The following is a 57312-nucleotide window of genomic DNA, read 5'->3' as shown; positions in this document are numbered from 1 at the left end:
GAAGCGGCCCTTCGGCGTGTGGTTCACGAAAAAGCTGATGTTCGAGGACGTCGTCGTCAGGTCCGAGTCGATGACCTTCATCCGGTTGGCGTCGAAGAAGGCGTCGAAGTCGGTGTAACGGCCCAGTTTCATGTTGGCGCCAAGTCCGAAACCGATGGACTCCGTGTTCGAACTGACGCCACCTTCCGAACGGTAATAGTTGACGCTCGAAGAGAGTGTCATGGCGTCGGTCGGCGAGTAGGTCATCGAAAGGGCCGCTGTCCGGGCGTTCGAAGCGCCCGTCAAAAACGTCGAGTCGGCGCCCGAACTGAATCCGTTGCCCCCGTAGCCGAGGCCGTAGCCCGAATCGAAACCCAATGTGGCGATTCGGCCCGCGTCACTGTCTGCGAACTGTGCGGAGACGCTGAACTTGTCGCTCGGACGGAACGCGGCGCCCAGGACGATGTCCCGACCGATTCCTGTCTCGCCGCGCGCATGGATCCGGCTGAGACTGGAATTCATATTGAGCGTCCACGCCCTCGACGCCGTATAACCCAGGTTGTAAGAAAGGGACTGGATGTCGAAGTTCGACTTCTGACGGTCGTTGTCCACAGTGGTGAACCCGCTCGCGAACTGGTTGGACAGGTCGAAACGCCACTGGGCGCGGCCCGTCGCTCCGGACGTCCCAAAGGTCGTTTGGTCGATCTTGGAATCGCTGTCCAAGCTCTTTGCGGTCGTCCTCTGTTGCGACAACCGCCACGGCGAGCCTTTGCCGTTCGGGCTGAATTGGTAGAAGGCGTCCACGCTCGTGAAGCGCGTCGGACGGACCGTGCCCGTCCCGCTGTAGTTCGAGACCGCCGAGTTCCGCGCGCCGAACCCGTATTCGACCCGCTCGCTCGGATTGACCGCGATCCGGGCGTCGGTCGTCCGTTCGTTTCGTGCGAACCCCGCGGTCTCGATGCCCACGAAGGTCGTCGGAACGTCGACGAACGATCCGGTCAACCGGGCCTTACCGAAACGATAGTTGACGTTGACGCCGCGGGCGGTACCGCTCGACGGCGCACTCGTGTTCGTGAGCCTGCCGAGTGCCTGGCTGTAAAGCAGCGACCCGTTCTTTCCGAGCGGGAACGTATAGTCGAGCCCTACGACGCTACGGTCGCCCTGGACGGTGTCGACCGGTCTCGGCGTGTAGATCACCTGGACGAAGGTGTTCGGTGGGACGTCGACGAGGAAGCGGATCAGGCTTTTGTTCGCGGTCGGAAAGTCGTATCCGATCCCAAGCGTCTGCTTCTTCGACCCGATATAGACCTGCACCGTCAAGATGTCGAGCGGCTCGAACCGGAGCGGCCGGATTTCGTTCGCCGCGATCGGCGTGAGGATCTGCTCTTCGTACGTGGAGTTGCGGTTGGAGACCCCTTGGACCTGCCGCATCCCCGTCACGCCCAACCGCCCGGCTTTTCCAAGGTCGAGGCCGATCTCCGCACCTTCGAGACGTCCCTTCGTGCCGTTGAAGCCGAAGACTTCGTAGGTCGCGACGATCGTGCTCGTCGGCGGGATGATCCGTGCCTGATTGGTCATCCGGTTCACGAACGTCACCGACCCGAGGTCGTAGTCCATCGAGTAGTCCTCCCCGAAGTTCAGGAGGACGCCGTCGACCTTGATCTGCTCGGAGCCCCGGACGATCTGGCTGCTCTGCAAGTAGTACGGTCCGGGCGTGTTGTTGCCTTGGACGCTGACGGTGCGCGCCTCACCTCGGACTTCGCTGTACAGGCCCCTCATCTCGAGTCCTCTCGACTTGTAGGCGACCTGTCCGCCGGACAACGTCTTCTGGAACCGGGCGAACGCGTTGCGCTGGCCCAAGCTCCCGCGGATGTCCCCGAGATTGACCTTCCAGTTCCCTTTGTCGACGTCGAGGGACGCGCGGTTGGCCTGAGGGTCGGCAAAGCGGCTGTCTTGGATGTTGAGGTCGAAGTTGAAAACGTCCAAGACGTTGGTGCCCGTGATCCGGACCTGTCCGAAGTCGGTGAAGGAGCTCAGCCCGCGCCCGCCGTATTCCGCCGCGTCGTAAGATTCGCGGTCACCCGACACGGAGCGCGTATGGTAAGCCAACCGCCGCGAGCCGATGATCTCGATCCGTTTGATCACGGACTCTTCGAACCTCTTGCCGAACACCGTCCATTGCGCCGAGGCGCCGGGAACGGTCAAGAGGGCTAGGGCGCTAACGAGCGAGCGCAGCTTCCAATGCATCGATGTTCTGCACGGCTTCGGCGGCCAGTTCGTCCCGACGTTTCAACAAGGCTTGAGACGCGCGGTCGCGGTCCTTGATGAACGCCAGGAACCCGTCCATCAGGCGCTGTGCCGTGAGGCCTTGCATCGTAAGAGGGGTCGGGGAGCCGATTGCGTTCGCAAAGGCGCTGACTTTTGGGTCGTAAGCCACCATGTACGAGGGCACGCCCACGGTCGCCGCAAGGATTCCGGCATGGAGCCGCATCGCGATCACGCCCTCCATCCTCGACAATCTCTGCTGAACTTGCTTTGGCGACGTGAGCCCTCTCATATCAGGAACTTTGCCACCTTGAGACTTGGCGATTTCAAGGATTAACGGGCCGTCTTCGTTCGTATCCATCTCGATGAAGGTCGGGATGAACCCGCCCCGTGTCAACAGCTTGGCGAGCTCCCCGAAAACCTGGATGACGGTCTTGTTCCGGTCTTTGCCCCACGGCCGGACCGAAATACCGACGCTCTTCGTCCCTGCGACTCCGAACGCTTGCGCGTCCTCGCTCGATGCGGGCGGCGTCATGAGCCAGGCCATGTCTGCGGTCACGCGGGGCTGGCCCTTGTATCCGATGTCCCTCAACGTCGACACGGACGAAGGGTCTCGGACCGTGACCACGTCGGCCTGATGGAACGCGCCGGCAGCCAATCGCTTTCCGATGTAACTGTTCAACGGTCCGACTCCTTGGGCCAAGATCGCGACCTTCTTCCCGGCCTTCTTCGCGTCGCCGACAAGCTTGGCGTAATACGCCACGGAGCGCGTGCTGGTCACGTCCTGGAAGATGCTGCCCCCGGGGAACACGAGCGCGTCCGATTCGCCGATAGCCGCGGCGACGCTCTTACCGTCCCGGCGCTGGACGCCGATCAGTCCGTTGTTGCGCATGAGCGACTCGACGCTGTCGCACAGGACCTTGACCTCGTGACCCTTTCCTTCGATCCCCTTGAGAAACCCGAGCATGATGGCGTCGTCACCAAGGTTTCCACAGCCCATGTAGCCGGCCAGAAGCAACCTCATCCGTTCAAACGCCCACCTTGCGGATCCCCGTTCGTGCCCGGACCGCCCACCAGAGCACGAGCCCGATCATACCGCCGACCGCCATGCCGATCAGTACCCGGGCCACGCCGATGTCCAACGGCGTATGGATGTGGCACAACGTGTCCACGATGTCGGCGGAACCGATCGAACCGAGGACGAGGGCCAGGGACGCCCAGTCGTCACGACCTGCCCTTTGGAGGAGCAGCCCGAGCAACAGCGCCGGATGCCCGAGGAGGATTTCCTTCGTCCGTGGACGCGTGTACAGGAAGCGGTCGAGCAGGGCCCGGATCTTCAGTTCGGTCTCACTGACCGCGCCGGGTGCGTCGTTGCCGGACCGGACGAGAAGCACGGCGACCGCGGCCAGCAACGCGAGCCCAAGGAGGGCAGGCCCCCACCGGATCGTCTGCTTCGCCAAATCGGCGAACGTCGTCCGATCGCGGAGCATCATCCACGCGACGATGACGACCGGGCCCATCAGGATCGCCTTGATACCGAAGACTTGCTTGGCCCCGAGCATCGTCGGGAGGTTCGTCGCAAGGGCGGCCACGGCGAACCCGCCCACGAGGCTGATCGACGAAACGGCCAGGAACACGGACCAGGCCGGAGCTTTCCTAAGGTTCGAAAGGGCCGACGCATAAGCGAAGACCGGAGCCATGACGCCGACTTCCAAGGCGACGAACGGCCGGGCCTGTTCGAAAACGGCAGCCAGTGGCAGGGCTCCCAGGACGATGGAGGCGACGGCCGTCCGGGCGCCGCCGAGCAAAAAGGAAAAGGTCCAAACGAGCCAGGGGACACAGGAGACGGCCGCCGCCACGATCATCGCGGTCGAAGGCGCCGGGTCTGCGAAAGGCTTCGGCGGTTTGACCCCGCCACCTTCGGCGACGACGGCCCCGCGCAGGGCGCTTAGGAACCGTCCCGTTTGGGCGATCGGGTCTTCACCGGCGAACGACAACGGTCGGACCAACAACCATCGGACGTTCCGCTCTCGGAACGCCTTCCCGAAGCGCTCCAGCAGATCGGCAGGCATCAACTTGTCGACCTCCGCCTGCTGGACGGCGTGGATCCGAAGGGTCGAATCAGGCATCAGGGCGACGAGTTTCGCGTCGCCCGCGATCTTGGCGAACTCCGGAGAGAGATAGACGAGTCCGAGGTCTTTCAACGCGTACCGGGTGTCTTCGATGCAGTCGCGCTGTCCAAGGACCTGCTCACCCAGGGCGAGGAAGGCTTGGGCCCCGAGGGCCTTGGACTCTTCAAGGACGTCCCGGATGTACGAAGGCCCCGAGCCGATAGGATTGCCGTGGCGGGCGATGAGGACGAGACCTGCCGCCGTGACGTCCCTGGCGTCGTCGGGGTCGATCCCGACCGGTGTCGACCGAAGGGCCTTGACGTCGCCCGTGAAGGCCAACCCGCCTTCGGGCGCGGGCGCGGGCGGTCCGCCAAGACCGGACCTGCGGGCGATGCCTCTCGCCAATCGGGCCAAAGTCTCAGGAGTGCCTGCGTAAGAGGTGCCCCCTTGCGTGTTCGGAAGGCTTTCGACCTCGCGGCGGCCGAGGAGGTCGCCGACGGTCTCCTCGGAAAGGGCCACTCCCGTCAGTCCTTCCCGCTTCAGCAGGGTCAACGTCGTGCGGAAGTCGGAGCCGCCTGCGGCCGCGATGTCGTGGACGTTCTGCCCCTCCATCACGATTCCGGCGGCACGGTTCGAGCGTTCGACCTTGAACCTCGGAATCAAGGCGAGTCCGGACAGGACGGCCGTCAAGACGAGCGAGGCGGCCACCCACCACGGCGCCTTACCGCTCGTAAAAATCCGTGTCCTCCTCGAACTTCGCCCCCGCCAGCACCTTGTGGCGGCCCCCCAGGACGAGGACCGTTGCCATGCCTGCGACGAAGCCGCCCGCGTGCGCCCACGTCGCGACGCCGTCCTGAGGCAAGAGGATCTGCCAGAGGAACCAGGCGCCGAGCAACAGGAACGCCGAAACGTCGAACGTCCACCAGAAGAACGGCGGGACGATGATCCGGACCTTGTTGCCGGGGAACAACAGGAAGTAAGCGCCCAAAACGCCGCCGATCGCTCCGGAAGCCCCTAAGACGGACATCTCGGCCGAGGGGTCGACGAAAATTTGGGCGGCAAAAGCGCAGACGCCCCAGAACACGTAGTACAGCGCGTAACGGGCGCCGCCCAGCGCCGCCTCGACGTTCGGTCCGAACGCCAAGAGGAACAGGATGTTCCCGATCAAGTGGGCGAGGTTCCCGTGCAGGAACATCGCTGTGAAGATCTTTCCGAGTTCGGCCGGGTCGCCCCGTCCGAGGACGGCGAGCACGACTTCGCGAGGGTGCATCGCCAAGTCCGAGAACGCCTGGCTGGCCCCGAGCAACCTGCCGCCCCTGTCCCACAGGAAGATGAGGGCGTTCAGTCCCAAGACGGTCCATGTGACGATCGGGGCCTCCTTCGAGAAGGTGCTGTCACGGATCGGGATCATGGGCGCACGCAGTCTACCGGTCGAGGAACACGCCGACTTGGCTCTCGGACGGTTTGTCGTTCTTCTGGTTCCAGTTCACCGTCCGGTTTCCGTTCCTTGCCCAGGTCGAGCCCTCCGGGTACGTGTCCGTACCGCCAAGATCGAGGAACGCGCCGAGGGAAAGGGCCCGTTCCCGCATCGAGGACTTCTGGGCTTCTGCCGACGTCCCTAGAGTGATGCCGACACTGGCGTACGTGTCGCTACCGCCAAGGTCCAGGAACGCGCCGATGCCGTTCGCGTTGCCGGCACCGAGGCTGAGGTTCGGAGCTTGGTACCGGTCGTCTCCGGCCCTGTCGATCAACATCCCGAGACTGAAGTCGTGCCCCGCTCCTTGGGCCATGTTCATTCCCGCGGTATAGCTGTCCGTTCCGTCGGAATCTTCGAGGTAGCCGATTCCGAAATGGGCGGCGGCACCTTGCACGTACCATTGTCCGCCGTACGTATCGTTACCTGCGTCGTCCCAGAGGATGCCGGTGCCTTCCCAATATCCGCACGCCTGGCCGAAGACGCCGCAGGCGTAGCGGTCGTTCCCTGCCATGTCGTACAGCAAGCCGATGCCCCCGCTTTGACTTCGGCCCGTGAGGTAATCGGCCCTGAACCCGTATCCGGCCCCCTGGGCCATGCTGTTGTTGTGGTCGGACGTCTGGGCTGACGGGAAATCGAGGACCGTGTCGTTGGCGTCGTACGTGTCGTCGCCGTCCGCGTCGATGACCGCTCCGAACCCTCCGGGCAGTCCTGCACCTTGGACCTGCGTGAAACCGCGGTACGTGTCCTTGCCCTTCGAGTCGTCCAAGACCCCGATCCCTTGGAGACCGAAACCCTCGGAATCGGCATACGAATCGTACGTGTCGTCCCCCGCCCGGTCGCCGACGTAGGCCGCCCCGAACGTCCCGCTGCCGAAGGACGGCCTTGCCGAGCGGTACAAGTCGTCGCCTTCCAGGTCGACGAGGAACGTGAGCCCGAACAGAGCCGAGCCCGGACCGTTCTGCCGCCGGGACTTACCGCGCTGGGGCCAGTCGGCCACGGTGGACTTCGCCAAGGCCGGATCCGAAAGGTATTTGTCCTTACCCGTCGTGTCGACGACGACACTGAGCCAGTTCGCGGCGCTGGCATTGGCGGGGACGTTGACATACGTGTCGTCTCCGCCCGTGTCGATCAGGAGCAGGGTCGCTTCGCCGTCGTGGACGGACGCCGATCCACCGGTGAGGACGATCTTGCCCCAGTCCGTGTCGATCCGTACGTCGTAAGCCAACGTGGCCGGGACGAGCCGCAACTGCCCTTCGGCCCAGTTGACCGTCGCACCGAGGTCTTGCGCGGCCGCATAGAGGTAGCTCATCGCGCACTGGTCGCGCAACGTCAATTGACGCCGTTCTTCCAACGGCCCGCTCGGTTCAAGACCGTCCCCACGGACGGAAGCGTAGGCTGCGGGCAGGTCGGGCACTCCGGCAAACGCGGCACGCCGGTAAGCGACCATCGCCGTCCCGGCCTCCAGGAGGGCGGCCGCCGATTTCTTGACGGTGTCGGGCACTTTCGCCAACGAAGGGACGGCGCCCTTGATCAAGCCGGCTTCTTTCATGCGCCGGAGCACGTCGCCCAGCGAATCGGCAGCCTTCGATCTGTCGGCATAGACGCTTGCGGGGTCTCCGAGCAGCGAACGACGCGTCCCTTGGCCGATGCTGCGCGACGCGATCTCGAAAACCGAGGCGGGCCGCCCCGAAGACGTCATGGCCTGTTTGCGCAGCATTTCCAAGTAGAACGGTGTCCGCCACGGGTCTTGGTAGCACGGACCGTAGAGCGCGGTCGGCTTGTCGCTTTGACGATAGAATCCGAGGATGCCGTCGTCCCACCGAGCCGTCGCCGTGGAAAGGCCCGCCTGCCCGAGGGCGATGTCGAAGTCTCGTTCGAAGCCCGGTGAGGCGAGGGCGGTCAGGACGAGGGCGGCGGTCAAGGTCGTCATGTCGGTCGTGTGCGCTCTGGTCGCAGCACCGTCGATTCTGGCCCAAGCCGACGCCGATGCCCAGAGACGCGCGCTGCTGGTACGTCCTCCGGCCGTCCCGTTTCAAGCCTGGCGGGAAGTGGACAGGGACGACTTTTCCCGGACGTACGACACCTCCTTCCCGAGCCCCTATGCGACGGACCGGCCCGAGAACGCGACCGTCTACGTCCGTGCGTTCTTGCCTGCCGACGAGTCGAAACCGACGCCCGTCGTCCTGATCCTCCACTACTGGGGGGCGACCGACCTCTCTCTCGAATCCCGGATGGCCCGGGAACTCAACGCGACCGGCGTAGCGGCGGTGGTCATGACGCTGCCCTACCACTTGAAGCGGACCCCGAGGGGCTACCGCTCCGGTGAACTCATGCTCCAGGCCGATCCTGCGTCGCTTATCGCTTCGATGACGCAGAGCGTCCAAGACGTCCGCAGGACGATCGACTGGATCGAATCCCGTTCGGAGTTCGACAATGCGAAAGTCGCGATCTCAGGGACGAGCCTGGGGGGCATCGTCGCTTCGCTCGCGTTCGCGACCGAAGACCGGTTCCGATCCGGTGCGTTCGTTTTGGCGGGCGCCGATATCGCCGGCCTCCTTTGGACAAGTTCCAGGGTCGTCTCCCAACGCGAAGCCCTTCGTCGACAGGGCTATAACGAGAACCGACTGCGGGCCGAACTCGAAGTGATCGAGCCGACGACTTACCTCAGGAAGGCGGACCCGCGCGCTTCCCTTGTGATCGCGGCGAGTTTGGACACCGTGGTTCCGCCGAAGAACGCGCAGACGCTGATCGACTCCCTAGGGTCGCCGACGGTCCAGTGGCTCCAGACCGGTCACTTCGGGGGCGCGCTCGCAAGAGGAAGGATCGTCCGCAGCGTGGCACGCTTCTTGACGTCCAAGTTCAACGGGACGACTTACGTGCCTGCGACGATCAATCCGCCGACCTTGTACTTTGGCCTCTTGCTGTCGACCGACAAAGGCCTCCAGGTCGCGACTTCTCTCGATGTTTGGAGGTCGAACAGCCGAGGCGACTTGTTCGCGGCCGTCTCGCTGACGCCGCAGGGCCCCCAAGGGTTTTTCGGCACGAAGGTCTCCCAGGGCCTTGCCGCGGGTGCGGTCTTCACGCCTCGCCGGACGTCCGTCGGGTTGTCTTGGAGGATCGCGTTCTAACCTGGCGGGCACCCTTGACGGTTTTGAGGCGTCAAAACGTGCGGAGATCGTTGAAGTTGGGACCAAGGTCGGTGATATAATCGCAGACAAGAGGGTGACTGCCAGGTGAAAAGAGGCGGGTACACGCTGACGGAACTGCTAGTCGCAATGGCGATCGTCGTTGTGCTGTCCGCCCTTGTGCTTCCCGTGTTCGCCGCAGCGAAGGAAGAAGCCCGGGCGACGGTCTGCGTCAGCAACTTCAAGCAGACCAGCTTTGCTTCGAACCTGTACCAAGTCGATTACGAGGACAAGTACTTCGTTTCCAAGTACGCCGGGACCGAAGAGAACCCCGAAAAAGACCGGACTTGGGTGCAGCTCGTCTACCCGTACATGCGTGGGCTCGACGTCGTCCGATGCCCGTCCGACACCGGGATCCGGCCCGGCCTCGATCCCGTTTTCGACGGGGACATCATGGTCGGGAACAGCGTCGAGCGCTACTACACTGTCTCGACGCGCGCCAATACGGGCTTTAACAGCATCTATCTGTCTCCGATCGTCCGCGAACGCAACGGCACTTGGACCGCCCGGCCACGGTTGACGTCCGAAATCGGCGACCTGTCCCGGACTTTGGTTTTCGGGGACAGCGTGTGGCAGGTTTCCGCCGACGGTCGTCCGTCCGGTGGTGGAAGCTATCTTATCGTCCCACCCTGCCGCTACGTCGCCTTCGACCGGTCGGACAGCTTCAACCTATCGGGTTACGAGAACAACCGTGTCTATGCCGTGTCCCGAGGCTGGGGCGACCCGCAGCCGCCTCGCAGGTTGCAGCACGGCGGGCTCTTTCCCTGGCACGGTGGCCGCTTGACCACGATCATGGCCGACGGAAGCGCGAAGACTCGGACGCTGACGCAGATCGCCGAAGGCTGCGACGTGCGCCCGAACTGGGGCGGCCAGATCATGGAGACCGGAAAGTACCTTTGGGACCTGCGCTAGCAGGCCCAACTTGAAGCCGCCCGCGTCGGCATAATCGATCCCGTACACCATGAAAGTCAGCATTGTCGGCGGTGGCGGCAGGGTCGGTTCCGACGCCGCTTTCGCCCTTCAGATCACAGGAATCGTCCGGGAAATCGCACTCGTCGACGCGAACGCCGACATGGCGGCCGGCGAAGCCCTCGACCTGCGGCACGGCGCGTCGCTGGTCGGCGGTCAGACGTTCACGAGCGGGGACTACGGTGTCGTCGACGGCAGCGACTGCGTCGTCATCACGGCGGGCCTGAGGCGCAAACCGGACGAGAGCCGCTTGGACCTGATCAACCGCAACGTGGGACTCTTCAAGGGGATCGTCGAAGAGCTCAAGAAAGTCAAGTTGCCGGACTCGGCCACGGTCTTGGTCGTCAGCAACCCGGTCGACATCTTGACCTACCTCGCTATCCAGGCAGGGATCCTTCCGAAGCACCAAGTCATCGGTCTCGGCACGGTCCTCGACACCGCCCGCTTCCGGGCGTTGCTTGCCGACAGGATGAAAGTGAACGCGATGGACGTCAAGGCTTTGATCCTTGGCGAGCACGGCGACTCGATGGTCCCGATCTGGTCCTCCGCGACGGTCGGAGGGGCTGCCATCGCGACCGTCCCCGGTTACTCGCAGTCGTTCGGCGAAGAGGTTTTCGCCGCGACGAAGACCAGTGGTGCCGAAGTGATCCGCCAGAAGGGCGGCGCCGGTCGGGCCGTGGGGATGTCGATCGCTGAGGTCGTGAACGCGATGGCCTTGGACAACGGTCGCGTCCTGACCGTTTCCGCCTTGCAGACGGGCGCGCTCGGGGTCAACGACGTGTCCTACTCGATGCCGACGGTCGTCGGTCGCAAGGGCGCGGTCCAAATCTGGGAGCCGGCCGTCAGCGACGCAGAACGCGAAGGACTGGTCAAGAGCGCCCAGAGCCTGAAGGATACTTGGGCCCAGGTTCAAGCCTGATCGGCCCAGATTCGTCCCGGGCCCGTTGAGAGCGGGCCTGGGACGACCGACAATCCTTTGGGGCTGGTGTCCGAAAGGGTTCCAGGGAGAACGTCATGCGTATCTGGGACTATGAAGCGGGCCGGAACCTCGTCGACGTCGGTCTGGAACTGACGCGAGGGGAGGCGGAAGAACTGGCCGTCTACTTGAGAAGGATGTTGGAACGGGAGGACCTGGACAAGGTCCATGTGACCGATCTCTGCCGAGGCTTGCTGGCCCGGGAGTTGACGGTCAGCCTCGAAGAGCGTCCTGTCGTCGCCGCTTGAGCCGGCTCACCACTTGATCAGGTTGGCGCCCCAGACCAGACCGGCACCGAACCCGACCGTCATCACGACGTCTCCCCGCTTCAAACGCCCTTCCTGCTCGGCTTCATAGAGGCCCAGAGGGATCGAACCTCCGCTCGTGTTCCCGAACTTCTGGACGTTCACGAAGACTTTCTCGTCGGGAAGTCCGAGCCGCTTCTGTGCGGACTGGATGATCCGAAGGTTGGCCTGGTGCGGGACGAACAGGTCGATGTCCGACGTTTCCATTCCCGCAAGGTCGAGGGCCCGGCAACAGGCGTCGCCCATGGCGTTGACCGCGAACCGGTAGACCTCGGCTCCGTTCATGTCGATCTTGCACTGCTTGCCTTCTGACCACGGTGCGCCGACCGGGTAGCGGGAGCCGCCAAGTTCGCACACGATGTGTTTGGCTCCGGACCCGTCCGAAAGAAGGACGGTCTGCAGCAGCCCGCGGTCGGAGTCCTCGTGGGCCTTCATGACGACGGCGCCGGCTCCGTCGCCGAAGAGGACACAAGTCGAGCGGTCCGTCCAATCGACGTACTTCGTAAGGACGTCGACCCCGACGACGACCGCAGTCTTCAATCGGCCCGACTCGATCATCGACGCCGCGACGTCGAGCGCATAAATGAAGCCTGCGCACGCGGCGCCGACGTCCATAGCCCCTGCCCTCGAGGCGCCGATCGCGTCTTGAATCAGGCATGAGGTGGACGGAAAATGATAGTCGCCCGTGACCGTCCCGCAGACGACCAGATCGACCTCGTCGGGGCGCGTCCCGGCCCGTTCCAGAGCCTCGAGGGCTGCCGTCGTTCCCAGCGTGGCCGCGGTCTCGTCCGGCCCGCAGACCCGGCGTTCTTTGATGCCTGTCCGCTGGACGATCCACTCGTCCGACGTTTCGACCATCTTTTCAAGGTCGGCGTTGGTCAGAACCCTGTCCGGAACCGCGTGACCGATCGAGTCGACGACGGCGCGCGTCACGGGCAGGCCACCTTTTCCTCGGACATGTACCCTCGGATCGTCCCGACCAGGTCGTTCTCGGCCGCCTTCACCGCGATCAGGATCGCGTTCTTGATCGCTTTGGCGTTGCTCCGTCCGTGCCCGATGACACAGATCCCGTTCAATCCGAGCAAGGGGGAGCCGCCGTATTCGGCATAGTCCATCTTCTTTTTCAAAGGCGCCATGACGCGCTTCATGGGCAAGTACAGGAGCCGCGGCAGGCCCGTCGGGACCTGCGACCGGATTTCATCGACGATGAATTCTGCCACGCCTTCGGCCGTCTTGAGAACGATGTTACCGACGAAGGCGTCGCAGACCACCACGTCGCACCTTGAGTGGAACATGTCTTGACCTTCGATGTTGCCGACGAACCAGTCGTGCTTGGCCATCAGGTCATAGGCCTCCTTGGCGAACGCGTTGCCTTTGCCGGGCTCTTCGCCGATGTTGAGCAAGTGGACTTTGGGCGACGGTTTGCCCATGACCTTCTCGGCATAGGCGCGCCCCATTTGGCCGAACTCGAGCAAGTGGACGGGGTCGACGTCGGGGGACGCCCCGGCGTCGAGCAAGAGAAAGTGTCCGAACGCGTTCGGTAGGACGCTGGCGATGGCTGGACGGTGGACGCCTTCGATCTGTCGCCAAGCCAGAAGCGACGCGGCTGTCGCCGCACCTGTGTTGCCTGCCGAGACGAGCGCTTGGGCCTCGCCCGATTTGACGAGGTTCGCCGCCAAGACCAACGACGAATCCTTCTTCTTCCGGATCGCCTCGATCGGCTTCTCGTCCATCTCGATGACCTCCGAAGCCGAGACGATCGTCACGTTTTCGGGCAGGCCGTCCGGAGAAACGGCGCGCACCGCGTCCGGCCGACCGACGAGCAAGAGTTCGTGCCCGACGAGCGGCGAAGCTTCGATGACGCCTTGGACGATCTCCTTCGGGGCGTGGTCTCCCCCCATGGCGTCGACGGCGATCTTCATTCGTCGTCCTCGGTCTTCAGGGAGGCGAGTCCTTTGAGGGCAGGGTGGACTGTGGGTTCGGTCTGGACAGTGTCGGGACGACCCTCTGGGCAAGGGACGTCCCAACTCCCCGAACAGAGCGGTTGTGCCGGAAGGTTGATCAGGAGCCCTTGGCGGACATAGTTGTCCACGATCAGCGCGTTCTCGTTGAACATCGGTTCGGGCTCGTCCGTGACGACACGAGCGTACCCGTCCCTTGAATACGATGCGGGAACCCCTTCCACTTGGAACTGGTCCGACATGACGAACGAGACCTCGCAGTCGATCGGCGCGCCGCACCGGGCGCACTCCGACACCGCGCGGGTGGAGAACTTCGAGTCCAGCAACAACAGGTTTCCGGTGCTGACGGCCTGTAACTCGCCGCTCACCGGGTCGAGGAGGTCGATGTCCGCTTCCTGATCAAGGCGCGTCACGATCGCGAAGGTCAGCTTTTTGCCGGGATGCTGGACCGCCTCGTTCAGGTCGAGAAGGCCCTCGCGTTTCATGGCCGCCTGCAATTCTACCGCTGTTTCGGCCCCGGCCCTGGTGTCCGCCGCCCAGGGGCCGATGATGAGAAATGGAAGTTCATATGATCTCCTCGAGGCTTGGAAAAGGCGTCGAGGGCGTCTCGGTTCCGTCGGTGCTGGGGGGCATCGGCGAAGGAGCGCGGCAGTGCCTTCAGAACTTGAGCGCCTTGGCCCATCTTTACGGGAACCGGCCCATGGCCGAACGCGCCCTTTCGCAGGACGCGCGCCTCATCGGTCAGGTGTGCGGCGTCCTCTCCGGAGGCCTCGTCGGCGAACCGGGAGTCGTCTATCAGAACCTGACGCAGGCGTTCGACTGTCACGGGTGCGACGACGTCGTCTTCGCCGCCCAGTTCGTCAGAGCGTGCCAGTTGGCAGACCTGACGTCCGCAAAGGCGGGCCTGGATCCGGACGCGTTCGTCCGCCACGCCGTCGCGACTTCGGCGGGTACCGCCCATTTGGCGCAGCAGGAAGGGGCCGACCCGGCCGAAGCGAGAATGGCCGGACTTCTGCACAACGTGGGCGTCCTGTTGTTGGCGGGCTCGCTCCAAGGGCGTTACGGAGCGGTCTTGACCGGCCTGGCCGGGGCGGGGCTCGCGCTCCACGAAGCCGAAGTCCAGTCGCTCGGTTTCGACCATCAAGCCGTCGGCGGTGCGGCCCTCGCTCAATACGCCTTCCCGTCTACGGCCTCGAACGGAGCTTCGGCCCATCACGGAGACATATCGACGATGGCCGCGGACATCAAACGGGTGGCGGTCGCGGCGTCAGTAGCGCACCAACTCGGTAACACGATGGGGATCTGCGACGCCTGTCCACCGCTGCAACCGTCCGATATCGGAACGGACGAAACCGGAATGTGCGGGATCGCAGAAGCGGCCGTCCTCGCTGCAGGACGTGTGGACGTGGTCCTGGCAAAGGCCCGAACCAAGTGCGCCTGACAGTCCGTCTACCTCTGTGGAAGTGGCCCGGACGAGGCCGGCCAGCTTGATTTTCCCCCGCCCGGACTGCTATCCTGGTGGCGTTCGAGCTTGGCCGTTCACGGCCCGGCGACGAGGTAGCTACCTTGAAGAAGTGGTTGATCGCATTTACGGCTGGTGCCGTGGTCATCGGTTGTGGCGGCGGAAGCGGCCTGGACGGCATAAATAACGGCAACAACGGTGGTGGCGGCGGCGGTACCGATCGGACCATCCCGACCGTCAACTTGAAGCCGAACGCCCAAGTCCAGATCCTGTACCTGTCCGGACAGGGCCGGCGCGCTCCGGGTTCGCAGATCGCGGTCATGAACAACATCCGCATCTTCAACTCGCCGACGGACTACTGGCCCAAGGACCTGCAAGGATCGGGATCGGCGATCCGTGTCCAGTTGGACGGCTACACCCTGAACCACTTTGTCTTCGACGTTCCGATGTCGGTCGGTTCCGCGAGCAAGACCTACACGCAGTTCCCGCTCGAGATCGCCCAGATGGACGAAGAGCAGGGCGGTCAACCCGTGACGGTCTACTCCGGGCCCCCGTTCTTGGTCGCGGGCGATTCGGCGAACAACTTCTTCAAGCTCAATATGCAGCTCTTCCCGGGACGGCAGACGTCGGTGCAGGTGCTGTTGAACGACGCCATGCTCACGTGGGACGCGACCAACGGCATTGCTTTCGACGCCGCCCAGTTCAAAGCTGAGAACTACTCTCAGGTCACCGGGGCTTTGACCGGCTTCCTGAGCGACATGATCGCGTTCGACGTGTCCAGCCTGCCGGCGGCTCAGCGACCGTTGCTCCAGAACGGCGAGCGTGCCGAAATGGTCCACTTCTCAGGCGACCTCATCGGGATTTCGGGCCACTTCTTCACGGTCAGCGGCCGCGAGGAAGCCGCCTACGACAATCTCAGCCCGATCGTCATCGACTCGGGCATCATGACCAAGCCCGTGACGCTTGGCGCGAACAAGGCTCCGGGCATCTTCACCGTCATGGAGCCGGATCCCCGCGATCCGTTCGGTACGGAAAAGATCAACGCCATCCAGGGGTTCTACCGGGCCTACACCGAAGTGCTCTCCAACCTGAGTGAGTTCGGCGCCGTCGCGATCCCGTCGACCCGTTCGACGACCTCGCACCAGTTCGTAATGTTCAACCGCAACTCGAACGGGACGATCACCGCGTGCTGGCAGGGTGTGGCCGACTTTACGGGCGGGACGAAGGGCGTCCTGAGGCTCTACTCCCTTGAGCAGCTTCCGGACGCCGGTGCCCAGCCTCGGGCCACGGGCGAGGTCTTCTATACGAAGTCAAGCGGCGTCGTGCGGTCGGGCACCTTCTCGGTCTCGAACGTCGTCGGCAACGCGACGTTCCCGTTCCCGAGGACCGGCGGATTCGTCGTCTTCCGATAGGATGTGGCCGATCCTGGTCGGACTGGAGACCGAGTACGGTCTGGCGGTCGAGGGCCGGGGAGCGGGCGATCAGGTCGACGATGCGATGGCGCTCGTACGGAGTTCTCCGTACGGGCGTCGTTCCGTTTGGGACTACCGTTCCGAATCCCCAAGGGCCGACCTGAGAGGCTTCGTCCAGCAGGCTCTGGCCGTCGACCCTGAGGACGCGAAGTTCGACGTGGGCCGTCGCCCGACGATGGACGAAGACGTGCGGTCCGACGTGGTCCTTCCGAACGGTGCGCGGCTGTACAACGATCACGGCCACCCGGAGTACTCGACCCCCGAGTGCTGGAGCCTTCTGGAACTGGAACGTCAGGACGCGGCGGGTGAAAGCGCCGTCCTTGACGCAGCGGCCGGATTCTCCCGGGACCACGGTCTGGCCGTCACGTTGTACAAGAACAACACGGACGGGCACGGCGCGTCGTACGGCACCCACGAGAACTACTTGGTGCCGCGGTACCTCGGGTTCGCCCGAACGAGCAGCGCCGTCCTTCCCGTCCTCATCGCGAGGCAACTCTTGTGCGGAGCCGGGAAGGTCGGTTCCGAATCAGGGGTCCATTGCGATTATCAGATGTCGCAACGGGCCGATTTTTTCACCGAAGTCTGGAGCGTCGACACGCTGTACCGACGGCCCGTTTTCAACACCCGGGACGAACCTCACGCCGATCCGGAACGTTGGATGCGGCTTCACGTCATCTGCGGAGACGCCAACCGTATCGGCACGGCCGTCCGCCGAAAAGTCGGCCTGGTCAAGCTCGCTCTCTGGCTCGAGTCCGTGGAGCGGGCCCCGGTTTGGCGGCTGAGCGACCCGGTGGGATCGTTCCAGGCCGTGAGCCGCGATCTGACGGGAGAAGGACGGATCGCCCTCGAAGGAGGCAACTGGACGACGGCCGCATCCGTCATCGCATCGTACGTCGAGGCCGCCGAAAGGTTCTTGGACCCGTCGTTCCCGGGTGTCGAAGAGGCCCTCCAAGAAGGAAGAGAGTGCTGCGGAACGGCAGACCTGGTCCGTTCTGCACCAGAGGACTTCGCCCGTACGGTCGACTGGGCGGCGAAAGGTCGGGCTATCGGAGCCTATCTGGAGGAGTCGGATTCCGATTGGAGCGACCCCGTGGCACGGTCGACCGACCTAGCCTATCACGACGTCGACCCGGTGGACGGTCTGTACGCCGTCATGGCGGGACTGGGAATGGTGGAGCCGGCCGTGTCCCAAGAGATCAAGGCGTCCCGGCTCGAAAGGTGCCATGAGAGCACCCGGGCCCGGGCAAGAGGCAAGGCCGTGCGGTCCTTTTCTTCATCGCTCAAGGGAGCGTCCTGGGGGCGGTTGACGTTTGAAACAGAAGCGGGCGTCCGGACCGCCGCGTTGGCACCGGACGGGTGCTATCCTGAGTCGTTGGAGTCCGTAGACTCGCTCGACGAATTCTTGGACGCCCTCGAGGAACGACGATGACGGTCAATACTGAACGGATCCAACGGCGAGAACTCACGGAGCCCGAACGCAAATCGGTCGACGACGACGGGCCCTCGAAGCCCGGGATCGACCGGCCCAAAGTGCCGAGCGAACTGCTGAAAAGGATGAAGAACATCGATCCGAACCAAGCGAAGAAGTACAGGCAGAGATCCGGTCAATGACTCGAGGCGGCCAAGGGGGCTTCGCCGAACTCGTCGGATTCGAGGCGGCCCCTGTCCAGGATTTCCAGGTTCACGGGACGACCGTTCTCGCCCTCCGGTATGACGAGGGCATCCTCGTGCTGGCCGACAGGCGTGCGACGATGGGGAACCTCATCATGTACGAACATGCGGAGAAGATCCTCCCGCTCGACGATACGGTCGTCGTCGCCATCAGCGGCGCCTATGCCCGTTCGATCGAGATCGGGCGGTACCTCAGGCACTCGTTCAAGTATTACGAGAGGCTGAACCTGGTCGAGATCTCGTCCGAGGGCAAGCTGATGGAGATCAGCCGGGCCTTACGCGGAAACCTGCCTGCCGTCAATGAGGGGCTCGGCCTGTTCTTGCCGATCGCGGCCGCCTACGACAAGTCGACGGACTCGTTCGGCGTCTACTTCTTCGACGCGGCGGGCGCAAGGTTCCAGAGCTCGGACTATGCGTGTGCCGGATCAGGGTCGGAGAGGATCCGGGGTGTCTTCGAGTATCTGATCCGGACGAAAGGGCCATGGGCGAATCGGCCGTTCGGCGATGTTTTGAAGGAAGGCCTGACCATGTTGGACATAGCCGCCGACTTGGATTCGGCGACCGGAGGCTTTCGGAAAATCTTGCCGTCGGCGTTCGTGCTCGACCGTCAAGGCGTGCGTGAGATTTCCGGTTCGGAACTCGGAGCGGCCGCTGACGACGTCATCGAAGCTGTCAAACGAAAAGAGTAAGGCCCCTTCGCTCAGAGCGAAGAGGCCTCTTGATGTTCCGTGTGAGCCGGGCTTAGAAGCGGTAGCCGATATAGCCACCGATCGAGTTGGCGCGCGCACCGTGCGCGTCGTCACTGATCACGAAGGTGAGTTCGCCGAAAATGTGCTCGCCGAACTCCATGCCATAGCCTGCGCGGCCCGCGAGGACGGTCTTCGTCGACGTGACGTCGACGACGGCCAAGCCAGCGCCCAAGAAGAAGTACGACTTCCGACCATAGTCCAGCTCCGCACCCTTGTTGTACCAACGCTGGTTGATCATGAAGGGGAAAATGTTGCCCTTGTCGCCGCTGGACGTCTTGCCGAGCCAGTCGCCCGAAATGTACGTCTCACCGCCCGGCAACAGGCTGTTCTGGAAGAAATAGTCGAAGCCCACGCCGATAAAGCTGCGGATGTTGTCGCGCGTGGTGTTGTCAATCGGATACGCGGCGCCAAGGCGCAGCGCAAGGTTCGTCGGCGTCGAAATCGTCTGAGCCGATGCGAATGAAGCGGCGCTCAAAGCCGCCAGAGCGATCAGTGTCCTCATGTTTCTCCTCCGTGAGGGGCTCACGGGCCCAATCCGATCGGGCACGGCTATTCTACTTAGAATCAAGCCCTGGGCGAAACGCTTGAGCCTCAGGGCCGACGGTAAACTCGAACGATATGCCCGAGCTGCTTTTCGAACTTGGCTGCGAGGAGCTTCCCGCAGGCTCGGTGGCGAAGGCGGCACAAGAGCTTTCCGAGGCGGTCATCAAGCGTCTGTCCGAAGCCGGCGTGCCTATGGGAAGCGTCACGACGAAGTACACGCCCCGACGGCTGGTCACGTCCGTCGCCGACGTCGCCGACCGGCAGCCTGACCAGGAGGCGACGGTCCGGGGCCCGTCGCTCAAGGCGGCGTATGACTCCGAAGGCAAGGCCACGAAGGCCCTGGAGGGGTTCTGCCGGGGTCAAGGCGCCGACTTGGCCCAAGTGACGGACGACGCCGAGTACGTGTGGGTCACGAAGAGGACCGGAGGAAGGCCGACGGCCGAACTCTTGGCCGAGTACCTGCCCGCCGCTGTGCAGGACGTTTCCTGGCCCAAGACGATGCGATGGGCCGACGGGACGCTGCGCTTCGCCCGGCCGATCCGGTGGATCTTGGCCGTCTTCGACGGTCAGACCGTCCCTTTCGCGATCGAAGGGGTCGCGTCCGGCGCGACGAGCACGGGACACCGATTCTGGAGCACCGGAACGTTCGAGGCCAAGTGCCTGACCGAACTCGACGCAGGCCTGACCGCCCGGAACGTCCGGCTGGACCAAGACCAGCGCGCGGCCGCCGTTCGGAGCCGCGTCTTGGAGCTCGCCGGTGAGGCGCCCGAAGAGCTCGTGGTCGAGAACGCGAACCTGACGGAATGGCCGGAAGTCCATCTCGGTGAGTTCAAACCGGAGTTCTTAGAGTTGCCTGACCCGGTCTTGACGACGGTCATGGCCAAGCACGAACGGTTTTTCCCCGTCCGAGACGGTCAGGGCAGGCTGACCAACCGGTTCGTCGCGGTGCGGAACGGCGGCGTGGAGGACGTCGTCCGCGAAGGCAACGCTTGGGTCCTGAACGCGCGGTTCAACGACGCTCGGTTCTTCTATGAGGAAGACCGGAAGCACACGCTCGAGGACTTTCTGGAGCGGACGGCGCAAATGAGCTATCACGACGCCTTGGGCAACGTGCGACAAAGGGCGGAGCGGCTGTCGTCGCTGACCTCGAAAGTCGCCCTTTGGTCGGGTGCCGACGCGGAAGAAGCGGCGTGGGCGGCCGAGGCGGGACGCCTTGCAAAGGCGGATTTGACCACGGGACTCGTGTCGGAACTGGACGAACTTCAGGGCGTCGTCGGTGGCGAGTACGCGCGCAGCGAGGGTCGACCGGACGCCGTGTGCTGGGCCGTTTGGTCGCACTATGACCTGACCCGGAACGAGCAGGCAGACTGTGCCGGAGCGAGGACGGCCCTTCGGTTGACGGCGGCCGACCAGCTCGACAAGCTCGCAGGTTTCCTGGGCATCGGCAAAGTCCCTTCGGGCTCGAGCGACCCGTTCGGTCTGCGCCGCGCGGCGAACATGCTGATCCAGATCGCCCTCCGCGACTGGCCGTCGCGTCCAGGATCGTTCCTACCTGCCTTCGATGCGGCCCTTGAGGGGTACGCCCGTCAAGGCGTAGTGCTCGACACCGAAACCGCCCGCTCGTCTTTCCTCGACCTTCTCGACAACCGTTACGCGTCCTATGACTTCGATGGAGCGCCGTACCACGTCGTCGATGCCGCGAAGCTCGAGGGGGCCTCTTTGGCCGACCCGAGGGCGGTCCGGTTCCGCGTCTTGGTAATGTCCGCATTCGCTCAGGACGCAGACTTCGTCCGGACAGCGCTCAGGCCGACGAACATCGTCTCCGCCGCCGTGAAGAAGGGCGCGCTCGACTCTTCGAAGGCATGGGACGAGGACGGCCTTCAGTCCGACGAAGGTTCGGCGCTTTGGGCCGCCGTCGTCCGTCAACGACCCCTCGCGGAGCAGGCCTGTCAGGCTGAGGACAAAGAGGGTCTGATCGCGGCCGTCCGACCTTTGGCCGCGCCGATCGACGCGTTCTTCGATTCGACGATGGTCATGGTCGACGACCCCGCTGTGCGGAACGCGAGGCTTGGGATGCTGGCCGAGTGCGACGCGGTGTTCAAGTTGGCGGGCGACTTCACGAAGGTCGTCATTCCCGGCTAAGAAGCCGCTCGACGTACCGGGCGAGCATGTCGTATTCGACGTTGACCGGATCGCCCGGAGAGAGGTCGCCGAGCGTCGTGTGCCGCATCGTGTGGTGGATGACCCAGACGTCGAACTCGCCGCCCGTCGGTCCGACGACGGTGAGGCTGATCCCATCGAGCGTCACAGAACCTTTGTCGACGATGTAGCGGTCATCCGGTACGGAAAACCGGAAAACGAAGGCGTTCCCCTCCGGACGTCGGCCAAGGAACGTGCCGGTCGCATCGACGTGGCCCTGGACGAAGTGACCTCCTAGTCGGTCCTCCATCCGGAGCGCGCGCTCCAGATTGACCCGTCCCCCATGGCTCAACCGGCAGAGCGCCGTTCGGCGGAGCGTTTCATGGCTAAGGTCGAACGCCAAGCCCTCGGAATAGCAGGTCAGCGTCAGACAACACCCGTTCACCGCGATGGACTCGCCAAGTCGGAAAGGATCGCTGCGCCAGGTGCCGGGGTCGTTGACGACGAGCCTGCCGTCCTCGAAAGCGGAAACCTCGGACACGGCCTGGACGATGCCCGTGAACATACGGGAAGTGTACGTTGGAAACGGTCAAAGCCGGTCGTTCGAGACCTGGAGTCCCGTACTTTCGTGGGTCTGTCGGCGGTGTCAGAAGCCAATGATCAAGAGTGGCACCCAGGAGGGACGACATGGCACGACGGATCGACTTCGGACAAACGCTTCGGACAGGGACGACCCTGCGGATCGACCCCAAAGTCATCCTCTCGAGCCAAGTGCTCGAACTCAGCCAAGTCGAACTCGAGCAGTTCGTCGAATCGGAGATCAACGAGAATCCCGCCTTAGAGCGTATCGATGACGGGCCGTCGGCGCCTTCGCAGGACGAGATCCTGAAAATCGTGGCCCCGGGCGAACTGTCCCCCTCGGGCGAATGCCACGAACTCTGGAGGTCCTTGCCCAAAGACACGGCGTCGGAAGTCGACTGGGTGGAGCTGACGGCGATGACGGACTCGCTGGCCGACCACTTACGGGCCCAGCTGTCCGCGAAGCTTCCTTCTTCGCCCGCCCTGCTGGTCGAGTACCTCGTCGGTAGCGTCAACGAGCGCGGCTATGTGACGTCAGAGCCCGAGGAAGTGGCTCTGGCTTGCCATGTCAGCCTCGAAGAAGCCCAAGAGGCTTTCGAGGCCCTCAAGACGTGCGAGCCGCTCGGGGTCGGTGCGGCGGATCTCAAAGAGTGCCTCAACCTTCAGCTCCGGTTCGCCCAGAGCGACGCGGAGAAACTCGCGCGGCTCATCGTCCGGAACGACTGGGACGAACTGGTGGCCAAAGACTTACGATCGATCCGAAAGCGCTATCGCGTGCCGGCGGAGCTCGTCGAGTCTGCCATGGAAGTGATCATCGGCCTCAACCCGTTTCCGGGCGAAGGGTACGCCCCGGCGACCGTCCAGTCCCGTGAGCCTGTTTCCACGGCCTATCCGGACCTGGTCTTGCACCGAGACGAGAGCGGTTGGACGATCGACGTCACCGGCCCCGGACAGGGGTCGTTGAGGCTCGCTCGTGGCTACGAGCGGCGACGGCAAGAGCTTGAAGCGATGTCGCGACCACCGAAGGACGAGAAGAGGCACGTGGGCGAGTTCCTGGAAAGGGCGAACCGGTTCATCGAAGCCCTGTCGCAACGGGGGCTCCTGATGCGGCGGATCGGCCAGTATCTGATCGAGCGGCAGCACGGGTTCGTCTCGACAGGCGAGTACCGATTCCTGGTCCCCTTGACGCGTTGTCAGATGGCCCAAGACCTGGGGACGCACGAGAGCACCGTCAGCCGGGCGACGAACCGCAAGTTCGTCCAACTCGCGAACGGCGAAGTCGTACCTTTCGAGGTGTTCTTCAAGCCTGCCCTGAGGGTCCAGAAGCTGATCGAAGAGATCTTGGCCACGGAAAACCCGGACAGTCCCTTGAGCGACGAATCGATCGCTCGGATTTTGGACGCCCAGGGGATCAAGGTCGCTCGACGGACGGTCAACAAGTACCGCGACCGCAACCGGACGCTCTCGAGCCGCAGGAGAAAATCGGCGTAGCGGCTATCATGAAGGCGATGAAACGCCTTTGGCCGCTGGCGGCGCTCCTCCTCGTCGGTGCCGGATGTTCGTCGACGCCCACGGCAGACACGGACGCGTCAAAGCCCGCAGGACCGACGGCGCAGCAACCGGCATCCGGAGGAACGGGCGGGGACGTCCAAGTCTTGACCGGCGGAGCCGGGGCGGGCGGCGCGACCCCGGTCACCGGAGGCGAGAACCTCCAAGGATCGGGCAGCGGCGTGAACGACGCGGCCAAAGACGCCGCACGAAGGGCGGGCGCCAAGATGAGCGGCTCGACGGCCGGCTCGGCCCAGGCGCCCGAGTGAGCTACTCCTTCAGAAGCAGCAAGTAATCGAGGCCGAACATCCGCCGGGGCTCGGCCTTCGGATTGGACCCTGTGTTCTCGACCGTGAACCGGGCCTTGCCCTGCTTCAAGTCGACTTTGCCGAGCTCGACCGACTTCCAGCCGAGTTCGCCGAAGAAGTCCTGCTTGAACGACAGGTCTCCAAGAGTCATCTTGTGCACGCCGTAGTCGCGCGCGAAGCAGAATTTGCCGATGATCCTGTACCGGCCCGACGCGGCGACGGGGACGTCCAGGACGAGCCTGTCGCCTTGCTTGGCGTCGCGCCACCAGATCTGCTTGCCGCCCGAGAGGCCGTCGAACCCTTGGACTTCCGTCTCGCCGCCGGACTTTTCAAGGATCGTCGCTTCCTCGCCCTCGACCGCGCCTTTGACCTTGACCGGTCCATCGATGAACGGCGGCAAGAACTCGACGCCTTCATCGGACTGCGGTCCGGCTGAGCCGGGCATCGCGTACCAGTAGACGGTCCGGCCGTATTGGACCTGGCAGTCGGCCCAATGCCAGAGCTCGAGGTCGAAATGGAACTGGTTTGTGAACGGGAGCCGGTCGAGGTACTGGAACCGGCTCACACAGGTGTGGCCTTTGTTGCCTGGCCCGTCGCACCGGCCTTGAGACCGGAACGGGTGCATGAACAAATGCGGGTCGCACCAACCGTAGCCGAAGAAGTCCTCCGTCCCGGTGCCGAACGTGCTCGGGAACCCTTCACCGTCGATCGAGATCTTCTCGTCTCCCTCGCCCCACCACGCGGCGACGGGGTTGTCGACGGAAACGTTGCAGCCGACATAGACGCCTTTGCCCGTCGTCCGGAGGAACTCCAGGTCGGCCATGGGCCTCGTTCCGCCCTTATAGGCCTTCCATTGCGCGTAAAGGTGCATCGAGCGGTCGTCCCAACGATAAGGGGCCGTCTTGACCGCCATTTTGACCACGGTCCGGACTTTGGCCGAGCATTCGACTTCGATGTTGAACCCGTCCCGATAGGGCATCGGAAGCCTGAAGACCAGAAGCCCGTCCTTTGTCGCCGTTTGAGGCAGCGTCTTGAGCGGCCATACCCCGACGGGGACGCCCATGAAGTCACCGAGTGGCGCGTCGACGCACTTCTCCCCGTCGATCTTCACGATCATCTGTTGACTACGTAGGATGTTGTGCCATCTCCGAGGGTCGGTCCAGGCGGCGTCCTTCGGTTCGGGGGGAAGTTGGAACGCGATTTCCGTGATCACGCCCGGGCCCCGACCGTTGGCGAAACCGAAACTTCCCATGGCGAGGTCGTGCGTCGTCCAGTCTCGGTCTTGGGTCGACGGCGGCTTGTCGACGGCGGCCGTCAGTTTCTGTGCGGCGCCCGTGACCTGCGCACTGTTCACGGAGAACGGCTCGACCGACGTGCCTGCGGAGTACGTCCGGTATTGGACCTGGTAGTACATCTTCCCGCCTGCGTCCTTGTCCGAATCGTCCACGGTGACCTTCGCCGACTTCTGGTACGTGATCGGATAATGGAGCGTCCAACCGCTCGACGTCACTTCCGCTAGCGGGCTCGGGAACCCTCCTTGGCCGGACAAGAGGGCGGCCGTGTTGCCGATCAAGGCCGGCTTCGGGTCGCCGTCGAGGTAGACCCGAAGGACTCCTGCCGGGTTCGGCGACCAGATGCGGACGATACATCCGGGCCCGGAAGCGTCCATCAGCACGTGCTCCATCCGGCCGTCGACGGACTCGTGCCTGATGAACTGGCCCGCGTCGGCGTTGGCGAACCAGGTCGGGTCGCCCGGCTTGACAGAGGCACGGTCATAGCTGCTGGCCTGTCTCGTGATGTAGGCGGGATCCGGGTAACGGGTCAGCGTCCCAGGATCGGTCATGTCCTGGATCAATCCGGCCAACGTCACCTGCGGGGCCAACAGGACAAGCGACAGCATCGTCATACCTAGAGTCTACACAAGCTTTCGAGGCGAATGCGGTGGTACGCGAAAAGCAACCACGACCGTCATACTGGTGTAAGAAGCTGTCTGGAAGTGGTTAACCATGTCGATATCTACGATCGCCCTCCTTTTGGCCGCTAGGGGAACCGTCACCGTCGAACTCCCCGCGGCACCGATCGAAACGGTCGTAGCGCAGTTCGGCGAAGCCGCAAGGCTTAAGTTGGACGTCGAGCGCGAGCTTCGACCGAAGAACCTTTTGATCCGCTTGACGGACCGGTCGGTCGAGGAAGGATTGAAGCTGATCGCCGAGGTGTCGGGGGGTGTCTGGGACGACACCGGAGACGGAAAGGTCCTCCGGGTGGATCGGGCCGCCGCAAAGCGCGGCGACGGAATCCGACGGAAGGCGTTCGAGGCCGAAGTCGCGAAGCTCACGGACGAAGCGTCCGATTTCCATACGCTGACGTCGGGGGAAGCCGAAGCGGCCGTCAAAGAGGTCGTCGCCCGAGAGCAGGGTTCCAACGAACAAAGGTGGGACGCGTATGAGAAGGACGCGGACAAGACCCCGCAGCGAAGGTTCTTGAAGCGCGTTTTGGCATTGACCGGTGTCCGGGCTCTCGGTGACCTTTACCAAAGCCGGCGCGTGGTGTTCTCGACGAACCCGACACGGGTACAGAGAGCCCTGCCGACACAAGTTTGGGACGCGTATGCGACCTTCCTCAAAGAAGCCCAGGTTCAGAAAGACGCGATCGAGTCGGTCTCGGAGCGACGTCCGAACGAGGGTTATTACAGTCCGTTGCTCCAACAAGCGGCGGTGTCCGCCGAGCGTCCGGCAGCCATCCTGCTCGTCTACTCCCGGAGCGCGATGTCTCCCCAAGGTACGTTTTCGCTCTGCACCGTGCACCCTTCGGGTCTGAACGACCTGTCCCAATGCTCGATCGACCCGACGGGCCTTCAACGGTCGATCGAGACCCCGAGGTCGGTCGTCACGGGGCTGGAAGGCGACGTCGCCTTTTCTGAGCACTCGGAGTTGGCGATCGCGGCGGTCAGCCCGTTTCTCGGTGGAAAGACACCCGGGGCCGATAAGGCCCTGGCCTGGTTCCGGAACGAACTGGCCGACCTCCCGAAGAGCGACGTCATGACGTGCGTGGTCTCGGACATCCTGATCCAAGGCGCGCGGGCCAAGAAAATGGACGTGGTGGCTTCCGTGCCGGATTTTGCCTTCATGGTCGGCGCCCAAGCCCGGCGCAACGGCTCCGTTGTGAAGCTTCAGGCCGCTTGGGACTTGCTTCTCGGGACAGGGTTCTTGGACTCCGAAGTGAAAGACGGGGTCCTGACCGCGAAGACGGGCGATAAACTGCCTCTCTTCCGGACTTTGCCGAAAGAGGCCGTCGCACGACTGTGTCGGGAGATGTCCTCCAAGAAGTCCGCCCTCGACGCTCTCGCCGACTATTGCCTCGGGTGTCAGGACGAAGAGGAGGCCCTCTACGGCATGATGATGGCCCAGCTTGGTTACAAGCGACTTCGGAACCTGGCTTTCACCGCGAACCAGTCCTTCCGCCTCATGAGGATCTATGCCCGCTTAGACCCTTCGGCCCGTGCCGCCGCGAAGGCCGACGGTGCCAAGATCCAGGTGGGCACGCTCGGGCCGGCAGGTCGGGAAGACCTCCGTGTGCTGTTGTTCGAGGACCAGCCGACCGTGTCGTCCGTCCCGAACGTCGACGACACCGGGCGCCGACCCTCGCCCGAAGAGGTCCATGAACCGACGATCCGGTTGCCCGAGGGTCTTCCCGGCTTCGGAGAGCTCGTTCTGACGTTGAAGGACAAGTCGTCGTTGTTCCGGGCCCGGGTCTGGAACGGGGACATCGAGTCCGCGACGATCGATCCGGTCGAGCCGCAGAACCTGGCTTATGACATCGCCTATCAGGAGCGTGTCGGCTCGGAGGCCGGCGTGTCCAAGTTCGTCAACGGATCGATGCAGATCCTGACGTTGGTGTCCCGCTTCGGGCCCCAGACGTTCCATTCGGCCGTGCTCCGGCTGATGCCGGAGATCGAGTCGTCGAGCCTGGTCACGTGGGACAAGCTGCCTGCCGATCAGCGAAAGACGATCGAGGAGGCGCTTCCGAACGCGAGGAAGGCGTACGAAGGCCTCCAGCAAGGTGCTCCGGGTCGGATCAAGCCACTGCCTTAGGTACAATCCCTAGTTCCGGCCTCGTAGCTCAGTGGATAGAGCGCCTCCGTCCTAAGGAGGGCGTCGGGGGTTCGATTCCCTCCGAGGCCGCCAAGGTTAGTCTGTCCCTTGTCAGAAGCTCCGGGGCAAATCCGGCGCGCTCACACGACATTTCCCAGGGGAACGAACGTCAGACCGGAGACGCCGGAGCCCTCATAGCGCTGCTTAAAGGACAGATTTGAGTTGGCTTGATCATCATAGGTCAGGATTCTCGTGGAAGCTCCGGTCTTGTGATGAAACAGCCCTTCGTACGGAAGTCTCTCGCGGTGGAACCAGGTCTCATCCGGTGAGCCGCTCAACACCTCGTCGCCATAGGGCTTAAAGGTCGTTCGCGATCGATCGATTGCATCGACCAGTCTTGTGACGGCCCACAACGTGAATTCAATGGGTCCAAACGGCTTGAGCCGAAGGTCGAGCGCGTCCGCGGTCACACGGATCAGTCGGCACCAGTCCGCCTCATCCAAGGCCAACCTCTGAATGGCTTCAGAATCTGCCGTAAAGGCAGAGTCTTGATCGTAAGACATGATGTTAGGTCGGATCTTCTTCTTGCCCTTGGAATAAATCAGGGTTGGCGGAACCCAGTCCGAGTCGATCTCGGGGCCGACACAGAATCTCTCTTGTCCGGCACTCTTCGATTCCCGATGATCCGGCAGGACACTGTCAAAGTCGTTATGGGTTGCTCTGACTTCGTACACCATTCCCGCAGCTCATTGTGATGGACGGCATGCGGCCCAAGGACACGCGATACAATTTTGTCGGAATTATGGGAGTCTGACCAGCAGGGCCTAGTCTCTCCAAGGTCTCTCCGACGCGGTGAAAGGCGGTGGCCGATTTGGTTCAACGGTGGACGACCCCCCAGACTCGTTGAACGTAGGAAATGTCAGTCCTAAGGAGGGCGTCGGGGGTTCGATTCCCTCCGAGGCCGCCAAAGCCCGGACTCCTGGAAGCCGTTTGGAACCCATGTCTCTCGACGACCAGATCGAAGCGTATCTCGCGGGCCACCCCGAGCCGAAGCGCAGCGAACTGCGCGAGCTGGACGGCGCCTTTAGAGAGATCGTGCCGGGCGGGGCGACCAGGTTTTTCGACGGCAAGGACGACGACGGAAAGGTCGTTTCGAACCCGACGGTCGGCTATGGCACGTACACTCTCCGCTACGCCGACGGCTCGTCGAAAGAGAGCTTCCAGACCGGCCTCGCCGCGAACGCGACCGGCATCTCGGTCGATATCCTCGGTCTTAAGGACAAATCCGCGCTGTTCCAAAGGTTCGGTGCGACGATCGGCAAGGCGGACGTGACCGGCTACTGCATCCGGTTCCGATCGTTGAAGAACATCGACGTCGAAGTCCTTAAGGCGGCGGTGCGGTACGGTGCCGAAGCCGTCGCGAACGGTGAGTCGGCGGATCAGACGCCGGCCTTGCATCGATCGGGCGGCGATGTCAGGGGAACCCGCCTGTCCGGAAGGCTGACGTCGCCGCGAAGAACCTGACGGCGTACAGGGCACCGATGACCAGCGTTTGGAGGACGATCGCGACGATACCGACCGTAAGGGCGGTTTGCGCACCGGGTTCATCGGCCTTTTTCGCCCGGTTCGCATAGTAGATCCCGGCCCCTGTGAGCGCGAGAGGCAGCGGGAAGATGCAGCAGAACGCGCAGACCGACGAGACGAAACCACCGATGATCAGTCCCCACGCCGTGTTGACGTCCGACTTGGGCTTTCCTTGCGACGTGGCGATCGGATACGGACTGCCCGACGTCAAGGGGAACTCTTGAGGGACGCCGAACCCGGTGTGGGGGGAGTCGACCTGAGTCTGGACGGGCGTCGGTTCGGGCGGAGGCGGGAACTCAAGGCCCGTCAATAGGGCTGCAGAGAACCTGCGGCCCGTCGCCTCTTCCTCGAGCTCGGTCTCCGGGGTGATGCGGCCTTCCCATGCCCACTGGGTCAGGGTCTGGGCGTCCGCCGGCCCGAAGCGCTGTCCGTCCGGCCAAAGTACGAAGTAACGCATCGGTGCCGTTAAGGAGGCATGCTACCCGCCGACCAGGATCTGGCGGCCCAGCGCGAAAAGGAGCGTGACGCCCAGCGTCAGGATCGAAACGGCGATGGCGCAACCCGCCGTCCGATCGTTCCGCGACCGGGCTACGATCGCCAGGACGACGGCGACCACGGCCAAGACCATACCGACGGAGTTGAAGCACATCACTGCGGCGATCAGGCTGAGGACGAACGACACGGCCGAGAGTCCGGACGACGGTGGCTTTCCGTAGTCGGGATAAACAGGGGATTGAGGGCTTCCGTGGGGCAGGTACGGCTGTTGAGACGGAGCATAAGGGGCAGGCCCCGTTTGCGCGTACGGGTCATAGGGAAGGGCCGGCCCTCCGAACGTCGAGGGGTGTCCAGAGCCGGTCGGAGGATAGAGGTTCCCTCCTACCGCGCCGAACGGGAGACCGTGGACCTGGCTCGCGTACAGCCTCTGCCCGGTCTGAGCGTCCTCCAATACGGTGTCCGGGAGTACGCGGCCTTCCATCACCCAGTCGGCCAAGTGGGGCGGCGTGGCCGGCCCGTAGCGTTGTCCGTCCGGCAGGACCACGTAGTAGCGGTTCAATTCGTCGTCAAGCTTGGCACGCCAACGCCCATAATTTCGTACAGGAGTCGTCCCAGAAGTGTCCGTGCGCCCAAGGTTTCCCGTCCAGCCATCGGTCACGTTGGCGCTCGTCGTCGTCAATGCCGTCGCCTTCTTCGTCAATTGGGGCACCGGGCAGTCGCTCGTGCCGTGGTTGGACTGCGCCGGAGACTTCTCCCGTCCTTGGACGCTCCTGACGTACTCTGTCGTTCCCTTGGGGTCGCCGAGAGAGTTCCTCTGGATGTTCTTCGGCTTGTGGTTCCTTTACGGGGTGGGGACTTCTCTCGAGCGCACGTCGGGCGTCAAAGGCCTTCTCGGCGTCTACTTCGGATACTCCCTGGCGTCGGCCGTCTTGGGGAGCCTTGTCGCGAAGGGCGTCGGCCTGCCTCTGCTTCTGACGGGACCGTGGATCCCGATCGCCGCGCTCGTGTGCCTATGGGCGGGCCAGGGCCCGACGCAAGAGATCCGGCTAATGGGGATCGTTCCGCTGCAGGCACGGTGGTTCGCCCTCCTGACTGCGGTCGCGCTCGTCGTCTGTTACGGCGCGCAGTCCCCGCTGATCGGCGCCGCGGTCGCCGCCCCGTGTCTGGCAGCATGGTTCCAAGGAGCAGGGACCTTGTTCGCGCCCCGTCGAAGAGCGGTCGTTTCGGGCCGTGGGCAGCGCGCGCAAAGCGGCGAGGAGTTCGACGCGTTCATGACGAAAGTCAAAGAGAAGGAGCGCGAACGCGAAGAGCGGGAGCGTCTCCGGAAGTTGCTGGAAGGGAGCGTTTCAGACGGGACCTCCGACCCCGGAAACCGCACTGATAATTAACGGATTTTTTACAAAAGGGGCACGTTTTCAAGTTCAACGGCTCACCGTGACAGGCATTAATGCGGGTTTTGGGCGGGGTCCGTTGCCGTGGCCGGAATCTCGTAGTACAATTCCTCACGCACAGCAATGTGCGTTGCCCGGCACTAGCCTGGCAGCGTTTATTCGGATAGTGAGGACATCAACCAAAATGAAGATGAGAACCCTTTTGTGTCTGTCGTTCGTTGCCGCCGGCGTCGCTGCGAATGCTCAGTATAACGACCTGGACTGCGTGACGCAGACGGGTGCGGCCAACCTGACCACCCAGCAGAACTTCGGCGTCCACCAGATTTTCGGTGACGCGGGCCTCGAGAGCCTTTCGTCCTACGGTATCGAAGAGTTCAAGGCGAGCGGCAGCATCGTCAACGCCGTCGGCGTCGTCGTCGAGGTCAACAGCAGCTCGATCAACAAGGCTGTGCTGGAAGGCATCAGCTGGCAGCTCTCCGTTTGGAGCAGCTCGGCCGCCGCTGGCGCCAGCCAGTTCGGTGACGTCATCAGCAAGAAGGTCAACGTCGTGGCTACCTCGGTCGCCTCGGGTTCGACCGTCGGCGCGTTCTGGATCGACGCTCGCGACGCTGCCGGCTTCGGCAACGTTGCCGCTGGCACCAGCTACTACGCTTCGCTCACCCCCTACCTGGACTTCGGCTCGGGCAACCAGACGTTCTTCATGAACCAGGTTAACGCCGGCGCCAACTACGGCACCACCATGAACAATGGTATGGTCGCCAACCCGGGTCAGGGCTGGGGCAGCGGTTCGCTGATCAGCGTCGCCCCGGACAACGTGGCCCTCGGCGTCAACACCGTCGTGCCGGAGCCGACGACCATGATCGCCCTCGGCGCTGGTCTCGTCGCGCTGGCTCGCCGCCGCCGCAAGTAAGACCGGAAACGGTCACAGAGTCGGTCCACCGGGCTGACTCAATGGAACCCCGCTACGAAAGTCGCGGGGTTCCGCCTTTATAAGGGGATGGATTCTCTCTTGAACGCCCCTGGCCGACATGGACGCTGTGGACGATACTTGCCCGTTGTCTAGAGCGGACGTGACACCCGTTCCGGGCTAACCCCCGTCAGTTGCGGATTGTGGTAGCACCCATAGAACCTGGATTCGAGGTCAAACGACCTGGCTGCAGAGGGAGCGCACGAGAACCTACACGGGGCGATCGAGGTGGACGAGTGGCCGACCGATCGAACGGCCAAGAGCCCTTCCCGCTTCCCGACAGTGACCTCTCCCGCAATAGTGAGGGGTCGGAGGCAGGTGGCCCAGCATGGGTTCCGGCGTGCAGGGTTCTGGGAGCCCGTAAGGGTCAGGTGCCGCTTGGCCCTCGACGTGCCAGGCAAGAAGAGCCCTCTTCATATGGGGGCGGGGCTGCCCCACAGACCGGTTTACCGAGAGTCCAGGGTCGAGGCGTGTACACCGGCTCCGGTCAACGGGATTCGAGGATGGTCGGTCGCCAAGGCTTTGAGCCTTCTTAGCCCCATGAGCGGGTCTAACCTTGCCTTGACTTGGGCCCGTAGTGCGGGGCACCTTCGAGGTCGCCGACGTCCCGCCTGTTCGACGTCCCCCCGTCGTCACTCCTGTGACACGGGGACGAGCGCTCGATTCCACGGAGAATTGGATCCTGGCGACGAGGAAAAGGGGCCATGGAACCCGTCATCCATCGACTGCAAATCGACCGGCTTTGGGCCGAGCGGATTCGGCCCTGTTGCGGTGGATCGGACGGCTTCCAAGAGGCTCCTGTAGCGACGGGCGCCGGTACTGGCTCAAGGATCTCGTTCATTGGTCTGAGGAGGTGCTCAGCAGACTCGTACGTATCATCAGGTTCCTGCTGGTGTCTCAGAGGGCGTCCGATCTGACGTTCCGGAGCGTTTCGGTCCGTTCAATTCGGGCCGATGGAAGCCTGAACACTGGGCCGAGTCGCGCCAGTGTGCCGGTGTTTCGGACGGTCGAGCAAGACGGAGAGGGCAGGCGCCGCCCTAGGATCCTTGCCAGGGCATTGCCGAATGGCCCACCTTAAGAAACGCGCTGCTGGAAGACGGGGATCGGGTTCCCTTCGCCGGCAAAAGAAAGAGGCCAGCGCCCGAGGGCGCTGGCCTTGTCGTGACTCTAGTCGAGCTAGAGCTTACTTGCGGCGCTTGCGAGCGAGGGCCACGAGACCAGCGCCGAGAGCGATCATGCTGACCGGCTCCGGAACCGCGTTGATCTTCATGTTGACCTGGCCGTCGCCGAAGCCGAAGGCGCCCATCGACGTCCAGTTGGTCGTGCCGTAGCCGCCACCGTAGCCGAAGTGCGAGAAGTCGCGGCCGAAGGACTCGACGAGACCGTTGGCGTCGCGGGTGATGTAGTACCAGCTGGAACCGACGGACTGCATCGACATCATGTACGTCGTGCCGGCCGTCAGACCGCCGAGGCTCAGGCCGGTGGCCTTGACCGTGTGACCGACGAGGCCGAACACGCCGTCGCTGAAAGCGGTGTCGCTGACGCCGATCAGACCGGACGAAGCGATGAGCGTGTTGCCCGAAGCGTCATAGATTTCGACGAAGGCCTGGGTGTTCGTGCCACCGAAGCCGACATAGGTGGCTTCGACGTCCGTGACGACCGTGCCGCCGGCGACAGCCGTGAACAGCTGGCCGACCTGCAGACCGGAGTTCGCGCCGAGGTCGTTGATGCCGCCGTCGGTCGAACCGTTGCCGGCGTTGTAGCCAAAGCCCGAGCCGACCGAATGGTCGTACAGGGTCACAGCGTTGGCAGCCATCGGGACGGCGACCAGCGCCATGAGAATCAGAGTTTTCGTTTTCATGAATGTACTCTCCAACTCGCCAGATCCGACCGACAAGATTCGGTCATCATCTAGAGACGAATCATAATCTAGCACAAGACAGGCCACATACGAGGCTCACACTCCAAATCCCGCCCTAAAACCGGCAAAAACACGGTCCGCCAAGTGTCACGTTTCTAAGGTGCGTCCAGTCCGTTCCGGATCAACGCGGAAGAATCGACCGGTCGAGTCACCAAGAGGTAGCCGTATCGACGCTTTTCCGTAGGCCTGCATCCAGTTTGTCCCGGCTCGTGCTCGCGCGCGCCCGTACAATACTCGTCATGACGACGACAGGTGCACCCGCGACCGCACAGAAGACATGGCGCGAAAAGGTCGGTCTCGCCGAGATGCTCAAGGGCGGCGTGATCATGGACGTCACGAACGTCGAGCAGGCGCGGATCGCCGAAGACGCCGGTGCGGTCAGCGTGATGGCCCTGGAGCGCGTCCCCGCCGACATCCGCCGGGAGGGCGGCGTCAGCCGGATGAGCGACCCGGACATGATCCTCAAGATCAAGGAAGCGGTTTCGATCCCGGTCATGGCGAAGTGCCGGATCGGACACTTTGCCGAAGCCCAGATCTTGGAAGCGATCGAGGTGGACTTTATCGACGAAAGCGAGGTCTTGACCCCGGCCGACGAAGAGAACCACGTCGACAAGCACGGGTTCACCGTCCCCTTCGTCTGCGGGGCCCGGAACCTGGGGGAAGCCCTGCGGCGGTGCGGCGAAGGTGCCGCGATGATCCGGACGAAGGGTGAGGCCGGGACGGGAGACGTCGTGGAGGCCGTCCGCCACATGCGGACGATCATGTCTCAGATCCGTTCGGTGCAGAACGCCCGTCCGGACGAGCTCTACGTGATCGCCAAGGAGCTTCAGGCCCCGTTGGACATGGTGAACATCGTCCATGAGACCGGCAAACTTCCGGTCCCCAACTTTTCGGCCGGCGGCATCGCGACGCCCGCCGACGCCTCGTTGATGATGCAACTGGGTGCGGAAACTGTCTTCGTGGGCTCCGGGATCTTCAAGTCCGGCGATCCGGCTAGGCGCGCGAAAGCGATCGTCGAAAGCGTTCTGTTCTACAAGGACGCCAAGAGACTGGCCGAAATCAGTCGGAACCTCGGCGAACCGATGGTCGGTGTGAGCGTTTCGTCCCTGCCGGAGCACGAGCTCATGGCCGGCAGGGGCTGGTAAAGGAACGACCGAGCGATTTTGATCCGGAAAGCCCCGTCGCTATAATGGGACGCAGCGGGTCGGATCATGGTTCTTCAGTGGCACGTCCGAATCCTGGCGGCCTCAAGCACATTGGTCTTCTGTGCCAGTGCGGTCGCGCAGCCCAGTGAGAGGTGGTCGACGTTCGTCGACTCCGGAACTCGGACCGACGACATCCCCTATTCCGTTATCGAAACCGCCGATCGTGGATTTCTCGGGGTCGTAGGGGTCGACTCGCGGGGCCGCATCGTCCGCTGGAACGGTGAAGGAGCCGTTCTCACGAGCCGGGCCGTCAAAGCGTCATCCGGTTCCACCCTTTATCGGCATTCGGACGACACCGTCTATCTGTGCCGGGACAACGTCATCGAGAGGGTCGACTCCTGGGGCAAGCCCTTGTGGACTCGGTACGTCGGCTTCTTAGAGAAGGACGGCTCGGCCAACTCGATCCTCCTGGGTAGCGGGAGCATCTTGGCGGGCGGCTCCAAGCCCGTAAAACGGACCCGGAGTACGGGCACGACCCGGCCGGATTCGGCGCTGTCTTTGGTCCGTTCGGACGGGACCATCGCCTGGGAGTGGTCCGCGGCTGTGGCTGGGCTGAAGGGGTCGAGCGTCTCGAACCTCGTCGAGGACGAAGGAGGCGGCATTTACGTCTTGCGGGGCGCCGGCACGGGACTGAGCGCATTGCTCGATCTTGTCCGTCTCGATGCGGACGGGCACGTGAGTTGGGTGAAGCCGCTCGATGAAAGCAAGCGTGTCAACTTGGCACCACATCCTGGCGGCGGCGTCTACGTGGTCGAGCGGTCCACTACCGCCGTACCTGCTCCTGTCCTGATCCGTTATGTGGACTCAATGGGGGGCCTCGCCGGAACCATGGTCCTGGGCGACTCGCTGGCGGCTACCGACACTTTCGGGAGTACCGCCGGACCAGACGGAGCCTTGTACTGCACCCGACAGCCTCCCTTTTCGAGTCGATTGAGTCTAAGCAAGGTTTCCCCCGACCTGAGATCGGCCTGGACCCGGGAAGTTCCGGGTTATCACTACAACTTTGGCCCTCCTCTCATGACCCGGACTTCGGACGGTCGCCTGGCGATCGGCTCGAACGCCGTGTTGGACGCCCAGCGAGTTTGTTCATGCATCGTCTTTGACCTTGACGGAGGTCTCGATTGGACGTCCGTGCTCTCGGCGCCGATCCGTGACTATCGGGACATCAGGTTGAGAGCGGACCGAGACGGATCACTCCTCCAATCGTTCGGAGCCAAAGGCCTCCTCGCCGACACGGACGTCTTCGTAACCAAATTAGGACCGAACGGCGAGCGCCTTGCCGGCTTCGTGTCCAACGTCATGTTGGGGGGAACGGAGAAGTCCATGCAGGCTCATCGGTTGCTGGACGGATCGTTCCTCTTGGTCAATGACGCAGGCCGTACCGACCTCATGGTCCGGGGAGGGATTGCGCTCGTCGACTCCGTTGGTCGTACGACTTGGAGTCGACCGCTATTGGGGACCGTCCCGGGCCAAGTTCGAAGCACGACCGTGCGGACGGAGCCGGAGGGCGGAATCGTCGTGGCCGGTGAGGTCTTCGGCCGTCGGTTCGACGGTACGGGCGTCGCAGGGCCGTACATGGTCAGATATGGGCCGGACGCAGGTCAAGAGTGGGTTTGGCTTGCAGGTGGCACGTCACAGGGCTCGGTGAAGGATTTCGTCGTCCTTCCGGACGGAGCAGTGGCAGGTACGGCCCAGTATGCGTACGGAAACGGCCGGTACGACAGGTTCAGATTCACGCTGGATCCTATGGGACGCGAAACGTCGCGAATCCTCTACGGGCCAGACCAATATGCGCTCGGCCCTCTGCTTTTGGCGTCGGACAGGATCTATTGGATCGAGTACGACCGTGTCCTTCAGAAGCATCTCGTAGTCTGTCGGGGGCTCGATGGCCAAAGTCTGTGGTCTGCGCTGATCGGTTTCAAGCTGGGCAACGACCCGGACTTCAAAGTCGGCCCGAACGGTGAGCTTGCGGTCTGCTCGGGCAAAGATTTCGCGATCCTTGAGCCGACTGGGGATTGGAGATGGTCGAAGAGGGTGTTTTCGGTCGCTTCAGACCACACGCTGATGTCGTTTGACCCTGGCGGCAACATTGTGGCGACCTCCACCGAGCCGACTCAGTCCAAGACTGCGGCCTTTGCGGCCAAGCTCGACCGCAATGGAAGCCTGCTCTGGCAGACGTATTGGACGCATAGCTCGTTCGATCAGACCTTTGGGGACGCTGTAGCGGTGTCTTCCGACGGATACGTGGCAATGGCGGGCAGGTATGCGCCGAAGGGGACGAAGAACAAGCTTGACCACCCGGTCTTCACGGTTCTGCTTGATCCAGAGGGCCGCTTCATTTGGCCGGATTCCGGCGGCGTGTACCTGAGCGGCGGAGCCCTCTTCGACCGGGGCGACAGCGGATCGCAGACCGGCGTCAGCGTCTTCTTGGGCCCCGGCTTGACGGTCACGACCACGTGCCTTGGCAAAACTGCCGAGAACGGTCGGGACATGGCTGTCGTCCAGTACGGCCCGTGAGCCGTCGTACCCCCTCTCAGGGGACGAACGTGACCTTGGCAGTGATATCGTCACCTGGTCTCTGTTTCGTCGGGGTCGGCTGAGAGGTTGCCTTTCAGCAAGTCTTGCTACGCGCACTGCCCAATGGCCCGGTTTCGGCCATCTTCTGCCCTGCCCTGTCGTCGACCGGGTCGTGACAAGGTTCAGACCAGGAGAGTCAGCTTGTCGTAGACCGATATTGCTCCAGTTCCGCCTTCGCTTTTTTGCCGACCTCGTCCAACGACCGGAGCCAGCCGTCCTTCAAGGGCCGCAACGCCTCGACGACCGCTTCCGTGACGGCGAGGTTCCGGTACCACTTTTGGTTCGCCGGGACGATGAACCAGGGAGCCTCTGGCGCCGCACACTTGCCGATCGCGTCTTCGTAGGCTTCTTGATAGTCTTTCCAGAGCTCTCTCTCTTTCCAATCGCCGACAGAGAGTTTCCAGGCTTTCTCGACGTCCTGCTCGCGCTCGAGGAGCCGCTCCTCCTGCTCCTCTTTACTGATGTGCAGGAAGAACTTGAGGATGAGCGTGCCCGAGTCCGAGACCAGTCGCTCGAACGCGTTGATGTGGTCGTAACGCCGTTTCCAGACGTCTTTCGGCACCAAGTCGTGAACCCGGACGACCAAGACGTCCTCATAGTGCGACCGGTTGAAGACGGTGATGCACCCTTTACCGGGCGTGTGGTCGTGGACCCGCCACAGAAAGTCGTGCGCGAGTTCGTTCGGCGTCGGGACTTTGAAGGCCGCGACACGGGTCGACTGGACGTTCGAGAAATTCAGAAGATGCCGGATCGTCCCGTCCTTCCCGCTCGTGTCCATGCCTTGCAGAACGATAAGAAGGGCGTGCTTGCCTGCGTAGAAGAGGGTCTCCTGAAGCTCGGACAGTTCTTTTCCGAGTTCGGCCGTCCGTTCCAGGGCTTCGTCTTTGTCCGTCCCGTCCGGAGCACCTTGTGGGATTTCCGAGAGGTCGACGCTTCGGGGCCGGTCGATCTTGACCGCGTGCGGCATAGGGCATTTTGCACCGGACCGTGGGCTTCCCTCCCGGGGGGAGGGACCAGGGTGTATCATGGTCGGAACTCGGCCCCCGGTTTCCTGCGGGGCTAGAGGTGGAAACACGACATGTCCGCAACCGTCCTGGAAAGAGTCAAGAAGGTCACGTGCGAAGAACTCGGCGTCAGTGAGAACGAAGTCATCGAAACCGCGTCGTTCACCGACGACCTCGGAGCGGACTCTCTCGACGTCGTCGAACTCGTCATGGCGCTCGAAGAGGAGTTCGGTATCGACATCCCCGACGATGACGTCACGAACCTGAAGACCGTGGGCGACGCGGTCAATTACATTCAGGACAAGAAGACCGACTGACCCATGCCAATCCCCCAGCCCAGCGGCAGGGTCGTGGTCACGGGAGCCGGGGCCGTCACGCCCCTCGGCGTCGGTGTCGACCGGACCTGGCAACGGATCGTGACCGGCGAGAACGGGATCGGGCCGATCACGATCTTCGACGTCAGTGACTATCCGACCCGGATCGGTGGTCAGGTCAACGATTTCAACCCTGAGGACTGGCTGGAGAAGAAAGAAGCCCGCCGGGTCGACCGGTTCATCGCGTTCGCGGCGGCCGCAAGCCAAATGGCGATGGACGATGCCTGTTTCCCTCAGGACGAAGAGCTGAAGCTCGATACGGGCGTCCTGATCGGATCCGGGATCGGCGGCCTGACGATGATGGGGGAGCAGACCCGTAAGCTCTACGAAGGCGGGCCGAGCCGCGTGTCTCCGTTCCTCGTGCCCTACATGATCCCGGACATGGCCAGCGGCTACGTCTCGATCTTGCAGGGCCTGAAGGGGCCCAACACGTGCGTGGTCTCCGCCTGTTCGACCGGTGCTGACGCGATCGGTACGGCCTATCACATCATCAAGCGCGGCGATGCGACGGCGATGTTGTGCGGGGGCACCGAGGCCCCGATCAACGAGATCGGTCTGGCCGGGTTCTGCGCGGCGCGGGCGATGACCACGAACAACGACGACCCCGTCCACGCCAGCCGGCCCTTCGACGCCCGCCGCGACGGCTTCGTCATTGCGGAAGGGGCGGCCGTCCTGATGTTAGAGGATTACGAGCATGCGGTCTCTCGCGGAGCCAAGATCCTGGGCGAGATCGCAGGCTATGGCATGAGCGGCGACGCCTACCACATCACCGCGCCAGACCCTGACGGCGACGGGGCGGTCCGGTCGATGCGTATGGCGATGATGCGGGCCGGGATCACGCCGGAAGAGGTCGGATACATCAACGCCCACGGCACGTCGACCCCGCTGAACGACCGGACCGAAACCGGAGCGATCAAGCGCGTGTTCGGTGAGACCGCGTACAAGGTGCCCGTCAGCAGTACGAAGTCGATGATCGGCCATACGCTCGGTGCGGCAGGGGCGATCGAAGCGCTCTTCTGCCTCTTGTCGATGCGGGATTCGGTCCTTCCTCCGACGATCAACTATGAGGAGGCGGACGAGGCCTGCGACCTTGACTACGTCCCGAACACGGCCCGGAAAGCAGAGTACGACTACGCGATGTCGAACAGTTTCGGGTTCGGAGGCCACAACGTGACACTGATCCTCAAGCGGAACACCGCTTAAAGGGCAGGTCGTGGATCCGGCCGCACGGAACGACGGACTGGACCCTTGGATCCAAGGGTTTCTCGACCTCCTGGCTGCGACGCGCTCTCCCCATACGGTCCGGAGTTACGGCGCGGATCTGGCCCAGTTGTCATCGTTGACGAACGGGCGGGCGGACCTCTCCGAAGCGACACTGCTCCGGTACCTCCGGACATACGGGGCCACGCCCGTAACAAGGGCCAGAAAGCTGAGCACGCTCCGCTCGTTCGTGCGTCACCTGAAGACGGTAGGACTTCTAGAGAACGATCCGACGGAGGGCATCGAGGCCCCGATCCGGAGGCGTCCCCTTCCCAAGACGCTGACGCAGCACCAAGCGGTCGGGCTTCTAGACCAGGCCCCACCGGGCCGGACGCCTCTGCGGGACCAGGCCATGCTCGAACTGGCCTATGCGGCAGGGCTAAGGGCCAGCGAGGTCGTCCGAGTGGACGTGGACGACCTGGACTGGGAGTCCGGCACCGTCAAGGTCTTAGGAAAGGGGAACAAGGAACGGGTCGCCTTTTTCGGCGAGTCGTGCCGCAGGGCCATACGGGAGTACACGGATTCGGAGCGCGTGGCGCCGACCTCCGGCCGGCCCCTCTTTACGAACGACAAAGGCGGAAGGCTGACGACTAGGACGCTTCAGAACGTCATCAAGCGTTGGGCGCTTCAGGCCGGTCTTCCGCCCGACGTATCGCCCCACACCCTCCGCCACAGCTTTGCCACGCACCTGCTCGACGGCGGAGCAGACCTGAAGACGGTCCAACAGCTCCTCGGACACGAAAATCTGGCGACGACGCAGATCTACACGCACGTCAGCATCGAGAGACTTCGCGAAGCTGTGGGCAAAGCCCACCCTAAGGGACGGCACCGGGACGACTGATCAGATCCAGGTCGTCGCCCTTCGGAAGAGTTTGTAGGTCACGGGCCGTGACAGGTGCGCGAAGACGAAGTTCGGCCACCCTACGAAGAAATCCATCTCGTAGTTGGCGGGCGGCGAAATGATGACGAGCGGCACTGTGGACGCGTGCTCATGCGCCATTTTGGCGTGGGCGAACTTCTCGTAGCCTGCGATCCTGTGCGGTTGCTCCAAGGTCGCGACAAGGTCGACGAACAGCATGTCCGCCGACTCGCAAGCGTCCAACGCACGCCCCCACTCTTCGAACACTTGCAGGGTGTCTTCTTGTTGGAAAGCCCCGTTCGTCGCCTCAACCACCGCCGGATCACGCGTGACCAGGATGAAGTTCATTCGTTTCTGAGCTTAAAGCTTTCGGGCAAGAGAATGCAAGCAAGCGTTTTTACCGGTCGCCCACTGACCGTCCGCGAAAGGCAGGATCCGGCGTTCGCAGGGTAAAACCGCGTCGCTTTGGACGCACCGTTCCTTCAGTTCGAGCACGTGACGAAGTCGTTTCCAGGCGTCATGGCGCTCTACGACGTCACGTTCGGGGTGCGCGAGGGATCGGTCCACGCCTTGTGCGGCGAAAACGGCGCAGGCAAGAGCACGCTCCTAAAGGTCCTATCCGGCGTCCATCGTCCAGATTCCGGATCCCTGAAACTGGGGGACAAGGACGCCGTATTCGAGGACGCGGCCCATGCGATCCGCTCTGGAGTCGCCGTCATCTACCAAGAACTCCACCTTGTCCCCGACCTTACGGTGGCGGAAAACCTTTACCTCGGCCATTTCCCAGCGCACGGCGGTTGGGTCGATCGGAGCCGGCTGCGAAAGGACTGCCTGGCCATGCTCGAGGAGCTGTCACTGGAGGTCCGGCCGGAAGACCGGGTCGGCGACCTTCCGATCGCCCAACGTCAAATGGTCGAGATCGCAAAGGCCTTGACCCGGGACGCGAAGGTCATCGCGTTCGACGAACCGACGAGCAGCTTGAGCTCGCGGGAGGTCGAGAGCCTTTTCGCGACGATCTCGCGGCTCAAGGACCAAGGGCGGGTCATCCTTTACGTGTCCCACCGTATGGACGAAGTCGCAAGGATGTGCGACGCAGCGACCGTCTTGCGGGACGGCAAGCACGTCGAGACGTTCGATTCCCTGACGGACGTCACGACCGACAAGATCGTCGAGCGGATGGTCGGTCGGAAGATCGAAGACATCTTCCATTACCGGTCGCGGACGGTCGGCGGACCGGTCCTCGAAGTCGAGGACTTGACCGCACCCGGCCTCGAGGAGGCCGCTTCCATTACGGTCAAGAAGGGTGAGATCGTCGGCGTTTTCGGGCTCGTCGGAGCCGGACGCACCGAACTGCTGAAAGGTGTCTTCGGCGGAGGAAAGGGCCGTTTCAAGGTCGACGGCGACGTCGTCACCCTTAAGACGCCACGAGGCTCGATCCGGTGCGGCGTCGTCTTGTGCCCGGAGGACCGGAAGAAGGAGGGCATCATCGCCCTGCGGTCGGTCAAGGAGAACATCAACCTCGCCGGAAGAAGGGGGATATGGATCGACGAGCGCGCCGAATCGAGGTTGGCCGACCAAATGGTGAAATCATTAGGCATCAAGACTCCGAGTACCGACCAGTTGGTGAAAAATCTCTCGGGAGGAAACCAGCAGAAGACGATCCTGGCCCGTTGGCTCGGCGGGGACGTGAAGGTGATCCTTCTGGACGAGCCGACCCGGGGCATCGACGTCGGTGCCAAGAGCGAGATCTACGAGATCATCTATGGACTGGCCGAAAAGGGACTTGGCGTGTTGCTCGTGTCCAGCGAACTTCCCGAGGTCATGGGAGTCTGCGACCGGATCCTCGTGATGAACTCGGGCAGGATCGTGGCCTCCGTCCCGAGAGAGGAAGCGACCGAAGAAGGGCTGCTGAAGCTCGCCCTTCCCGGAGCAGCTTAAGCCAAGCGGCCCGACTTCGCAGCGACGAGTCCGGCCGCGACCCGGGCGATGTTGTCCGGAGACAGTCCGACTTCGGCCCGAATGATGGGCTGGGCACCGTGTTCGACAAAGGCATCGGGAAGCGACAGGATCCGCAACGGGACGTTGCCCAGTCCCAGTTCGGCCAGGGCGTCCCGGACCTGTTGGCCGAAACCGCCCGTCCTGACGCTTTCCTCGACCGTGACCACTCCACGGACCCCGCGGACCGATTCGGCGAGACACTCCTTGTCGATCGGGCGGATGAACCTGGCGTTCACGACCAGGGCCTTGACACCTTGGGACTGGAGGCTTTGGGCCGCCTTCCAGGATTCCTGGACCATGAACCCGGTCGCTAGGATCGCGACATCGTAGGGGCCTTCACCGGGCGCCCCTCCAGGGGTGCCGAGCGGTTCCCAACGGCCGAATTGGACCGGCGTCCGGGCTTCCGGCAAGATGTCTTCGGCCGTTCCGCGCGGGTATCTCACGGCGATCGGGCCGTCCGAATATCCGGCCATGAATTTCAGCATTTCGCGCAGTTCGGTCGCGTCCCGCGGCGCCACGAGGGTCATGTTCGGAATGCAGGAGAGGTAAGAGACGTCGAAGGCGCCGTGGTGGGTCGGTCCATCGTCGCCGACCAGGCCGGACCGGTCCATGACGAACCGCACGGGCAAGTTCTGAAGGGCGACGTCGTGCAGCACTTGGTCGAACCCTCTCTGGAGGAAGGTCGAGTAGACCGTACAGAACGGTTTGAGCCCGCCGGCGGCCAGGCCCGCAGCGAACGTGACGGCGTGTTGCTCTGCGATACCGACGTCGTAATAGCGCTCGGGATGCTCTTTCGAGAACGCGGTCAAGCCCGTGCCGTCCGGCATCGCCGCGGTGATCGCGACGACCTTCTCATCTTCGTTGGCGAGTTCCACCATGGCCTCGCCGAACACCTGGGTGTAGGCGGGCGCCCCGCCCTTTTTCGGCATTTCGCACGAGAGGACGTCGAACGGGACGACCCCGTGCCACTTGCGGCTGTCGCCCTCGGCGACTTCGTACCCTTTGCCCTTGACGGTCAGCGCATGGACGAAGACCGGATAGTCGAGCTCGCGGACTTTACGGAAGACGTCGAGCAGCGTCGGGAGGTCGTGTCCGTCGACCGGGCCGATGTACTCGAAGCCCATTTCCTCGAAGATCGTTCCCGTGTCCTCAGGCGCCAGATAGTGGGTGATCCCGTGCCGAAGACCGGCGGCGATCCTAGGAGCGGGCCCTGGGATCTTCTCGATGACGTTCTTGGCGGCCCGGGCCAGGCCCTGGAAGTCGGGCCGCGACCGGAGCCGGGCCAGGTAATTGTGCAGGGCGCCGACGTTGGGAGCGATCGACATGCGGTTGTCGTTCAGGACGACGCAGATGTCCGTCCGTAGTTCTCCCGCATGGTTCAAGGCCTCCCAGCTCATTCCGCTGGCTATGGCCGCGTCTCCTGCGACCGCGACGACCTTTTCGGCCGTTCCGAGCCTGTCGCGGGCAGCAGCGAACCCGAGTGCGGCCGAGATCGCCGTCCCGGCGTGCCCCGCTCCGAAGACGTCGCATTCGTGCTCCTCTCGGCGCAGGAATCCGCTCAAGCCTTGGTGTTTGCGGAGCGTGTCGAACCTGTCGAGGCGGCCCGTCAGCAGCTTGTGGGGATAGGCCTGGTGCCCGGTGTCCCACACGACTTTGTCGGGCGGGATGTTGTAGGCCGCGTACATCGCGACCGTGAGCTCGACGGTGCCGAGGTTGGAGCTGAGGTGCCCTCCCGTCTGGCTGACTTTGTCCAGGATGGCCTGGCGCACTTCTTCAGCGACCTGTACGAGTTCCTTGTCGGAGAACTTGTGAAGGTCGGTCGGTCGGGTGACCGTGCTGAGCAGCTCGTAGTTCGAGGCCATCGGGTATCTCAACTCTCAGTGTGGGCCGATCCGTTACCGGAAAGGGCCCTATGTCCTGATAGGACGGTTCCCCCCATTGTGAACGATGGGCCTGGGCGAACTCAACGTTCCTCCCGATTGTAGAATAGTCCGAAAGCGGCGACAACATCCCCGGGCCATGGCCCTGTCGCCGTCCGGAACGCGCCGAGGCACCGACTTCCTGGCCGAAGCGTCCGGAACGAAAGACGAGGACGAAGACATGGTTCAAACTCCGCTTCCTCAGGAGTTCATGCTCCTGACCGAGGACGAGACGCGGCACAGGATCCGCGCCGCCAAGGCCTCGCTCGGCTCCCGCGCCGTCGTCCTCGGCCACCATTACCAGCGCGACGAGATCATCGAGCACGCCGACTTCCGGGGCGACAGCTATAAGCTCGCGCAACACGCCCGGCAGACTCCCGATGCCGATTTCATCGTCTTCTGCGGCGTGCACTTCATGGCGGAGAGCGCAGACGTCCTGACGCCGGACACGCAGAAGGTCATCCTGCCGAACCTCGCAGCAGGGTGTTCGATGGCGGACATGGCCAACATCTTTCAGGTCAAGCGATGCTGGGCCGAACTTCAGGGTGCCTTAGGGGGGTCTCCCGCGGCTCCGACCATCGTTCCGGTGACCTACATCAATTCGGCCGCCAACTTGAAGTCTTTCGTGGGCGAGCACGGAGGCGTCGTGTGCACGAGCACGAACGCGCCGGGCGCGCTCGAATGGGCCCTCGACCGTGGCCAAAAGGTCTTGTTCTTTCCGGACCAGCATTTGGGCCGGAACACGGCCGCCGCGATGGGCTACGACGTCGAGCGGGACATGATCGTCTGGGACCCCTTCAAACCTCTTGGAGGGAACACGCCCGAGCGGATCCGGGAAGCGAAGTTCTACTTGTGGAAGGGGCACTGTTCGGTCCACAAGAGGTTCACCGTGGACCAGATCGAACAAGCCCGGGCCGCCTACCCGGGGCTGAAGGTCATCGTCCATCCGGAATGCGAGCGCGAAGTCGTTCAGGCCGCAGACTTTTACGGTTCGACCGAGTACATCCTGCACCAGATCGAAGGGGCCGGACCGGGTTCGGCGTGGGCCGTCGGGACCGAGATCAACCTTGTCAACCGGATCGCCAAGGAAAACCCCGACCGTACGGTCTTCTGCCTCGACCCTCAGATCTGTCCCTGTTCGACGATGTACCGGATTCATCCGTCGTTCCTTTGCTGGGCGCTCGAAAACTTGGTGGACGGCAACGTCGTCAACCAAGTCACGGTCCCGGCGGACGTCAAGCGATGGGCCCTCGTCGCCCTCGAACGGATGCTCGAGATCGGCAAAGTCCCGGTCGCCCACGTCGACTAGGGGCTCGAGACCAGAGCGAGACGAAGCGCTTCCGCAGCTTCTGCGACCGGATGGAACGCCACGTCCTTTTTGACGGTCTCCGGGAGGTCGTCAAGGTCTCGAAGGTTCTCATCGGGCAAAACGACGTGCTTGATACCGGCCCGATGGGCGGCCAAGACCTTTTCCCTCACGCCTCCGACCGGGAGGACCTTGCCGCGCAACGTGACTTCGCCCGTCATCGCCACGTCCCGTCGGACAGGACGGCCGGAAAACGCCGAGACGAGGGCCGTGAGGATCGTGACGCCCGCGCTCGGGCCGTCCTTCGGGACTGCCCCTTCCGGGACGTGGACATGGAGGTCGTAGCGGAATTCGCCCGTCCCGTACTTGCCCTGGTTCGCGCGGAGATAGGTCATGGCGGCCAGTGCAGACTCTTTCATGACGTCGCCGAGCGAGCCGGTCAGGCGCACTTGTGGCTGTTCGCCGAACGGCGGCGAGAGCGAGACTTCGATGGTGACGATGTCGCCGCCGTACTCGCTGTAAACAAGGCCCGTCGCTGCACCGACCTCGTCTTTACGCCCTTTGACGCCGTACCGGAACTTGGGTTTACCGAGCATCGCGCTTAAGACGTCCTTGTCGACGTCCACCGAGCGGTCTGTCCCGTCGGCGATCCGTCGGGCGGCTTTCCGGCACACCGTGGCGATTTCGCGTTCGAGGGAGCGGACGCCCGCTTCCCTCGTGTATTCGCGCACAAGGGCCTCTACGGTCGTGCGGGGGACCTTAAGGCGGCCTTTGTCCAGACCGTGCTCGTGCATTTTCTTGGGCAGCAGGTACTTCTGCGCGATGTGCAGTTTCTCCTGTTCGGTGTAGCTCGGAAACCGGATCACTTCCATCCTGTCCCTCAGCGCCGCCGGAACGTTTTCGATCAGGTTCGCGGTCGCGATGAACATGACGCCCGAAAGGTCGAACGGGACTTCGATGTAGTGGTCGCTGAAGTTGGCGTTCTGCTCGGGGTCGAGGGCTTCCAAGAGGGCCGACGTGGGGTCGCCACGGAAGTCGTAGCCCATCTTGTCGATTTCGTCCAGCATGAAGACCGGGTTCTTCGTGCCGCAGGCCTTGACCCCCTGGATCAGGCGACCAGGCATCGAGCCGATGTAGGTCCGTCGGTGGCCCCGGATTTCGGCTTCGTCCCGGACCCCACCGAGCGAGATCCTGTGGAACTGGCGACCAAGGGCTTCGGCGATCGACCGTCCGATCGACGTCTTGCCGACTCCCGGAGGGCCGACGAAGCACAGGATCGGCCCGCGCAGCGAATTGGAAAGTTGCCGTACGGCGAGGAAATCCAGGATCCGGTCTTTGACCTGTGCCAGGCCGTAATGGTCGCGTTCCAGGATCTGGGCCGCCTTCTTGACGTCGATCTGGTCTTCGCTCGACGTGTCCCAGGGCAAAGACGCGAGCCAGTCAAGGTAGTTCCGGATGACCATGCCCTCGGGAGAACTGGAAGGGGCCCGTTCGAGCCGTTTGAGCTCGGCCATGGCCTTGCCCATTGTTTCTTCGGGCATCCCGCTGGCCGCGAGACGGGCCCGGTACTCCTCCCCCTCTTCGCTGAGGACTTCTTCTCCGCCGAGTTCGTTCTGAATGGCGCGTAGCTGCTCCCGGAGATAGAACTCGCGCTGCGTCTGGCCCAACTCCCGTTCCACCTTCGTCCGAAGGTTGGCTTGGAGCTCCAAGACCTCGCGTTCGCGGGCCAAGATCTGGACGAGGGTTTCGAGCCTGGTGGCGACTACCGGATCCTCCAAGAGCGACTGCTTGACCGCGGAAGGACTGGGCAGGTGATGGGCGAGCAGGTCCGAGAGATACCGGGCATCGTCGACGACCGCTACGGTCTCGACGACTTCGGGCGGGGCGTTCAGTCCGAGCGACGCGGCCTGCTGGAACTGGGAGACGGCCTCCCGACCGAGGGCTTCGACGTTGGGGCCGCCTTCGTCGATCTCTTCGACGACGTCGTACTCGGCCGAGAAAGACCCGTTCCGGAACTGGAGCTTTTTGACCCTGGCTCGAACAAGGCCGCGAAGGACCACCCGGAGCGTCCCGTCCGGCAAAGGCAGGACGTGGAGGATTTCGCTCAGCGTACCGACCCGGTACAGCTCGTCGGCTTTCGGTTCGTCGATGGTCTGGTCGCGCTGGCCCAGGATCAGAGACTCGCGGTCCCTCCTGAGAGCCTGATGGAGGGCCTTGACCGACATCTCGCGGCCGATCAAGATCGTTTGGATCACGCCGGGAAAGTGGACCGTGTCCCTTGTCGGCATGACCGGGACTTTGCGGTAGTCGCCCTTCGTCTCCGCCATCGCTGACGTCACCTTACCCGTCGGTGGGAAAGGTTGCCCGTCGGCCCGCTTCCCGGAAGAACTGGAGCGTGGCTTCGAGGCTCTCCTCCGACTCGAACACCTGCTCGTAGACCTGATCGATGACGCCGAAAAGCTCCACGAGGGCGGAAAGGCGGTCGCGCAGGACGACGGCGTCCTCAGAGCGGTCGTCGGCAGGGACCATGGACAGGCACTCTCGGATCGCCGCGACGGTCGGGTCGAGTTCGCGCCGCTTCCGCTCCCGGACGACGCGGGCGAACATGTGGAGCACGTCCCCCTCGCACTGGTAGACGTCCTTCCGGTCGCCCGGCATCCGGGACCGTCGGACGATCCCCCAGTCCATCAGGTCCCGCAGGTTCATGCTGGCGTTGCCACGGCTGATATGGAGGCTTTCGATCAGGGTCTCCACCGTCGTCGGGCGTCCTGAACTCAGCAGGTAAGCGTGGATCTGCGCCATCGTCCGGTTGATCCCCCAACTCGAACTCATGCGGCCCCACTGGAGCACGAACATCTCCTGGGCCAGGGCGGTCTGAGCGGATCGGTTCGGCCCGTTCGGATCCATGGAACGGATTCTACGCCCGCCAGACTCTTGGAAACCGTAAAGATTTGTGGGGCAGGGCAGACTCAAGCGAGCCCGTCGAAGGGCCGACAATTCCTAGTGGGATGGCCAAGCTGACGCCAAAGGACTTTGCGGGCACGCGCGCTCGGCTGTTCCGACTTCACGACTCAAAGATCTTCCACGGATGGGTCAGGAACGTCTTCGGGTCGAGGGTAGAGATCGTTTCACCGACCGATCAGCCCGTCCAGATCGGAGAGAAATACCGGTTCGAACTTCACGGAAGACGGACGTCGGCCGTGTTCGACGCCAGCTTAGAGTCGGTCGAGCCCTTCGACATGTCCGGTAAAGGCGATTCCTATGCCGTCGAAGGGTCGAACGTCAAGATCATCGAAGCCAGTTGGGTGGTCCTTCAGTTCTACGTCGACGGCCAGTTCCGATATTCCAACGCCATCAAGCCGTTCCGAGCGCGGGCCGAGGGCGTTAAGGCCCAACTGGTCATGGACGGCGAGACGGTCTACACGGAAGTGATCGACGTCTCTCAGCACGGTTTGGCCGTCAAGGCGTTCGTGCCGCTTGCGTCGGGCCTCAAGGTCGGCCTCATCGTCGAGACTCCGATCGGAAGCGTCCGAGGGTCGGGAACGATCCGGAACAGCCGCTCTGAAGACGGTCTCGAATACCGGATCGGCGTCGAACTGGACCGGATGGGCCGGATCGACCAGCCGCGGTGGGACCGCTTCGTGAGCGGCGACTGATGGTGCACCAAAAGGCCGGCTCCTTCAAAGGGACGCGCGTCCGCGTCCAACGCGTCCGCGACGCCCGGTTCTTTACGGGTTGGACGTTGAACCTGGACCGGCGGGCCGTGGTCGTCCGCATCCCGTCGACCGACGACCTCCGCGACGGAGACGACGTGTTCGTCCAGGTCTTCGGGGCGGGCCAAGACCTCAGTGCTCCGGCCGTTTGTAGGAACGTGGGTGACGATTGGGCCCGGTTCGATTTCGCGTGCGACCCTCGAAAGACGGAGTCTACGGAGGAAGTCCGGTTGTCCGGCGCCGGTGTCGTCGGGACACTGCGGAACTGCTGGGGCACCGTGGATTTCGAAGTCCTCGACGTCAGCCCGGGCGGTGTCGGCGGTGTCGTTCCGTACGAACTGATGAAGGGGGACGAACTGGAGATCGCGCTGCTCACCCCGACCGGTCCGGTCGAGGCCCAAGGCACTGTACGATATTGCCGGCCCGAACCTTGCCAGGGAGGGTTCCGGATCGGATTCTCGATCCGGATCGACGACCGGACCATGCTGGGGCGCTGGCGCCGGGTCTTCCTTCACGCGGCTTAGCCGCCGGAGAGCTTCTCGGACATCGTCCGGTTCTCTTCGATGTAGCTTTTCCAGTCCGCAGGAACGTCCGTGTCCACAAAGATCGCCGAGACCGGGCATTCCGGCTCGCAGAGGCCGCAATCGATGCACTGGTCCGGGTGGATATAGACCATGTCGTCGCCTTCGTAAATGCAGTCCACGGGGCAGACCGTCATGCAGGACTTGTCCTTGACCCCGATGCAAGGCGATGTCACGACGTACGGCATCCGAAAATTCTACTCAGACGCCGGGCGCCCCCTCGGACGGACCGGTCCAATGGGCCGAACGGACCTTCCGGGAGCAGAATCTGACCCATGACGTCCAGATACCTGTGGCACAATGGATTCTGGGATCCCGGTCAGAGGGTCAAAGGGACAACATGGCGATTTCATTGACCGAACGTGCAGTCTGCGAGCTTCGCGACCTCATGGTAAGCCAACAGAAGGCGAGCGCGGCCCTCCGGATCTGGGTCGCGGGCGGCGGATGTTCTGGCCTGTCGTACGGGATGGCCTTGGACGACGGTCAGCCCGAAGAGGGCGACAACGTCTTCGACCACGACGGCATCAAGGTGTTCATCGATCCCCTTAGCCTCCAGTACATGGACGGCAGCTCCGTCGACTACGTCGACGACCTGATGGGCGGCGGTTTCAAGATAGAAAACCCGAACGCCGTCAGCTCCTGCGGTTGCGGTTCCTCGTTCAAGACCGAGGGGTCTGAAGGCGAGGGCGGCGGCTGCGGCGGTGGCTGCGGCTGCGGTTAAGCCCCTTCCTGGACGAGGGACTCGCCCTTCGTCTGGAAGATCCCGTGCACGTACTCGACCCAGTCGATCCTTTCAGCTGTCGATGACAGTTGACAGCGGAAGCCCGTGGCATAGAGGTCGGTGTCCTCGATGTGGATGCAATAGCGCGCCTCGGCCGTCACCACGAGCGGTTCTGAGCTGATCCTGCCAATGTTCAGCGTGTACTGCTGACCAGGGTCGAACTGGTGTCGCGACCGGATCTGGAGTCCGCCTAGGCTCACGTCGGTGACCACCGATCGGACGCTTTGGCCTGTCGCCCCGTCCTGGATCACGGCGTATTCGAGAAGCTCGAAACGTGCGTGCTTTCTCGAATCCTGGTAGTCGTTGGTCTCGCCCATGTTCTTGTGACCCGGTGTGGGATCCTCTCTAAGGATTTTTGGTCGTAATCTTGTGGTCTTTAGTGTCAAGCGGCCTGTTCCTCGCTTCTTTCGCGCATGAGAGGGGACCTTTTGCGCAACGCAGACTCTAAAGCCTGGAGCGCGGCCCCGTCGAGTTTGCCGGCTTCGACCTCGCCCCACATCATTTGCACGACCTCTGCGATCGGGATGCTGGACCTGTACGACCGGGTCGTCGTCATCGCGTCGAAGACGTCTGCGACGGCTGCGATACGGACTAACAACGGGATTTCGTCCCCGACGAGGCCATCGGGGTAGCCCGTGCCGTTCAACCGTTCGTGGTGCCATTTCACGATCGGAAGACAATCCTTGAAGGATGGGATCCCGCCCATGATGTTGGCTCCGTAGACGGGGTGCTTCTGAACAAGCCTGAACTCGCTTTCCGTCAACTTTCCAGGCTTCGTCAGGACATCGTCGGGGACACCGATCTTGCCGATGTCGTGGACGAGGGCCCCCATTTCAAGCACGCGCAGCTCATAAGGGCCGAGCCCCATTTCTTGACCGATCCAAAGCGAATACTGCATGACCCGCTCTGAGTGTCCCGCCGTATAGATGTCCTTGGCCTCAATGGCCCGCACCATGGCCCGCACGATGGACTCCAGGTTGTCTTCTAGTTCGGTCAACGTCCGCGACAAGAGGGCGTTCTTACGCACGATCTCGTCGTTTTTCTCGCTCATCGCCCGCTCGGCGGCCCGAGTCGCAGTCGTGTCCAGACTAAAGGCCAACGTGTAGCGGTAGGTCCCGTCGTTGGCTTTGACCGTCGAGAGACGGGTTTCGACCCACAGGACTTGACCCGTCGGCTTCACGATGCGGTGCTCGACGACGACCGCCTGGTGGAGGGTCCGGGCGTTCTCAAGAGCGGCTTTGACGGAGGCGGTGTCTTCAGAGTGCACAGCCTCGAGGAAGCACGTCATCGGCTCTCGCCCCTCGTGCCACCCTGTCATTTCCTCCCAACTCGGGTTCCGGAACACGCACTCTTGGGCGGTGAACGCAAAGACGCTGATCGGCAGGCTGTGAAGGAACGACCGTTGGTCTTGGACGAACTCGTCGTTAGCGACGACGGCGGCCGCAAGCCGCTCGTCGTGGGTCGAGGTCAGTCTGAGGACGAGGACGCACCCCACCGCAAGAGAGATCGCGAGCATGAGGAGCGTGACGACGGAGCGGATGAAACTGGCTTCTTGGGCAGCGCTGACCGACAGTTGGGACCGTAGCTCGTCCATGACCTGGTCGCACTTTTCGGTCAACACGGCGGCCCTGACCTTCGCCAGGGGCGGATCCGACCGCCGGACTTGGTCGGCTTCGATACCAAGCCACGTCATCGAACTGGTCGCCGCCTTTTCGGCGACGGCCTGCCATTCCCTTTCGTCCACGCGTTCCGCCCTTCCGGCCTTTGAAACGGCCGTCCGGACGGACTCGGTCGCGGTCATATCGACCGTGATCGAGCGCTTTTGATCCGAAGTCTGCTGAGCCCGCGACGCAAGGCTGGCGCCTTCGATCAGAATGCCGCACACGCAGGTCATCAAGAGAAACTCGAGCAGGCGGCGCCTGAGGCGGTTCCCGCGCCGCCGCATCGACGCCCACCGCAGACTCTCGGTCTTTGCAAGGATGAGGGTCGCCGCGATGGCCAACGCGCCCGCGAGGAGCGCGATCAGGACGGCGTTCGTCCACACTTGGTCCAATCGGGCCTGGACGAGCCTGTAATCCCGGTCGATGCCGAGGACTGCCACGACTTTGCCGGACGAGTCCCTAACGGGGGCGTAGGCCGACAGCCATGTCCCCCATTTGTCTTTAAGTGGCTTGTCGTCGACCTGGACGAGCCCGGTCGCGAGGGCGTTGACCATGCCCGGCGTGACGGCTTCGACCGGATCCATGAGGTACGACTTGTCGTCGACGCCGTCCCGGTCGGCGTCGCCGAACACGGTCGGGTCAAGGATGAAGACGAATCCTCCGTGCGCGGGTCGGACGGTGTACACGAACCGGACGTTTCGGACGTTGGACAAGACCCTCCGGAGCCGTTCGGACTGCTCTTCGTACGACTTGGAGGACATTTGTCCGGGTTCGGTCAGTCGCTCGTGGGCGTCGCCGTCGACCTGGAGGGCACTCAGCCGGGCGATGGAGGCCAGTTCGTCAGTCTGCGTCTTCTGGAACGCTTGACTCGTCCAAGCGGCGACAAGGAAGCAGGCGCACATCGAAATGGCCGCGAACAAAACGCCCGCAGCGACCGCCGCCCTCCAACGCGTCCCATGATGGACCAGGATCCCGCTCACCGTATGCCCTGCATGTCAGATTTTCGGTCGGAAGGCGGCTGCTCTGAAGGTTCTTTAAAAACGATCGAAGGGCCCCTCGTTCGAGGGGCCCTTCTTTTAGGAAGGTTTTATAGCCGTGTGTTATTTCGAAGCTTTGGTCACGAGGACGTGCTTCGTCGCGGGATCATAGGCGACTTCGACGTTCAAAAGGCGTCCCATGAAACTCATCGGCACGATCGCACGGCCACGGTCGAGGAACGCGGCTCTTTCGAACTCGAAGCGGTCTCCGTTGACGGTCGCGAAACCGTCGCCGATGACGAACCGCACGTTCTGGCCCTGGCCCTTCGCCGTCACCGCCTTCGCGCCTCCGTTCCAGGCGACTTCGCCGCCCGCGGACTCGAACAGGTGCCGGAACGGCGTGAGGGCGATACCGGCGTCGAACCGGGGTTGGACGTCGAAACCGACTTTGTGCCCGTTCATGTAGACGTCGTAAGTCCCCTTGCTTCCGAACCGTGTTCCGTAATCGAGCACGATCCTCGAGGGGGCGGCTTTGACTTCAGGCTTCGTCGAGGCGGCCTTGGGAGCTGCCTTGGTCACGACAGGTTTCGGGGCGTTCGCCTTTGGAGCGGCGGCCTTCGCGACGAGGTTTTTCGGCACGGCGGACTGGACCTGTTTCTGTGCCGGGCCTTGGGCCGGAGCGGCCTGCATCTTGACTTTGGGGGCGTTAGCGGCACCGACCGACGGTTTCGTCCCGGCGACGCGACCGCCCGTGGGCCTCATGACCCTCAGTCCGGTCATGGTGCCGTGCCCGACGGCGACGGCCTTGCCGCCCGTCGGCTTCGACACGGCCAGGAGAGGCGCGCCGTTGGTCAGGTCGAGCGGGAGGCTGGAAGCGGCTTTCGGAGCGGTCACGTTCGGTCTGGCCGGGGTAACGGGCTTGGCCGGAGGGTTGCCCGCCGGGTTCGTCAGGCGCCCGGTGCGTCCCCCGGGATTATTGACGAACACGCGGAGGCGCTGCGTCTTGAACGTGTTGCTGGATTCGTCGACGACCCAGGCTTCGACCTCGTGCCATCCGTTCGTAGCCTTGCTCGTGTCCCAAAGGTACGTGTACGGAGCATAGTTGCGAAGAGATTTGAACTGATCGTCGACGAAGAACGACACATAGGCGTTCTTGATCTGGTGCTGGAACCCGACGCTGATCTCGACGAAGCCCTGGACGGATTCGCCGGGCGTCGGTTTGGCCAGGAAGATCGGTCCGGACGCCGTTCGGTCTACCGTGACGACCGTCTTCTCGGTCGCAAGCACCTTGCCGTCGGCGTCGAGGAGCCGGATTTCGAGGTTGTTGTCGCCGTCGGCCAATTGCGCCGTCTCCAGCGTGAAATTGGTCTCGCCGTTGCTCGACTCAGCGTTGACGGCGCGGTTCGCGACGCTCTTGCCGTTCAATCGGACTTCGATGAGGGAAGCTTTGGCACCGGAATACCGGACCGTCAGCGTCCGGTTGTCCGAAGCTTTCGTGACCACGACCTCTTGCGGGACGTACGCGGCTCTCGCGAGCAACGACGTCAAGGCGAGGCCCGCCACTAAGGCGATGCGCGTTTTGGCAAGACCACTCATAACATCCATCCCAGAATATTCGGCAGGACACCGTATTTTTCAACCTAGGGGACGCATTTGTCAAGTCGAAAGGTGCGGTAGAGGGCGGAACGGCGGACTATCATCGTTCCAAGACACGCATGGTACCGGCAGGATTCCTAGGTGACACGGAGGGGTTTCGGTGGGTCCGGGCGTCCGCCTTTGCGGGCCGAGACGCCCTGGAACTGACGTCCCAAGTTTGGCGGGACCATCGATGGAACCACGGTCTCGTCGTATCGGTTCCTCCCCGTGGCGCGACCGTACCCGGATGCGTGCTCCACGTCACGGGGGGGCCGGCGAACGAACCGGACCTCTTATGGGCCGACGGTTTGGCGCTCGTTTCAGGGATGAACGTGGCGACTCTGTTCGACATTCCTGTCCAACCGTTATGGGGTTTCCGGGAAGACGACCTGATCGCCCATACGTTCGAAATGTTCCTCGAGTCGGGCGACGACACTTGGCCGCTCTTGATGCCGATGGTCCGAAGCGTCACGAGGGCCATGGACGCGTTGGCCGCTTCCGGTCTGGCCGATGGCCCGTTCGTCGTAACGGGCGCGAGCAAGCGGGGATGGACGTCTTGGTTGGCGGGATGTACCGGCGACCCTCGGATCGCCGGCATCGCCCCGATGGTGTTCGACTTTCTCAAAATGCCCGAACAACTCGAGAAGCAAGCGCGGGACTGGGGCGTTCTCAGCCCCATGATCAGCGACTACACGACGCGCGAACTGGAGGAATCGGTCGATACGGACAACGGCGCCAGGCTCCTTGGACTCGTCGATCCAGCCCAGAACCTCGGGTCGCTCCGGGTCCCGGTCTTGATGATCCTCGGAACCAACGATGCGTACTGGACGGTGGACGCGCACACGCTGTACTGGGAGGACGTGACCGTACCGAAGAACCTGGTGATGGTGCCGAACATGGCCCACGGATGGGGCTCGACGGACTACTGGACTCCGACTCTTGCCGCTTTCTCCCGAGGGGCGGTGGCCGGGGGGCACCTGCCGCAATGGACGGTTCCGGGATTCTGGCCACCAAACGGCCCGACGTCGGCTGAAGTCTGTCCGAGTCCGGGGGACGTCCTGTGGTCTGCACGATCGGCGGACCGTAACTTCACCGCCGCCGAATGGGCATCGTCCTTGGAGCTCTCACGGCCTGTCGGAGACGGTTGGACGGCCGCGTTCGTCGCCCGCCGGCTGGAAGCATTCGGCCTGTCCTTCTGGACGTCGACCCCGGTCCGGGTCACGCGCGACGATCCCCGATAGAAGCTTACGACCGGCAATCTGACTTAGGCCCTGACGGCTTTGACGCGGAATCACCCCATGTCCGGATTCGGAC

At 63.3% G+C, this 57312-nt stretch carries 51 protein-coding genes and 1 tRNA gene (1 of these 52 cut by a window edge); 28 read left to right on the top strand and 24 right to left on the bottom strand.

Annotated elements, in window-relative coordinates; genetic code table 11:
• The 5 genes in view from JST30_15145 to JST30_15125 are tightly spaced (at most 13 nt apart) and all read right to left on the bottom strand, a layout consistent with a single transcriptional unit that may run on beyond the window.
• On the bottom strand, positions 1-2226 hold the 5' portion of the coding sequence (locus JST30_15145; protein ID MBS1715663.1) for a hypothetical protein. The gene continues 330 nt to the left of window position 1, outside the view; only the first 2226 of its 2556 coding nucleotides appear in the window; the start codon lies at positions 2224-2226; its stop codon lies beyond the left edge, outside the window.
• Positions 2198-3268 carry a polysaccharide pyruvyl transferase family protein gene (locus JST30_15140; protein ID MBS1715662.1) on the bottom strand — a complete coding sequence of 357 codons (1071 nt, stop codon included), beginning with the start codon at positions 3266-3268 and terminating at the stop codon, positions 2198-2200. The genes JST30_15145 and JST30_15140 overlap by 29 nt, the downstream gene beginning before the upstream one ends.
• Before the next feature lie 4 nt (positions 3269-3272).
• Positions 3273-5063, bottom strand: a complete 1791-nt coding sequence (locus tag JST30_15135) for a hypothetical protein (protein MBS1715661.1) — start codon at positions 5061-5063, stop codon at positions 3273-3275.
• A gap of 13 nt (positions 5064-5076) precedes the next feature.
• Positions 5077-5766 (bottom strand): rhomboid family intramembrane serine protease, encoded by a 690-nt coding sequence (locus tag JST30_15130; protein ID MBS1715660.1) that lies wholly within the window; start codon positions 5764-5766, stop codon positions 5077-5079.
• A gap of 13 nt (positions 5767-5779) precedes the next feature.
• Positions 5780-7762 (bottom strand): hypothetical protein, encoded by a 1983-nt coding sequence (locus tag JST30_15125; protein MBS1715659.1) that lies wholly within the window; start codon positions 7760-7762, stop codon positions 5780-5782.
• Here JST30_15125 and JST30_15120 point away from each other — a divergent pair.
• The 4 genes from JST30_15120 to JST30_15105 all read left to right on the top strand — a co-directional run bounded on the left by JST30_15120 (position 7761) and on the right by JST30_15105 (position 11210).
• Positions 7761-8960: an alpha/beta hydrolase family protein gene (locus JST30_15120; GenBank protein MBS1715658.1), complete on the top strand. Its 1200-nt coding sequence runs from the start codon at positions 7761-7763 to the stop codon at positions 8958-8960. The genes JST30_15125 and JST30_15120 overlap by 2 nt on opposite strands.
• Positions 8961-9065: 105 nt before the next feature.
• On the top strand, positions 9066-9929 hold the full coding sequence (locus tag JST30_15115; GenBank protein MBS1715657.1) for a prepilin-type N-terminal cleavage/methylation domain-containing protein: 864 nt from the start codon (positions 9066-9068) through the stop codon (positions 9927-9929).
• A gap of 49 nt (positions 9930-9978) precedes the next feature.
• Positions 9979-10905, top strand: a complete 927-nt coding sequence (locus JST30_15110; protein ID MBS1715656.1) for a lactate/malate dehydrogenase family protein — start codon at positions 9979-9981, stop codon at positions 10903-10905.
• Between the two features lie 95 nt (positions 10906-11000).
• The gene (locus JST30_15105; GenBank protein ID MBS1715655.1) at positions 11001-11210 is read left to right on the top strand and encodes a hypothetical protein; all 210 of its coding nucleotides are present in this window, start codon (positions 11001-11003) and stop codon (positions 11208-11210) included.
• A gap of 6 nt (positions 11211-11216) precedes the next feature.
• Here JST30_15105 and JST30_15100 read toward each other — a convergent pair whose 3' ends face one another.
• Genes JST30_15100 through JST30_15090 form a run of 3 tightly spaced genes read right to left on the bottom strand, consistent with a single transcriptional unit; the run spans position 11217 to position 13713 of the window.
• A complete protein-coding gene (locus JST30_15100) occupies positions 11217-12176 on the bottom strand; it encodes a ketoacyl-ACP synthase III (protein ID MBS1715654.1) in 960 nt (319 codons plus the stop codon).
• A 20-nt stretch (positions 12177-12196) separates the two neighbouring features.
• The gene (gene plsX, locus JST30_15095; protein MBS1715653.1) at positions 12197-13189 is read right to left on the bottom strand and encodes a phosphate acyltransferase PlsX; all 993 of its coding nucleotides are present in this window, start codon (positions 13187-13189) and stop codon (positions 12197-12199) included.
• On the bottom strand, positions 13186-13713 hold the full coding sequence (locus JST30_15090; protein ID MBS1715652.1) for a DUF177 domain-containing protein: 528 nt from the start codon (positions 13711-13713) through the stop codon (positions 13186-13188). The genes plsX and JST30_15090 overlap by 4 nt, the downstream gene beginning before the upstream one ends.
• 83 nt (positions 13714-13796) lie before the next feature.
• Between JST30_15090 and JST30_15085 the strand changes: the two genes are divergently transcribed.
• From JST30_15085 to JST30_15065, 5 genes are all read left to right on the top strand, one after another.
• On the top strand, positions 13797-14669 hold the full coding sequence (locus JST30_15085) for an HDOD domain-containing protein (GenBank protein ID MBS1715651.1): 873 nt from the start codon (positions 13797-13799) through the stop codon (positions 14667-14669).
• Between the two features lie 125 nt (positions 14670-14794).
• Positions 14795-16102 (top strand): hypothetical protein, encoded by a 1308-nt coding sequence (locus tag JST30_15080; GenBank protein MBS1715650.1) that lies wholly within the window; start codon positions 14795-14797, stop codon positions 16100-16102.
• Position 16103: 1 nt separating this feature from the next.
• The gene (locus tag JST30_15075; GenBank protein ID MBS1715649.1) at positions 16104-17591 is read left to right on the top strand and encodes a proteasome accessory factor PafA2 family protein; all 1488 of its coding nucleotides are present in this window, start codon (positions 16104-16106) and stop codon (positions 17589-17591) included.
• Entirely contained in the window at positions 17588-17773 is a 186-nt protein-coding gene (locus JST30_15070; protein ID MBS1715648.1) for a ubiquitin-like protein UBact, read from the top strand. Before JST30_15075 ends, JST30_15070 begins: the two co-directional genes overlap by 4 nt.
• Positions 17770-18522, top strand: coding sequence for a proteasome subunit alpha (locus JST30_15065; protein ID MBS1715647.1), 753 nt, complete (start codon positions 17770-17772; stop codon positions 18520-18522). The genes JST30_15070 and JST30_15065 overlap by 4 nt, the downstream gene beginning before the upstream one ends.
• A gap of 52 nt (positions 18523-18574) precedes the next feature.
• Here JST30_15065 and JST30_15060 read toward each other — a convergent pair whose 3' ends face one another.
• Complete coding sequence (locus JST30_15060; protein ID MBS1715646.1) at positions 18575-19084, bottom strand: hypothetical protein; 510 nt, start codon at positions 19082-19084, stop codon at positions 18575-18577.
• A gap of 116 nt (positions 19085-19200) precedes the next feature.
• Here JST30_15060 and JST30_15055 point away from each other — a divergent pair, with 116 nt between their 5' ends.
• Complete coding sequence (locus tag JST30_15055; protein ID MBS1715645.1) at positions 19201-21267, top strand: glycine--tRNA ligase subunit beta; 2067 nt, start codon at positions 19201-19203, stop codon at positions 21265-21267.
• On the opposite strand, the gene JST30_15050 is transcribed toward JST30_15055, so the two are convergent.
• Positions 21254-21829, bottom strand: a complete 576-nt coding sequence (locus tag JST30_15050; GenBank protein ID MBS1715644.1) for a riboflavin synthase — start codon at positions 21827-21829, stop codon at positions 21254-21256. The two genes, JST30_15055 and JST30_15050, sit on opposite strands and share 14 nt — an antisense overlap.
• Before the next feature lie 122 nt (positions 21830-21951).
• Between JST30_15050 and rpoN the strand changes: the two genes are divergently transcribed.
• Positions 21952-23334, top strand: coding sequence for an RNA polymerase factor sigma-54 (rpoN, locus tag JST30_15045; GenBank protein MBS1715643.1), 1383 nt, complete (start codon positions 21952-21954; stop codon positions 23332-23334).
• 17 nt (positions 23335-23351) lie between these two features.
• Positions 23352-23660, top strand: a complete 309-nt coding sequence (locus tag JST30_15040; GenBank protein ID MBS1715642.1) for a hypothetical protein — start codon at positions 23352-23354, stop codon at positions 23658-23660.
• 1 nt (position 23661) lies between these two features.
• Here JST30_15040 and JST30_15035 read toward each other — a convergent pair whose 3' ends face one another.
• A complete protein-coding gene (locus JST30_15035; GenBank protein ID MBS1715641.1) occupies positions 23662-25605 on the bottom strand; it encodes a DUF2961 domain-containing protein in 1944 nt (647 codons plus the stop codon).
• Positions 25606-25705: 100 nt separating this feature from the next.
• On the opposite strand from JST30_15035, the gene JST30_15030 reads away from it, so the two are divergent.
• Positions 25706-27790 carry a hypothetical protein gene (locus tag JST30_15030; GenBank protein MBS1715640.1) on the top strand — a complete coding sequence of 695 codons (2085 nt, stop codon included), beginning with the start codon at positions 25706-25708 and terminating at the stop codon, positions 27788-27790.
• A gap of 17 nt (positions 27791-27807) precedes the next feature.
• A tRNA-Arg gene (locus tag JST30_15025) sits at positions 27808-27883 on the top strand.
• 47 nt (positions 27884-27930) lie between these two features.
• Here JST30_15025 and JST30_15020 read toward each other — a convergent pair.
• Positions 27931-28527, bottom strand: a complete 597-nt coding sequence (locus JST30_15020; GenBank protein ID MBS1715639.1) for a hypothetical protein — start codon at positions 28525-28527, stop codon at positions 27931-27933.
• A 262-nt stretch (positions 28528-28789) separates the two neighbouring features.
• Between JST30_15020 and JST30_15015 the strand changes: the two genes are divergently transcribed.
• Complete coding sequence (locus JST30_15015; GenBank protein ID MBS1715638.1) at positions 28790-29314, top strand: DUF1801 domain-containing protein; 525 nt, start codon at positions 28790-28792, stop codon at positions 29312-29314.
• Here the strand turns inward: JST30_15015 and JST30_15010 are convergent.
• Entirely contained in the window at positions 29265-29831 is a 567-nt protein-coding gene (locus JST30_15010; protein ID MBS1715637.1) for a hypothetical protein, read from the bottom strand. The genes JST30_15015 and JST30_15010 overlap by 50 nt on opposite strands.
• 21 nt (positions 29832-29852) lie before the next feature.
• Positions 29853-30428: a hypothetical protein gene (locus JST30_15005; protein ID MBS1715636.1), complete on the bottom strand. Its 576-nt coding sequence runs from the start codon at positions 30426-30428 to the stop codon at positions 29853-29855.
• Between the two features lie 64 nt (positions 30429-30492).
• On the opposite strand from JST30_15005, the gene JST30_15000 reads away from it, so the two are divergent.
• Positions 30493-31257: a hypothetical protein gene (locus JST30_15000; GenBank protein ID MBS1715635.1), complete on the top strand. Its 765-nt coding sequence runs from the start codon at positions 30493-30495 to the stop codon at positions 31255-31257.
• A gap of 193 nt (positions 31258-31450) precedes the next feature.
• On the top strand, positions 31451-32170 hold the full coding sequence (locus JST30_14995; GenBank protein MBS1715634.1) for a PEP-CTERM sorting domain-containing protein: 720 nt from the start codon (positions 31451-31453) through the stop codon (positions 32168-32170).
• Positions 32171-33410: 1240 nt separating this feature from the next.
• Here the strand turns inward: JST30_14995 and JST30_14990 are convergent.
• Positions 33411-34088, bottom strand: coding sequence for a PEP-CTERM sorting domain-containing protein (locus JST30_14990; protein ID MBS1715633.1), 678 nt, complete (start codon positions 34086-34088; stop codon positions 33411-33413).
• Between the two features lie 299 nt (positions 34089-34387).
• Here JST30_14990 and pdxS point away from each other — a divergent pair, with 299 nt between their 5' ends.
• Together pdxS and JST30_14980 are read left to right on the top strand one after the other, a co-directional pair.
• On the top strand, positions 34388-35293 hold the full coding sequence (pdxS, locus tag JST30_14985; GenBank protein MBS1715632.1) for a pyridoxal 5'-phosphate synthase lyase subunit PdxS: 906 nt from the start codon (positions 34388-34390) through the stop codon (positions 35291-35293).
• A 66-nt stretch (positions 35294-35359) separates the two neighbouring features.
• Entirely contained in the window at positions 35360-37870 is a 2511-nt protein-coding gene (locus JST30_14980) for a hypothetical protein (GenBank protein ID MBS1715631.1), read from the top strand.
• A 196-nt stretch (positions 37871-38066) separates the two neighbouring features.
• Here JST30_14980 and JST30_14975 read toward each other — a convergent pair whose 3' ends face one another.
• Positions 38067-38897 (bottom strand): polyphosphate kinase 2 family protein, encoded by an 831-nt coding sequence (locus JST30_14975; GenBank protein ID MBS1715630.1) that lies wholly within the window; start codon positions 38895-38897, stop codon positions 38067-38069.
• 111 nt (positions 38898-39008) lie between these two features.
• Here JST30_14975 and JST30_14970 point away from each other — a divergent pair, with 111 nt between their 5' ends.
• Genes JST30_14970 through JST30_14960 form a run of 3 tightly spaced genes read left to right on the top strand, consistent with a single transcriptional unit; the run spans position 39009 to position 41409 of the window.
• The gene (locus JST30_14970; GenBank protein ID MBS1715629.1) at positions 39009-39251 is read left to right on the top strand and encodes an acyl carrier protein; all 243 of its coding nucleotides are present in this window, start codon (positions 39009-39011) and stop codon (positions 39249-39251) included.
• Positions 39252-39254: 3 nt separating this feature from the next.
• Complete coding sequence (gene fabF / locus JST30_14965) at positions 39255-40511, top strand: beta-ketoacyl-ACP synthase II (protein MBS1715628.1); 1257 nt, start codon at positions 39255-39257, stop codon at positions 40509-40511.
• 10 nt (positions 40512-40521) lie between these two features.
• Entirely contained in the window at positions 40522-41409 is an 888-nt protein-coding gene (locus JST30_14960) for a tyrosine recombinase XerC (GenBank protein MBS1715627.1), read from the top strand.
• Here the strand turns inward: JST30_14960 and JST30_14955 are convergent, their stop codons facing one another.
• On the bottom strand, positions 41410-41775 hold the full coding sequence (locus JST30_14955; protein ID MBS1715626.1) for a hypothetical protein: 366 nt from the start codon (positions 41773-41775) through the stop codon (positions 41410-41412).
• A gap of 117 nt (positions 41776-41892) precedes the next feature.
• On the opposite strand from JST30_14955, the gene araG reads away from it, so the two are divergent.
• Positions 41893-43365 (top strand): L-arabinose ABC transporter ATP-binding protein AraG, encoded by a 1473-nt coding sequence (gene araG, locus JST30_14950; GenBank protein ID MBS1715625.1) that lies wholly within the window; start codon positions 41893-41895, stop codon positions 43363-43365.
• Here araG and JST30_14945 read toward each other — a convergent pair.
• On the bottom strand, positions 43362-45287 hold the full coding sequence (locus JST30_14945) for a 1-deoxy-D-xylulose-5-phosphate synthase (GenBank protein ID MBS1715624.1): 1926 nt from the start codon (positions 45285-45287) through the stop codon (positions 43362-43364). The genes araG and JST30_14945 overlap by 4 nt on opposite strands.
• Positions 45288-45525: 238 nt before the next feature.
• On the opposite strand from JST30_14945, the gene nadA reads away from it, so the two are divergent.
• Complete coding sequence (gene nadA, locus JST30_14940) at positions 45526-46653, top strand: quinolinate synthase NadA (protein ID MBS1715623.1); 1128 nt, start codon at positions 45526-45528, stop codon at positions 46651-46653.
• On the opposite strand, the gene lon is transcribed toward nadA, so the two are convergent.
• Positions 46650-48977 (bottom strand): endopeptidase La, encoded by a 2328-nt coding sequence (lon, locus tag JST30_14935; protein MBS1715622.1) that lies wholly within the window; start codon positions 48975-48977, stop codon positions 46650-46652. The two genes, nadA and lon, sit on opposite strands and share 4 nt — an antisense overlap.
• A gap of 13 nt (positions 48978-48990) precedes the next feature.
• Positions 48991-49557: a transcriptional regulator gene (locus JST30_14930; GenBank protein MBS1715621.1), complete on the bottom strand. Its 567-nt coding sequence runs from the start codon at positions 49555-49557 to the stop codon at positions 48991-48993.
• 101 nt (positions 49558-49658) lie between these two features.
• On the opposite strand from JST30_14930, the gene JST30_14925 reads away from it, so the two are divergent.
• Positions 49659-50306: a hypothetical protein gene (locus tag JST30_14925; protein MBS1715620.1), complete on the top strand. Its 648-nt coding sequence runs from the start codon at positions 49659-49661 to the stop codon at positions 50304-50306.
• Positions 50306-50887, top strand: a complete 582-nt coding sequence (locus JST30_14920) for a PilZ domain-containing protein (GenBank protein ID MBS1715619.1) — start codon at positions 50306-50308, stop codon at positions 50885-50887. Before JST30_14925 ends, JST30_14920 begins: the two co-directional genes overlap by 1 nt.
• On the opposite strand, the gene JST30_14915 is transcribed toward JST30_14920, so the two are convergent.
• Positions 50884-51132 carry a 4Fe-4S binding protein gene (locus JST30_14915; GenBank protein MBS1715618.1) on the bottom strand — a complete coding sequence of 83 codons (249 nt, stop codon included), beginning with the start codon at positions 51130-51132 and terminating at the stop codon, positions 50884-50886. The two genes, JST30_14920 and JST30_14915, sit on opposite strands and share 4 nt — an antisense overlap.
• Positions 51133-51284: 152 nt before the next feature.
• Here JST30_14915 and JST30_14910 point away from each other — a divergent pair, with 152 nt between their 5' ends.
• Positions 51285-51665, top strand: a complete 381-nt coding sequence (locus tag JST30_14910; protein ID MBS1715617.1) for an iron-sulfur cluster assembly accessory protein — start codon at positions 51285-51287, stop codon at positions 51663-51665.
• Here the strand turns inward: JST30_14910 and JST30_14905 are convergent.
• The 3 genes from JST30_14905 to JST30_14895 form a co-directional block, all read right to left on the bottom strand.
• Entirely contained in the window at positions 51662-52042 is a 381-nt protein-coding gene (locus JST30_14905) for a PilZ domain-containing protein (GenBank protein ID MBS1715616.1), read from the bottom strand. The two genes, JST30_14910 and JST30_14905, sit on opposite strands and share 4 nt — an antisense overlap.
• Positions 52043-52107: 65 nt before the next feature.
• Entirely contained in the window at positions 52108-54366 is a 2259-nt protein-coding gene (locus JST30_14900; protein ID MBS1715615.1) for an HD domain-containing protein, read from the bottom strand.
• 120 nt (positions 54367-54486) lie between these two features.
• Positions 54487-55959 carry a hypothetical protein gene (locus JST30_14895; GenBank protein ID MBS1715614.1) on the bottom strand — a complete coding sequence of 491 codons (1473 nt, stop codon included), beginning with the start codon at positions 55957-55959 and terminating at the stop codon, positions 54487-54489.
• 119 nt (positions 55960-56078) lie between these two features.
• On the opposite strand from JST30_14895, the gene JST30_14890 reads away from it, so the two are divergent.
• Positions 56079-57239, top strand: coding sequence for a PhoPQ-activated pathogenicity-like protein PqaA type (locus JST30_14890; GenBank protein MBS1715613.1), 1161 nt, complete (start codon positions 56079-56081; stop codon positions 57237-57239).
• Positions 57240-57312: the final 73 nt, after the last annotated feature.

Source organism: Armatimonadota bacterium (genome assembly GCA_018268395.1).
Taxonomy (GTDB): Bacteria; Armatimonadota; Fimbriimonadia; order Fimbriimonadales; family Fimbriimonadaceae; genus JAEURO01.
This window is presented reverse-complemented; position numbering and strand designations above follow the sequence as displayed.

Bases quoted from the DNA above. Each gene is read 5' to 3' on its own strand.
- JST30_15035 (MBS1715641.1), bottom strand. From the start codon at position 25,605: ATGACGATGCTGTCGCTTGTCCTGTTGGCCCCGCAGGTGACGTTGGCC.
- JST30_14980 (MBS1715631.1), top strand. From the start codon at position 35,360: ATGGTTCTTCAGTGGCACGTCCGAATCCTGGCGGCCTCAAGCACATTG.
- JST30_14910 (MBS1715617.1), top strand. From the start codon at position 51,285: ATGGCGATTTCATTGACCGAACGTGCAGTCTGCGAGCTTCGCGACCTC.
- JST30_15020 (MBS1715639.1), bottom strand. From the start codon at position 28,527: ATGGTGTACGAAGTCAGAGCAACCCATAACGACTTTGACAGTGTCCTG.
- rpoN (MBS1715643.1), top strand. From the start codon at position 21,952: ATGGCACGACGGATCGACTTCGGACAAACGCTTCGGACAGGGACGACC.
- JST30_15085 (MBS1715651.1), top strand. From the start codon at position 13,797: ATGATCTCCTCGAGGCTTGGAAAAGGCGTCGAGGGCGTCTCGGTTCCG.
- JST30_15110 (MBS1715656.1), top strand. From the start codon at position 9,979: ATGAAAGTCAGCATTGTCGGCGGTGGCGGCAGGGTCGGTTCCGACGCC.
- JST30_15125 (MBS1715659.1), bottom strand. From the start codon at position 7,762: ATGACGACCTTGACCGCCGCCCTCGTCCTGACCGCCCTCGCCTCACCG.
- JST30_15105 (MBS1715655.1), top strand. From the start codon at position 11,001: ATGCGTATCTGGGACTATGAAGCGGGCCGGAACCTCGTCGACGTCGGT.
- JST30_15040 (MBS1715642.1), top strand. From the start codon at position 23,352: ATGAAACGCCTTTGGCCGCTGGCGGCGCTCCTCCTCGTCGGTGCCGGA.
- nadA (MBS1715623.1), top strand. From the start codon at position 45,526: ATGGTTCAAACTCCGCTTCCTCAGGAGTTCATGCTCCTGACCGAGGAC.
- JST30_14905 (MBS1715616.1), bottom strand. From the start codon at position 52,042: ATGGGCGAGACCAACGACTACCAGGATTCGAGAAAGCACGCACGTTTC.
- JST30_14945 (MBS1715624.1), bottom strand. From the start codon at position 45,287: ATGGCCTCGAACTACGAGCTGCTCAGCACGGTCACCCGACCGACCGAC.
- JST30_14895 (MBS1715614.1), bottom strand. From the start codon at position 55,959: ATGAGTGGTCTTGCCAAAACGCGCATCGCCTTAGTGGCGGGCCTCGCC.
- JST30_14990 (MBS1715633.1), bottom strand. From the start codon at position 34,088: ATGAAAACGAAAACTCTGATTCTCATGGCGCTGGTCGCCGTCCCGATG.
- JST30_15010 (MBS1715637.1), bottom strand. From the start codon at position 29,831: ATGCGTTACTTCGTACTTTGGCCGGACGGACAGCGCTTCGGGCCGGCG.
- JST30_15030 (MBS1715640.1), top strand. From the start codon at position 25,706: ATGTCGATATCTACGATCGCCCTCCTTTTGGCCGCTAGGGGAACCGTC.
- fabF (MBS1715628.1), top strand. From the start codon at position 39,255: ATGCCAATCCCCCAGCCCAGCGGCAGGGTCGTGGTCACGGGAGCCGGG.
- JST30_15075 (MBS1715649.1), top strand. From the start codon at position 16,104: ATGTGGCCGATCCTGGTCGGACTGGAGACCGAGTACGGTCTGGCGGTC.
- JST30_14955 (MBS1715626.1), bottom strand. From the start codon at position 41,775: ATGAACTTCATCCTGGTCACGCGTGATCCGGCGGTGGTTGAGGCGACG.
- JST30_15070 (MBS1715648.1), top strand. From the start codon at position 17,588: ATGACGGTCAATACTGAACGGATCCAACGGCGAGAACTCACGGAGCCC.
- JST30_14975 (MBS1715630.1), bottom strand. From the start codon at position 38,897: ATGCCGCACGCGGTCAAGATCGACCGGCCCCGAAGCGTCGACCTCTCG.
- JST30_14915 (MBS1715618.1), bottom strand. From the start codon at position 51,132: ATGCCGTACGTCGTGACATCGCCTTGCATCGGGGTCAAGGACAAGTCC.
- JST30_14930 (MBS1715621.1), bottom strand. From the start codon at position 49,557: ATGGATCCGAACGGGCCGAACCGATCCGCTCAGACCGCCCTGGCCCAG.
- JST30_15090 (MBS1715652.1), bottom strand. From the start codon at position 13,713: ATGAAACGCGAGGGCCTTCTCGACCTGAACGAGGCGGTCCAGCATCCC.
- plsX (MBS1715653.1), bottom strand. From the start codon at position 13,189: ATGAAGATCGCCGTCGACGCCATGGGGGGAGACCACGCCCCGAAGGAG.
- JST30_15015 (MBS1715638.1), top strand. From the start codon at position 28,790: ATGTCTCTCGACGACCAGATCGAAGCGTATCTCGCGGGCCACCCCGAG.
- lon (MBS1715622.1), bottom strand. From the start codon at position 48,977: ATGGCGGAGACGAAGGGCGACTACCGCAAAGTCCCGGTCATGCCGACA.
- JST30_14925 (MBS1715620.1), top strand. From the start codon at position 49,659: ATGGCCAAGCTGACGCCAAAGGACTTTGCGGGCACGCGCGCTCGGCTG.
- JST30_14995 (MBS1715634.1), top strand. From the start codon at position 31,451: ATGAGAACCCTTTTGTGTCTGTCGTTCGTTGCCGCCGGCGTCGCTGCG.
- JST30_15060 (MBS1715646.1), bottom strand. From the start codon at position 19,084: ATGAGGACACTGATCGCTCTGGCGGCTTTGAGCGCCGCTTCATTCGCA.
- pdxS (MBS1715632.1), top strand. From the start codon at position 34,388: ATGACGACGACAGGTGCACCCGCGACCGCACAGAAGACATGGCGCGAA.
- JST30_14970 (MBS1715629.1), top strand. From the start codon at position 39,009: ATGTCCGCAACCGTCCTGGAAAGAGTCAAGAAGGTCACGTGCGAAGAA.
- JST30_15140 (MBS1715662.1), bottom strand. From the start codon at position 3,268: ATGAGGTTGCTTCTGGCCGGCTACATGGGCTGTGGAAACCTTGGTGAC.
- JST30_15055 (MBS1715645.1), top strand. From the start codon at position 19,201: ATGCCCGAGCTGCTTTTCGAACTTGGCTGCGAGGAGCTTCCCGCAGGC.
- JST30_15130 (MBS1715660.1), bottom strand. From the start codon at position 5,766: ATGATCCCGATCCGTGACAGCACCTTCTCGAAGGAGGCCCCGATCGTC.
- JST30_14920 (MBS1715619.1), top strand. From the start codon at position 50,306: ATGGTGCACCAAAAGGCCGGCTCCTTCAAAGGGACGCGCGTCCGCGTC.
- JST30_15120 (MBS1715658.1), top strand. From the start codon at position 7,761: ATGTCGGTCGTGTGCGCTCTGGTCGCAGCACCGTCGATTCTGGCCCAA.
- JST30_15050 (MBS1715644.1), bottom strand. From the start codon at position 21,829: ATGTTCACGGGCATCGTCCAGGCCGTGTCCGAGGTTTCCGCTTTCGAG.
- JST30_15065 (MBS1715647.1), top strand. From the start codon at position 17,770: ATGACTCGAGGCGGCCAAGGGGGCTTCGCCGAACTCGTCGGATTCGAG.
- JST30_14890 (MBS1715613.1), top strand. From the start codon at position 56,079: ATGGTACCGGCAGGATTCCTAGGTGACACGGAGGGGTTTCGGTGGGTC.